At 36.7% G+C, this 57,671-nt stretch carries 52 protein-coding genes, 3 pseudogenes, 1 riboswitch and 2 other annotated features (1 of these 58 running past the window's edge); of the genes and pseudogenes, 23 read left to right on the top strand and 32 right to left on the bottom strand.

The genetic code is table 11. The features are described 5' to 3' along the window. On the bottom strand, positions 1 to 1,499 hold the 5' portion of the coding sequence (locus JUJ52_RS07725; RefSeq protein ID WP_051388376.1) for an ATP-binding protein. 136 nt of this gene lie to the left of the window's left edge; 1,499 of the gene's 1,635 nt are visible here — the first part of the coding sequence; the start codon lies at positions 1,497 to 1,499; its stop codon lies beyond the left edge, outside the window. A 449-nt stretch (positions 1,500 to 1,948) separates the two neighbouring features. On the opposite strand from JUJ52_RS07725, the gene JUJ52_RS07720 reads away from it, so the two are divergent. The 5 genes from JUJ52_RS07720 to JUJ52_RS07700 all read left to right on the top strand — a co-directional run bounded on the left by JUJ52_RS07720 (position 1,949) and on the right by JUJ52_RS07700 (position 7,064). After that, on the top strand, positions 1,949 to 3,013 hold the full coding sequence (locus tag JUJ52_RS07720; RefSeq protein ID WP_026682142.1) for a DctP family TRAP transporter solute-binding subunit: 1,065 nt from the start codon (positions 1,949 to 1,951) through the stop codon (positions 3,011 to 3,013). Positions 3,014 to 3,237: 224 nt separating this feature from the next. After that, positions 3,238 to 3,340: riboswitch (TPP riboswitch) on the top strand. A gap of 116 nt (positions 3,341 to 3,456) precedes the next feature. After that, a complete protein-coding gene (locus JUJ52_RS07715; protein ID WP_026682141.1) occupies positions 3,457 to 4,065 on the top strand; it encodes a YkoF family thiamine/hydroxymethylpyrimidine-binding protein in 609 nt (202 codons plus the stop codon). After that, entirely contained in the window at positions 4,062 to 4,643 is a 582-nt protein-coding gene (locus JUJ52_RS07710) for an ECF transporter S component (protein WP_026682140.1), read from the top strand. Before JUJ52_RS07715 ends, JUJ52_RS07710 begins: the two co-directional genes overlap by 4 nt. Further along, positions 4,640 to 6,304: an ABC transporter ATP-binding protein gene (locus JUJ52_RS07705; RefSeq protein WP_205389452.1), complete on the top strand. Its 1,665-nt coding sequence runs from the start codon at positions 4,640 to 4,642 to the stop codon at positions 6,302 to 6,304. The genes JUJ52_RS07710 and JUJ52_RS07705 overlap by 4 nt, the downstream gene beginning before the upstream one ends. Further along, complete coding sequence (locus JUJ52_RS07700) at positions 6,279 to 7,064, top strand: energy-coupling factor transporter transmembrane component T family protein (RefSeq protein ID WP_026682138.1); 786 nt, start codon at positions 6,279 to 6,281, stop codon at positions 7,062 to 7,064. Before JUJ52_RS07705 ends, JUJ52_RS07700 begins: the two co-directional genes overlap by 26 nt. Positions 7,065 to 7,364: 300 nt before the next feature. On the opposite strand, the gene JUJ52_RS07695 is transcribed toward JUJ52_RS07700, so the two are convergent. From JUJ52_RS07695 to JUJ52_RS07685, 3 genes are read right to left on the bottom strand one after another with little or no spacing between them, the layout of a single operon-like run. After that, on the bottom strand, positions 7,365 to 7,676 hold the full coding sequence (locus JUJ52_RS07695) for a CHY zinc finger protein (RefSeq protein ID WP_026682137.1): 312 nt from the start codon (positions 7,674 to 7,676) through the stop codon (positions 7,365 to 7,367). A 26-nt stretch (positions 7,677 to 7,702) separates the two neighbouring features. Continuing rightward, positions 7,703 to 8,344 (bottom strand): pentapeptide repeat-containing protein, encoded by a 642-nt coding sequence (locus JUJ52_RS07690; RefSeq protein WP_162986342.1) that lies wholly within the window; start codon positions 8,342 to 8,344, stop codon positions 7,703 to 7,705. 25 nt (positions 8,345 to 8,369) lie between these two features. Beyond that, positions 8,370 to 8,783 carry a VOC family protein gene (locus JUJ52_RS07685; protein WP_121604366.1) on the bottom strand — a complete coding sequence of 138 codons (414 nt, stop codon included), beginning with the start codon at positions 8,781 to 8,783 and terminating at the stop codon, positions 8,370 to 8,372. A gap of 449 nt (positions 8,784 to 9,232) precedes the next feature. Between JUJ52_RS07685 and JUJ52_RS07680 the strand changes: the two genes are divergently transcribed. The 7 genes from JUJ52_RS07680 to JUJ52_RS07650 all read left to right on the top strand — a co-directional run bounded on the left by JUJ52_RS07680 (position 9,233) and on the right by JUJ52_RS07650 (position 14,967). Beyond that, a complete protein-coding gene (locus tag JUJ52_RS07680) occupies positions 9,233 to 9,580 on the top strand; it encodes a hypothetical protein (protein WP_205389451.1) in 348 nt (115 codons plus the stop codon). Between the two features lie 67 nt (positions 9,581 to 9,647). Further along, complete coding sequence (locus JUJ52_RS07675) at positions 9,648 to 9,821, top strand: hypothetical protein (RefSeq protein WP_205389450.1); 174 nt, start codon at positions 9,648 to 9,650, stop codon at positions 9,819 to 9,821. 488 nt (positions 9,822 to 10,309) lie between these two features. Further along, complete coding sequence (locus tag JUJ52_RS07670; RefSeq protein WP_205389449.1) at positions 10,310 to 10,819, top strand: DUF4178 domain-containing protein; 510 nt, start codon at positions 10,310 to 10,312, stop codon at positions 10,817 to 10,819. A gap of 28 nt (positions 10,820 to 10,847) precedes the next feature. Continuing rightward, entirely contained in the window at positions 10,848 to 11,516 is a 669-nt protein-coding gene (locus tag JUJ52_RS07665; protein ID WP_026682132.1) for a PspA/IM30 family protein, read from the top strand. 103 nt (positions 11,517 to 11,619) lie between these two features. Next, positions 11,620 to 12,225 (top strand): DUF4247 domain-containing protein, encoded by a 606-nt coding sequence (locus JUJ52_RS07660; protein ID WP_205389448.1) that lies wholly within the window; start codon positions 11,620 to 11,622, stop codon positions 12,223 to 12,225. A 50-nt stretch (positions 12,226 to 12,275) separates the two neighbouring features. After that, positions 12,276 to 12,671 carry a DUF350 domain-containing protein gene (locus JUJ52_RS07655; RefSeq protein ID WP_026682130.1) on the top strand — a complete coding sequence of 132 codons (396 nt, stop codon included), beginning with the start codon at positions 12,276 to 12,278 and terminating at the stop codon, positions 12,669 to 12,671. Positions 12,672 to 13,359: 688 nt separating this feature from the next. Further along, positions 13,360 to 14,967: a polyamine aminopropyltransferase gene (locus JUJ52_RS07650; RefSeq protein WP_051388371.1), complete on the top strand. Its 1,608-nt coding sequence runs from the start codon at positions 13,360 to 13,362 to the stop codon at positions 14,965 to 14,967. 169 nt (positions 14,968 to 15,136) lie between these two features. Here JUJ52_RS07650 and JUJ52_RS07645 read toward each other — a convergent pair whose 3' ends face one another. The 3 genes from JUJ52_RS07645 to thrS form a co-directional block, all read right to left on the bottom strand. Beyond that, positions 15,137 to 16,150, bottom strand: a complete 1,014-nt coding sequence (locus JUJ52_RS07645) for a serine hydrolase domain-containing protein (protein WP_026682127.1) — start codon at positions 16,148 to 16,150, stop codon at positions 15,137 to 15,139. Positions 16,151 to 16,410: 260 nt separating this feature from the next. Further along, positions 16,411 to 17,742 carry an NAD(P)/FAD-dependent oxidoreductase gene (locus JUJ52_RS07640; protein ID WP_121604364.1) on the bottom strand — a complete coding sequence of 444 codons (1,332 nt, stop codon included), beginning with the start codon at positions 17,740 to 17,742 and terminating at the stop codon, positions 16,411 to 16,413. Positions 17,743 to 17,996: 254 nt separating this feature from the next. Then, positions 17,997 to 19,913: a threonine--tRNA ligase gene (gene thrS, locus JUJ52_RS07635; RefSeq protein ID WP_228088849.1), complete on the bottom strand. Its 1,917-nt coding sequence runs from the start codon at positions 19,911 to 19,913 to the stop codon at positions 17,997 to 17,999. A gap of 68 nt (positions 19,914 to 19,981) precedes the next feature. Further along, positions 19,982 to 20,205 (bottom strand) — a binding site (T-box leader). Between the two features lie 240 nt (positions 20,206 to 20,445). Then, positions 20,446 to 20,669: a binding site (T-box leader), on the bottom strand. A 744-nt stretch (positions 20,670 to 21,413) separates the two neighbouring features. On the opposite strand from thrS, the gene JUJ52_RS07630 reads away from it, so the two are divergent. Beyond that, positions 21,414 to 22,226, top strand: a complete 813-nt coding sequence (locus JUJ52_RS07630) for a C40 family peptidase (protein ID WP_205389446.1) — start codon at positions 21,414 to 21,416, stop codon at positions 22,224 to 22,226. A 131-nt stretch (positions 22,227 to 22,357) separates the two neighbouring features. Here the strand turns inward: JUJ52_RS07630 and JUJ52_RS07625 are convergent, their stop codons facing one another. The 5 genes from JUJ52_RS07625 to JUJ52_RS07605 all read right to left on the bottom strand — a co-directional run bounded on the left by JUJ52_RS07625 (position 22,358) and on the right by JUJ52_RS07605 (position 25,257). Then, on the bottom strand, positions 22,358 to 23,212 hold the full coding sequence (locus JUJ52_RS07625) for a DUF72 domain-containing protein (RefSeq protein ID WP_026682123.1): 855 nt from the start codon (positions 23,210 to 23,212) through the stop codon (positions 22,358 to 22,360). A 123-nt stretch (positions 23,213 to 23,335) separates the two neighbouring features. After that, complete coding sequence (locus tag JUJ52_RS07620; protein WP_026682122.1) at positions 23,336 to 23,590, bottom strand: spore coat protein; 255 nt, start codon at positions 23,588 to 23,590, stop codon at positions 23,336 to 23,338. 10 nt (positions 23,591 to 23,600) lie between these two features. Beyond that, positions 23,601 to 23,786: a hypothetical protein gene (locus tag JUJ52_RS07615; RefSeq protein ID WP_026682121.1), complete on the bottom strand. Its 186-nt coding sequence runs from the start codon at positions 23,784 to 23,786 to the stop codon at positions 23,601 to 23,603. A gap of 227 nt (positions 23,787 to 24,013) precedes the next feature. Continuing rightward, positions 24,014 to 24,346, bottom strand: a complete 333-nt coding sequence (locus tag JUJ52_RS07610) for a hypothetical protein (RefSeq protein ID WP_026682120.1) — start codon at positions 24,344 to 24,346, stop codon at positions 24,014 to 24,016. 14 nt (positions 24,347 to 24,360) lie between these two features. Continuing rightward, positions 24,361 to 25,257, bottom strand: a complete 897-nt coding sequence (locus JUJ52_RS07605; RefSeq protein WP_205389445.1) for a LysR family transcriptional regulator — start codon at positions 25,255 to 25,257, stop codon at positions 24,361 to 24,363. A 296-nt stretch (positions 25,258 to 25,553) separates the two neighbouring features. Here JUJ52_RS07605 and JUJ52_RS07600 point away from each other — a divergent pair, with 296 nt between their 5' ends. From JUJ52_RS07600 to JUJ52_RS07590, 3 genes are read left to right on the top strand one after another with little or no spacing between them, the layout of a single operon-like run. Beyond that, positions 25,554 to 26,150, top strand: a complete 597-nt coding sequence (locus JUJ52_RS07600) for an ankyrin repeat domain-containing protein (RefSeq protein ID WP_121605834.1) — start codon at positions 25,554 to 25,556, stop codon at positions 26,148 to 26,150. A gap of 24 nt (positions 26,151 to 26,174) precedes the next feature. Beyond that, on the top strand, positions 26,175 to 27,395 hold the full coding sequence (locus JUJ52_RS07595; protein ID WP_205389444.1) for an amidohydrolase family protein: 1,221 nt from the start codon (positions 26,175 to 26,177) through the stop codon (positions 27,393 to 27,395). A gap of 27 nt (positions 27,396 to 27,422) precedes the next feature. Further along, positions 27,423 to 28,643, top strand: coding sequence for an amidohydrolase (locus tag JUJ52_RS07590; RefSeq protein ID WP_205389443.1), 1,221 nt, complete (start codon positions 27,423 to 27,425; stop codon positions 28,641 to 28,643). A 38-nt stretch (positions 28,644 to 28,681) separates the two neighbouring features. Here JUJ52_RS07590 and JUJ52_RS07585 read toward each other — a convergent pair whose 3' ends face one another. Further along, complete coding sequence (locus JUJ52_RS07585; protein WP_026682115.1) at positions 28,682 to 29,620, bottom strand: helix-turn-helix transcriptional regulator; 939 nt, start codon at positions 29,618 to 29,620, stop codon at positions 28,682 to 28,684. 80 nt (positions 29,621 to 29,700) lie between these two features. Between JUJ52_RS07585 and JUJ52_RS07580 the strand changes: the two genes are divergently transcribed. Next, positions 29,701 to 30,144 (top strand): VOC family protein, encoded by a 444-nt coding sequence (locus JUJ52_RS07580; RefSeq protein WP_166529859.1) that lies wholly within the window; start codon positions 29,701 to 29,703, stop codon positions 30,142 to 30,144. Between the two features lie 187 nt (positions 30,145 to 30,331). On the opposite strand, the pseudogene JUJ52_RS07575 reads toward JUJ52_RS07580, so the two are convergent. From JUJ52_RS07575 to JUJ52_RS07565, 4 genes and pseudogenes are all read right to left on the bottom strand, one after another. Next, positions 30,332 to 30,730 (bottom strand): annotated as a pseudogene (locus JUJ52_RS07575) (zinc ribbon domain-containing protein); the annotation flags it as partial. A 50-nt stretch (positions 30,731 to 30,780) separates the two neighbouring features. Next, on the bottom strand, positions 30,781 to 31,164 hold the full coding sequence (locus JUJ52_RS07570; RefSeq protein ID WP_026682113.1) for a VOC family protein: 384 nt from the start codon (positions 31,162 to 31,164) through the stop codon (positions 30,781 to 30,783). Beyond that, positions 31,161 to 31,295, bottom strand: a complete 135-nt coding sequence (locus tag JUJ52_RS23330; RefSeq protein WP_255637590.1) for a hypothetical protein — start codon at positions 31,293 to 31,295, stop codon at positions 31,161 to 31,163. The genes JUJ52_RS07570 and JUJ52_RS23330 overlap by 4 nt, the downstream gene beginning before the upstream one ends. Positions 31,296 to 31,310: 15 nt before the next feature. After that, the gene (locus JUJ52_RS07565; protein ID WP_026682112.1) at positions 31,311 to 31,745 is read right to left on the bottom strand and encodes a MarR family winged helix-turn-helix transcriptional regulator; all 435 of its coding nucleotides are present in this window, start codon (positions 31,743 to 31,745) and stop codon (positions 31,311 to 31,313) included. 144 nt (positions 31,746 to 31,889) lie between these two features. Here JUJ52_RS07565 and JUJ52_RS07560 point away from each other — a divergent pair, with 144 nt between their 5' ends. Next, complete coding sequence (locus tag JUJ52_RS07560; RefSeq protein ID WP_026682111.1) at positions 31,890 to 32,366, top strand: GNAT family N-acetyltransferase; 477 nt, start codon at positions 31,890 to 31,892, stop codon at positions 32,364 to 32,366. Between the two features lie 481 nt (positions 32,367 to 32,847). Here the strand turns inward: JUJ52_RS07560 and JUJ52_RS07555 are convergent, their stop codons facing one another. The 6 genes from JUJ52_RS07555 to JUJ52_RS07530 all read right to left on the bottom strand — a co-directional run bounded on the left by JUJ52_RS07555 (position 32,848) and on the right by JUJ52_RS07530 (position 42,422). Beyond that, positions 32,848 to 33,036: a hypothetical protein gene (locus JUJ52_RS07555; RefSeq protein WP_026682110.1), complete on the bottom strand. Its 189-nt coding sequence runs from the start codon at positions 33,034 to 33,036 to the stop codon at positions 32,848 to 32,850. Between the two features lie 392 nt (positions 33,037 to 33,428). Next, positions 33,429 to 34,682, bottom strand: a complete 1,254-nt coding sequence (locus tag JUJ52_RS07550; RefSeq protein ID WP_121604358.1) for an MFS transporter — start codon at positions 34,680 to 34,682, stop codon at positions 33,429 to 33,431. A 20-nt stretch (positions 34,683 to 34,702) separates the two neighbouring features. Further along, complete coding sequence (locus JUJ52_RS07545) at positions 34,703 to 35,626, bottom strand: bifunctional helix-turn-helix transcriptional regulator/GNAT family N-acetyltransferase (protein WP_166529862.1); 924 nt, start codon at positions 35,624 to 35,626, stop codon at positions 34,703 to 34,705. Between the two features lie 83 nt (positions 35,627 to 35,709). Next, positions 35,710 to 36,270: a GNAT family N-acetyltransferase gene (locus JUJ52_RS07540; RefSeq protein WP_166529863.1), complete on the bottom strand. Its 561-nt coding sequence runs from the start codon at positions 36,268 to 36,270 to the stop codon at positions 35,710 to 35,712. A gap of 368 nt (positions 36,271 to 36,638) precedes the next feature. Continuing rightward, complete coding sequence (locus tag JUJ52_RS07535) at positions 36,639 to 40,838, bottom strand: endo-alpha-N-acetylgalactosaminidase family protein (RefSeq protein WP_205389442.1); 4,200 nt, start codon at positions 40,836 to 40,838, stop codon at positions 36,639 to 36,641. 405 nt (positions 40,839 to 41,243) lie between these two features. Beyond that, entirely contained in the window at positions 41,244 to 42,422 is a 1,179-nt protein-coding gene (locus JUJ52_RS07530; RefSeq protein WP_026682106.1) for a multidrug effflux MFS transporter, read from the bottom strand. 443 nt (positions 42,423 to 42,865) lie between these two features. Between JUJ52_RS07530 and JUJ52_RS07525 the strand changes: the two genes are divergently transcribed. Next, positions 42,866 to 43,609: a ZinT family metal-binding protein gene (locus JUJ52_RS07525; RefSeq protein WP_205389441.1), complete on the top strand. Its 744-nt coding sequence runs from the start codon at positions 42,866 to 42,868 to the stop codon at positions 43,607 to 43,609. 149 nt (positions 43,610 to 43,758) lie between these two features. Here JUJ52_RS07525 and JUJ52_RS07520 read toward each other — a convergent pair whose 3' ends face one another. After that, the gene (locus JUJ52_RS07520) at positions 43,759 to 44,940 is read right to left on the bottom strand and encodes an MFS transporter (protein WP_026682104.1); all 1,182 of its coding nucleotides are present in this window, start codon (positions 44,938 to 44,940) and stop codon (positions 43,759 to 43,761) included. A 101-nt stretch (positions 44,941 to 45,041) separates the two neighbouring features. Between JUJ52_RS07520 and JUJ52_RS07515 the strand changes: the two genes are divergently transcribed. Continuing rightward, positions 45,042 to 45,920 carry a LysR family transcriptional regulator gene (locus JUJ52_RS07515; RefSeq protein WP_205389440.1) on the top strand — a complete coding sequence of 293 codons (879 nt, stop codon included), beginning with the start codon at positions 45,042 to 45,044 and terminating at the stop codon, positions 45,918 to 45,920. 422 nt (positions 45,921 to 46,342) lie between these two features. Here JUJ52_RS07515 and bla read toward each other — a convergent pair whose 3' ends face one another. From bla to JUJ52_RS23325, 3 genes and pseudogenes are all read right to left on the bottom strand, one after another. Further along, on the bottom strand, positions 46,343 to 47,272 hold the full coding sequence (gene bla / locus JUJ52_RS07510; protein WP_026682102.1) for a class A beta-lactamase: 930 nt from the start codon (positions 47,270 to 47,272) through the stop codon (positions 46,343 to 46,345). Between the two features lie 201 nt (positions 47,273 to 47,473). Next, positions 47,474 to 49,377 (bottom strand): annotated as a pseudogene (locus tag JUJ52_RS07505) (peptidoglycan D,D-transpeptidase FtsI family protein). Between the two features lie 227 nt (positions 49,378 to 49,604). After that, positions 49,605 to 49,736 carry a hypothetical protein gene (locus tag JUJ52_RS23325; protein ID WP_255637589.1) on the bottom strand — a complete coding sequence of 44 codons (132 nt, stop codon included), beginning with the start codon at positions 49,734 to 49,736 and terminating at the stop codon, positions 49,605 to 49,607. Between the two features lie 77 nt (positions 49,737 to 49,813). Between JUJ52_RS23325 and JUJ52_RS07500 the strand changes: the two are divergent. The 3 genes and pseudogenes from JUJ52_RS07500 to blaI all read left to right on the top strand — a co-directional run. Beyond that, positions 49,814 to 49,963 (top strand): annotated as a pseudogene (locus tag JUJ52_RS07500) (IS110 family transposase); the annotation flags it as partial. A 336-nt stretch (positions 49,964 to 50,299) separates the two neighbouring features. Continuing rightward, positions 50,300 to 52,069, top strand: coding sequence for a BlaR1 family beta-lactam sensor/signal transducer (locus JUJ52_RS07495; protein WP_026682099.1), 1,770 nt, complete (start codon positions 50,300 to 50,302; stop codon positions 52,067 to 52,069). 95 nt (positions 52,070 to 52,164) lie between these two features. After that, positions 52,165 to 52,557 (top strand): penicillinase repressor BlaI, encoded by a 393-nt coding sequence (gene blaI, locus JUJ52_RS07490; protein ID WP_026682098.1) that lies wholly within the window; start codon positions 52,165 to 52,167, stop codon positions 52,555 to 52,557. A 364-nt stretch (positions 52,558 to 52,921) separates the two neighbouring features. Here blaI and JUJ52_RS07485 read toward each other — a convergent pair whose 3' ends face one another. The 5 genes from JUJ52_RS07485 to JUJ52_RS07465 all read right to left on the bottom strand — a co-directional run bounded on the left by JUJ52_RS07485 (position 52,922) and on the right by JUJ52_RS07465 (position 57,350). Next, a complete protein-coding gene (locus JUJ52_RS07485; protein WP_200862564.1) occupies positions 52,922 to 54,403 on the bottom strand; it encodes an MFS transporter in 1,482 nt (493 codons plus the stop codon). 146 nt (positions 54,404 to 54,549) lie between these two features. Further along, complete coding sequence (locus JUJ52_RS07480; protein ID WP_205389439.1) at positions 54,550 to 55,137, bottom strand: TetR/AcrR family transcriptional regulator; 588 nt, start codon at positions 55,135 to 55,137, stop codon at positions 54,550 to 54,552. Between the two features lie 356 nt (positions 55,138 to 55,493). Next, entirely contained in the window at positions 55,494 to 56,111 is a 618-nt protein-coding gene (locus JUJ52_RS07475) for an ABC-2 transporter permease (RefSeq protein WP_166529867.1), read from the bottom strand. Continuing rightward, complete coding sequence (locus tag JUJ52_RS07470) at positions 56,092 to 56,973, bottom strand: ABC transporter ATP-binding protein (protein ID WP_205389438.1); 882 nt, start codon at positions 56,971 to 56,973, stop codon at positions 56,092 to 56,094. Before JUJ52_RS07470 ends, JUJ52_RS07475 begins: the two co-directional genes overlap by 20 nt. Then, complete coding sequence (locus tag JUJ52_RS07465) at positions 56,973 to 57,350, bottom strand: GntR family transcriptional regulator (RefSeq protein WP_166529869.1); 378 nt, start codon at positions 57,348 to 57,350, stop codon at positions 56,973 to 56,975. Before JUJ52_RS07465 ends, JUJ52_RS07470 begins: the two co-directional genes overlap by 1 nt. Between the last annotated feature and the right edge of the window lie 321 nt (positions 57,351 to 57,671).

The raw sequence follows: 57,671 nt of genomic DNA, 5'->3' as shown, positions 1-57,671 counted from the left end.
ATCATTTGCTGTATTAAATATAGGCCAATTCCTGATCCGGATTTCCCTTTGGTCGTATAGCCCTTTTCAAAAATTCGATCCGTATCAACGATACCAATTCCATTATCAATGATTTTTATCATACAATCCGTTTCATTTTGATAAATTGTGATATTAATCCTTTTTTGCTTTATCTCTGATATAGCACATGCGTCAATTGCGTTTTCAATTAAATTCCCTAGTATGAGCACCATATCATGATTGTTAAACACAGTTGGAAATGCTTTTATTGACGTTTGACCATCCACTCTAACATCAATTCCTAGCTCTTCACCTCTACGTATCTTGCTAATAAGCAAACCTGCAATACTATAACTTTTAATTCGTTGCATCATGAACCTTGTTAAGGACGCCTGCTTCTGTGTCGTTTGGAAAACATATTCCAACGCTCGCTCATTTTCTTCTAACTGAATTAATCCTGCAATTGTATGAAGCTTATTCATATGTTCATGATTTTGAACACGTAATGCATCGACAAAAGCTTTTACACCTGTTAACTCCTCTGCCATCTTTGTAACTTCTGTCCGATCTTGAAAAACCACCACACAGCCTATCCGTTCGTTTTCTATTTCTATTGGAATCCGATTTAACATAATTAGCTTCTCATGAACTCTCAATGTTTCATTATAAGCTGCCGTCTGCCCTCTTAATTGCTGTACCATTACTTTGTCTTTCAAGACCGTACTCATGAGAGCATCATTAACATCCATTTCAATATGTAAAATCTCTTTTGCCTTTTCATTAAAAACAACTAACCGCTCATCACGATCTACAGCAATAACGCCTTCATGCATTGCTTGAAAAACTGTTGTTCTCTCTTTTAGCACCCTCGCTATCTCATATGGCTCCATCCAAAACGTCTGTTCTTTAACATGTCTTGCCAATAAATAAGAACCAATGATTCCAAAGGCTATTGTCAGTAAAGCAATGATCATTATTTCTACTCGTATAGATAAAAGTATGTTCCAAAATGATGGGAGCATATTTCCGACAAGCACTACTCCTATTTGTTCAAAGCTATCATTAACAATTGGAACAAAAGAACGGATAGCAGTTCCTTGTTCCCCCTTCGCTTTTGAAACATAACTATGCTCAGCAAAAGCAGCCCCTTCATCCTTCCCTGACGATACCGTTCCGAGCTGTTTTTCGATTGGATGGGAGAATCTGATACGGTTCATATTTAAAACAACAATGTAATCAACTTGATTAATCGTACGTATTCGCTCAACAATTGGATTGATTGTTTTCCAGCCTCGTGCTTTTACAATTGAATCCTTTATTTCTGGTAAGTTCGCCACGATCCTCCCTGTCATAAGTCCACGCTCACCAAGCCCTTCTTCTTTTCCTTGAAAAAGATTGCCGATAAGCATAATGCCACCAATTAAGAGCGTAAATAGAACAATCCCAAAAGATAGAATCATAATCTTTAGTCTAATTGGCATTTTACGAAGACTTACCATTCCCCACTTCTCCTTAAGTTTAATGATTGATAGAATATTATGATAAAATAAAGTGAAACTTCCATCCGTGGGGGGGTTTTGTTTATCCCCACGGATGGTTAGGTGAACCAATCGGACATTTACTGGCAGTTGTTCCACACTTCCCATTTTGGTTTCTCTTTATTGCTTGAAGTGGGTATCTTACTGCCAGTTATATGCGGGATAAAGTAAAACTTCCGTCCGTTTTTACTAAAACAAATACGTACAAAGGCTTCATTCGCCACTTCCTGTGGCAACGCCTTTGTGACCTACTTCCATGGAGGCCCGAACCAATCGGACATTTACCGGCAGTCGATCCATCGCCCATATTGGTTTCTCTTTATTACTTGAAGCGGGAGCTTACTGCGGTTATATGCGGGATGAATGACCACACACTGAACTTTCTCTATTTAGTTCATGGAGGTAATTATTTGCGAAACTTTTTTATAATTCTAACATTTATTATAACAGGACTTGTTTCCGCTGTCGTAATTGGAATTGACTTCGAGACAATTCGTGGAACAGATGATTATGATGATGAACAAGAGGGATTACGTGAACAAATCATCATTCGGTTTAGTCATGTTGTTGCGACTGACACACCAAAGGGACAAACAGCCCGGAAGTTTGCTCAACTTGTAGAAGCAAAAACAAATGGAAGAATCAAAGTCCACATTTATGCAAATGGGTCTCTATATAATGACACCAATGAGTGGGAAGCCATCCAAAATGGGAATGTTGAAATGATTGCCCCGGCAACAGCTAAGGTAAGTGAGCTATTTCCCAAATGGGGTATCCTTGATCTCCCCTATGCATTCCCTACACACGAGGCAGTAACGGAAGCATATGAGGGTAAAATAGGGAAAACATTGCTTGCAAACCTTCATAATACAAACGTGAAGGGCTTGACTTTTTGGTATAACGGTTATAAACAGCTTACGAATCAAGTACACGTTATCAAACTACCAGATGATGTAAACCGACTCCATTTCCGTATTATGCCTAGTCCTGTTATTAAGGAACAATTTAATCAAGTACATGCTAGCACAAGTAGCTTACCATTTAATAAAACTTATCAAAACTTGGAAGTACATTTTATTGATGGACAGGAAAATACGATTTCTAATATTTACTCTAAAAAATTCTATGAGCATCAACCGTTTGTAACTATGAGCAATCACGGTTATCTCGGATACGGTGTTTTTATTAATAAGCCTTTTTGGGAATCATTATCTGAATATAATCAATCAGCCATTCAAGCTGCCTTAAGTGAAGCAACGGATTGGGGGAAACGTCACGCGATTGAGATGAATGATCATTATACACGTGAATTAAGAAAAAAAGATGTTGTTACTATTCACTTTCTTACAACAAGAGAAAGAGAGCAATGGAAGAATGCATGGAAAGCTGTATACGATCAGATGACTACGATTATTGGCAACGAGTTAATGGACGAGGTACATCGGATACAGAATAAGTATAATTCTAGAGAATGATAACTGCTCACTATTCTCTTATACACCCAACATTTTAGCTTATTACTCTTTTGATTACATTGCTCATGTACTTCATTGCAATGTGAGGTATCAAGTCAAAAAGTCTAGCAGTTCTATAAGTTGCTTTATTTCACAGTATATCACTTATCGTATTTACAAAAAGCACTAATTGAACTATTCTATTAGTAGTATATATAAATACATAAAAACTGCATATCTATTTTAAATTGCACTAGGGGAGCTATGTACATGGCTGAGAAGAGACTACTCTGACCCTTATAACCCGATCTAGATAATACTAGCGTGGGGAAGTGCAGTCGTTCATATATCGTTTTATAGGCATAGCCTACATATATTTTTGAAGACTGCATTCCCAAAGAATGCAGTCTTTTTTATTTATGTATAACTTCACTGACATGACTATTTATTAGGAGGAAAATGATATGAACGAACAAGCATTGAACTGTATTAATAGTCGGATTGCTGGTTGCTCTTTTGCCATCTATCCAATGACAGATCAATTTGTAGATGTAATTACAACTTCACTGAAAAACGTAGATACATCTAAGGTTTGGATTAAAACAACAGATGTAGAAACCTGTGTACGTGGCAAGATCACACATGTTTTTGATGTAACCAAGGCACTTTTTTTGCATGCGGCTAGCACAGGACACCATGTCGTGTTTAGTGCCACCTACTCCATCGGCTGTCCGGGAGACTCCGATGGGGATGTATATCTATCAACGGACGACCATCGATTAAATTTAAATACAAATAACCTTCAGCAAGAAGTTGCCGGCAAATTTTCCCTTTATCCGTTGGGTGGAGGAAATTATATGAACATCATTTATAACCAAATTGAGGAAATGAAGCTCCATGGGGTTAAGGTTAGCTCTATCCACTATGCTACAAGGCTAGACGGGGATGGAAAACTTATATTCGATGGACTTGAACGTGTTTTTACAAATTTAGAAAGTAGTTATTCATCACATCTAGTTATGACAACCACCATATCTGCAAATAGCCCATCTAAAAAGGGGGAGATACTTTGAATAATTGGAAGCTAAAGGAAATAATTGTTATGTCTGTTCTTTCCGTAGTCTTCGGTATCGTTTATTTAGCATTTTTACCTATTGGAAAAATTCTCGTGTCGTTCATGGGACCCATAGGATATGACTTTATATTTGGTATTTGGTTTATTGTATCCATTATTGCGGCTTATATCATTCGTAAACCCGGAGCTGCATTTTTGTCAGAAACAATTGCTGCAACGGTAGAAATGCTCCTCGGTAATGCTATGGGACCAATCATTATTATTACGGGTATTATACAGGGTCTTGGCGCAGAAGCTGCCTTTGCGCTAACAAAATGGAAACGCTATTCACTTTGGGTGCTAATGTTAGCCGGTGTTGGAGCAGCTATATTTAGTTTTGTTTGGGGATATTTTAGATCAGGCTATGCTGCCTTAAGTACTCCATACATATTAGGTATGTTATGTATAAGAATGATTAGTGGGGCAATCATTTCAGGTTTGCTTGGAAAAGCAATTAGTGATTCACTCGCGAAAACAGGCGTACTATCTAGTTTTGCGCTTGGTAAACAAATCAGAAAGGAACGTTCCGCATCATGATCAACGTATCTAATCTTTCACTCTGGTTTCATGAAGATAATGATAAACCAATCATCTCTAATCTGAGCTTTCAGTTAGACAGAGGGGAAACCATGCTACTACTTGGACCAAGTGGTAGCGGAAAAAGTACGTTAACACACTGTTTAAATGGTATATACCCGCGCGAATTAGACGGTAAAATGACAGGTGATGTTACCATATTCGGTCAATCTATACACGATGCACATCCCGGTACAATTAGCAAACAAGTTGGCGTCGTATTCCAAGATCCAGAAAGCCAATTTTGTATGTTAACGGTAGAAGATGAAATTGCCTTTGGCCTAGAGAATATTTGTACACCGCCGCTTGAAATATCTAGAAAAATAGACGAAGTATTACAAATGGTTGACTTAATAGATGACAAGCACTCTGTCATTTCATCCCTTTCTGGAGGACAAAAACAAAAATTAGCATTAGCCTGTGTGCTAGCACTAGAACCAGAGATACTTATCTTGGATGAACCGACCGCCAATTTAGATCCACAAGCGACTCAAGAATTTATCAAGACTATTCAAACCATTAAACAGAAAAAATCAATGGGAATAATCGTTATCGAACATCAATTGGAAGGCTGGGTATCTTTTATCGACCGTTCTTTCATATTATCTAAGGACGGAAAATGTATGTATGATGGCCCACTAGCACGGATCATTTCGGATAATAAAGAAAGCGTGCTAGAAGAGGGGATTTGCCTGCCAAAAATAACAAAACTTGTACTTACAGCAGCCGAACAAAACAAAGCTGCTTATATCAGTCCACCGTTAACAATCAAGGATACCCCATCATTAGTTACATATATGGACAATAGCTTTTTAGAAAAGACAATACCAGCAGCTCACCAAGCAGACATTATACTATCTGCTTCGCGTGTTACTCAAAATAAAAAACAAAAAAGGGTACTTCATCAAATTGATTTCGATCTGTATGAGAGCTCATTTGTAGCAATCATTGGAGCTAATGGAAGCGGCAAAACATCGTTAACAAAAGTACTTAGTGGTATTGAAGCTCCTACACACGGAGACATTCTCCTACGTCAGCATCCTATCCGTAATTGGAAGGAAAAATTATTGCGAAAAGAGATTGGATACGTGTTTCAAAATCCGGAGCACCAATTTATTACAGACACTGTATTTGATGAAATTGCCTACAGCTTACGTCTGCATCCATATTCAGAATCATATATAGAAGAGAAAGTACATTACACCCTAGTCAATTGCCAATTACAAGGATTCGAGCATCGCCATCCTTATTCGCTAAGTCAGGGACAAAAAAGGAGACTCAGTGTAGCCACAATGATTGTCGATGAACAAAAAATACTCTTTCTAGATGAGCCTACCTTCGGGCAGGATGCCGCTTCTACCTTAAAGCTTATGCAAATGTTAAAAGAACGGCATGCCAAAGGCACATCCATTATCATGGTTACACATGACATGGATATCGTCGACAAATATGCGGACCGTGTCCTTGTTTTAGAAAACGGAGAAATTATAAGAGATCAATCACCAGACCAATTATGGAAGGATTCGGACTTACGAAGATGGCACTTAGACTACCCAACCCGAATTCAACTGCAACAACATTTGGAGGTGAATCAGCATGACTTCGCTATTAAATCAACTTAATCCAAGCATTAAAGCTTTTACCGTTATTCTATTAGTGTGTCTATTGACCTTTGTGTTTGATCCATTTACACCACTAGTTTATTGCTTATTCACCATCCTCCTTACTTTCGTATGTGGAAAAATTGCTTGGAAACGATACATGCTTTATTTCTTAATTATCATCCTATTATCCGTTGGTATGCTTTGGACAACGCTTGCCTTTGCTGATGAACCAAATCGACCACATGATACCATGGAGATTCTATTTTGGGATATACCAAAGGAAGATGTTACGGTAGCGTTAGCATTAACATTGCGGATGCTTGCCTTCGCATCCTTATCATTTATGTTTATCTTCACGACAAATATGGTGCATTTCATTCTAAGTCTCATGCAGCAATGCAAGCTATCTCCAAAATTAGCTTATGGGGTATTAGCTGGGTATCGCTTTTTACCTTTAATGAAAGATGAGCTTAACCAAATCCGTGCCGCACATCAAATAAGAGGGGTACGAAGAGCTAACGGAATAAAAGAATCCATACAACAATATAAACGCTATGCAATCCCTTTACTTGCCGGAGCAATTCGCAAAGCAGAACGAACAGCAGTAGCTATGGAGTCTAAAGGATTCAGCGGCGAGAGGCAACGCACCTTTTATAGAACATTTACGGTTAAATGGCAGGATTGGACTTTTTTGGTGGGTATGCTTCTCCTTTTTTTCATTATTATTATGATTTCTATTAAGTTGGGGTATTTTAGCTGGTATAAAGGACAATTTTAGACGAGGAGTCCCTTAACTAGAGAGAAATCAGATATTTTTCAGTAGTTATTTTTATAGCATTTTTACTTTTCATAGCACGTTATAGCTTTACAGCGGGGTGTTTTTCTAAAAAAGAACACAAATACTACATCCCAAAACTTAGCTCTCTTTTCACACAACTGGAATATCCGCGCAATAGTTTAACCTCCTCGTGAGTAGAGATATAATGACGAGGTCATCACAACCGTTACGATTACCACAGAAGTTTCGCATATTCCAGTTGCTTCATCTAACATTTTTAGGAGACATTTCTCTTTATCTTTAATCAAAGTACAAATGATGATGTAGCCTACATCCCTCGTTAAACACAGATCCACAGTGCATACATTTACTCATTTGCAAATACTGATTAATCGTTAATTCCGTTTTGCACACTCCACAAAGGATGGCTTTATTAGAAAATTCCTCTTCCTTCCATCTAGTAAACGTATGCTTTTCTGCTTCCTCGTGACAGTAATAACATGGATAATACGTTTGACACATTTTACATTTAATGGCGATAACATCTCTTTCGGAATGATAGTGGATACATCGTGTTTCAGAATCAACGACCTTACCGAATACCTGTATCATCTTTACCTTCTCCTTCATGCAGTACCCTAATCTTTTACCTTCACACCAAACAATTCGATAAAAGAAACGGCTTGCTCAGCTGAAATGATTGCTCCCTTTATTTCTTCGGCATTCGTATGAATCGTTGTAAATTGACAATCGCTTAAATCAACATTCTTTAAGGACGTACCTGTAAATTGGACATCATCAATCGTTGAATGTCCGAATTGAACATAGTCCCATTTCGAATCTAAAAAATTCGCACCCTTTAATAAACAATTCGTAAAACAAACATCACGCATATCCGTTTGATTAAATAAGGCATATGGAGCTTGACACTCTTGCCAATAAACATCACGAAGTTCCGTCTGATCAAAATCCGTTCCAGCTAATTTACAGTTTTTGAATAATACGCGATGAAAACGGGTCCTGCTAAAATCCACATGTGACAGATCGCAATCTTCAAGGATACTGTTGGACCAAGAAGAAAATGGCAGCTTTGACCCCGTTAGATTTACATTTCTAAAATGAACTTCCTCAAACCGCACATGCTCTGCTTCTATCGGACCATCAACATATGTAACCTTTCCGATTTCCACTAGTGTTTCATTGGAAATATCCGATAAAGATATCTGACTTAAACCTTCTGGTAATAGCGGCTGTTGAATCGTTCTTACTTTTCGCTTCATTAGCTTACCCTCCCATATCTTACGCTCAAGCATCGTTTTGAATTTTTTTCGTATAATTTAACTCCCATGAAATGCCGTTTCTATCGGTAACCATTGCATGCTTTGCACCCCAAAAGGTATCTTGTAACTTCATTTTCACCTCACCATCTTTAGCTAACGCTTCATAAATGTTGGTGATTTCCTCTTCACTTTCTAGATCTGGACCTAATAGGACATCACTACCTTGAATAATCTCCTCATCAAATACATCTGCCATATATAAAATACAGTCTTCATTTATATGCAATTCTGCATGAATATACTTACCTTCATGGCCCTGAAACATCTCAATACCATCTGACATCTGTGTATTTCTGATCTCGCCACCGAATACTTTTTGATAAAATGCTATTTCATCCTTGCAATTCTTAATTCGTAAATGGGGTACAATTTTTTTCATTTGTACTCCTCCTATTCATTATTTTCTTACATCATACCAATAGCACATTTTAAATGGAATATTTCATTTAAAATTTAAAAAAACAAGGATCAATTCCTCATACTACCAAAAACACGATTCATATATAGGTTGTTCTCGCGTTCCAACAGACTATTTAAATGTTAAAATATGTGGAATATTTTAACATTTAAATATCTCTAAATTTTCATTTTTATATTATAATATTTTATGTGCAAAAAGATAAATATGGAAATTAGGGGGATGGTTATGAAATTAGGGAAGTTTTTTGTAATCTTACTAATAGCTTTTATTTAACTTTTGTTTCTTTTAGTGATTCATTTAGTCACGAAGTAGAAGCAGCAAAAAAACCTAAAAGAGGTTATGTTGCTGCAACAACTACTTATCAGGCAGGAGGTCATAAATCTACCAGTAAAGGTATAGATATGTTTATGACTAAAGCTGATGCAAATGCATATGCTGCTAAGTTGAATATTAGTTATAAATCTACAATTGCATGGGCTGGAGCCTCTTTTATCCCTGGAATAGGTCCTTATATTTCAGTAGTGGGAGTTGCTTCTACTTTAGAGTCTCAAAAAAGAGCAAAGCAAATTTTAAAATTAACTAAAAAAGGAAAAAAAGTTCATGTTGCGATTCAAAGTGGTATGATATCTGTTAAAGAGTGGAATGGAAAGGCGTCATCTATAAAAACATCTATGCCCAAAAGTTCAACTAAAAAACGCGGTGGAATTACGACTAAAATAACCACTAAAGTTAATAAAAAACAAGTGAAATATTAATATTAAAATTCTCCCTCCTTCAGTTAAACTGAAATAAGGGAAATATTTACTTATAAGGAGATTCTATATGGATAAACGAAAGTATTTTATACTGTTGGTACCAGCAATTATTATATTTGTAGCTCTATTGTTTTTATTACCAGAAGAAAATAAAATTTATTCACTATTTGTTCCAATTGTATTTTGGATAGTATATTACGGTTTGAAAGGGAAAACTAAACTTGATCAAAAAAATAGATAAAAGAAATCTTGTAAACATGGCGAGACCTAACTGAATGAGAGACAGAAAAAAGTACCCTAAGTCATATTTTAAATAAAACTAATATGCTCCCCGATAGATAGACAGATGAAAAAATAAATCTGTTTGCCTACTGGGGAGATTTTTTATGAGAAAATATAGCGTTTGGAAAGAAATATAAATGGAGATTTTAAATTTTTATAACAATAGCCAAATTACGCTTAATGATGTGGCCGAATATATAAAGTTGATTCTAAACCGATCAAAGATTGGCAAAGTAATTGTCGATTTTTTGGAGAAGAAGATTTAAAGGCTCACAAATCACAAAATATTAGAAGGGCCAGCTAAGCCAAAATTAGTTCTGTCGTATCCACTTAACGAAATGCTGTCCCATACAAAAGTCCTCAACATTTTGATAAAATCTGAAACTTATACATTTGTCATTCGTACTAGTATAATGAAAGTATGCTAAGATAAGTTGAGGTGAATAGATGAGTATATTGGGACGTTTATTTGGCAAAAAGAATGATACCAATAAGCCAATACAAGAGAGAAATATGTTTAATCTTGAGATGAATGACATTGTAACCTTTGACCTAGAAGACTATAAAGTAGTCGGAAAAATCAGTTACGATGATCACGGTTTTAAATGGCATGCATATCAGCTCGAGGGTACACATAAAACTATATGGTTGAGTGTTGAAATGGATGATGAGCTCAACCTCGGAATGTATGAAAAGATAAAATTACCGCTTCAAGATCCGATCCCCAAACAATTAGAATATGATGGTACAACGTACTACTTAGATGAATCAGGGACCGCTAGAGTAATAGGGGTTGGCCGTAGTCAAAATCTATCAGGGATGACTTGTCACTATTTTGATTACTACGACGATGATGAAGAGAAATTCTTATCCATCGAAAAATGGGGCAATGAAATTGAAGTTAGCACAGGCTACGAAATTGAAGAGTTTGAGTTGAAAATTATAGCTAGCAAGTAACATAAAATACTATTTTGGAGGAATGAACATGTTTAAATTTTTTAAGCGAATGAAAACCGTTGTTGAGTCCGAATTAAATTCTGTTTTAGATAAGGCAGAAGATCCAGTGAAAATGCTTGATCAATTCATGCGTGACATGGAAGAGGATATTCGTGAAGCAGAATCTGCTGTTGCCAAACAAATCGCCAATGAAAAAATGATGCAGAAGAAATACGAAGATGCTCAAAAAATGGTAACAAAACGAGACGAACAGGCGATTAAGGCAATCGAAGCAGGTAACGACGATCTAGCTAAACGCGCACTAGAAGACAAAAAGATGCATCAACAAACTGCTGAGTCATTAAAAGAATCGTATGAACGCGCTAAACAAGACTCCGCTTCATTACGCAATAAGCTTGATGAAATGAAAGCAGAGTACCAAGAAATGAAGCTCAAAAAAGATTCATTAAAAGCAAGAGCTGAATCGGCAAAAACTAGAACTAAAATGAATCGTACCTTATCTGGGATTGGTAGCGATGAATCAAAACAAGGCTTCGAGCGTATGGAAGAGAAAGTATTAAAATTTGAAGCAGAGGCTGAAACCAGTGAAGATTTACGCAGTTCAAACCGTAGCTTAGATGATGAATTTGAAGCGTTAGAGAAAAGCGATGTCGATGATGAGCTTGCTGCTCTCAAAAAAAAATTAGGTAAAGAATAATACAAACACGTACAGCGTTTAACAAGTATATTCTAGACACTCAGAAGGAATATCCTCCTGAGTGTCTCTAATAGATAGATTTCCAAAAAAGAAGGTGAAACTTATGAAACGATCACTTTTCTTTATCTTGGTATCTGTTATGCTCCTGCTATCTGCATGTGGTAATAGTCAAGCTGGAACAACGACCGGATCATTTTTTAAAGATGGGATTGCTGAATTTATCGATACAAATTATACATTTCAGGATGTTGTTACTAGTCAAGAAAGTTCCTCTGATGTTTCTGAGATTTACATAGCAGAGAATAAAAGCATTGATGAGGTAGTTACTGAGTTACAGGAGTATCAAGAGCCCAACAAGGTAAGTGAGAAGACCGATCAAAAGCAAGCACTCGTCTATGATGATTTATTTATTATTATTACAGAGGATGAGAATGATCCAGATAACTCTACCGTTGAAATAGCCTCTCAACAATTCGTACGTGATAATTATAATCCAAACTTTTTTAACGGGTTATTTGCACTTTGGGTGTTGGACGAAGTACTAGATGTTGACGATTGGGCTAAGAAAAGGAAAAATAAATGTAAGAATACAAATGACTGTTACGGAGGCTACATTTCCTCAGGAGGTTTCTACAAGAATTCAGGTAACTCCTCTAAATCGGTTAGATCATCTTCTGTTCGCGGAGGCGGTCCAGGGGCTGGAAAGTAGTTTGAAAAACGTAAGAAAGTTGATTAGTAACAAGAGAAAGGATGAATAACATGGAGCCATTTATTTTAACAGTTGTATACTTCCTCATTGCTATCGCGATTGTTTTAATCGGATTAGCTATTTTTGAAGCAATGACAAGGAAATATAAGGATTGGGATGAAGTACTTAAAGGTAATCATGCAGTCTCATTATCTATCGGAGGAAAAATTGTTGGTATTTGTATTATTTTAGCATTCTCCATTTATCATAGTGCTAGTATCGTAGATACGATTATCTGGGGTGCGGTTGGGATTGTACTGCAGATGCTTGCATACTTATTATTTGAATTATTCACACGTAAATTCTCTGTGGAAGAGCAGCTATTAAAAGGAAACATTTCTGTTGGCATCATTAGCATGTGTGTCTCTATCGGACTAGGATTCGTGATCGGTGCTTCCATAACATAACGTTTTATACATGAATAATCATGTGTGAAAATAAAGGAAACCGAAGCTATAATCCGAGTATACGACGTTATATCCAGATAGTAGTTCAGCGTTTTATCGTTCAAATGGTGATGATCGCTACCAAAAGAATGGAAACAATAGTCCGTTCATTATGCAGGTAAAATATGGGTGACTCCTTGAAAATAGAAGAACGCTTTATCTGCGTGCGATGTATCGCTGCTGGAGCCTTCCATATCCTGCGGTAACAGCATGAGTTTAAAGCTCCACTCGGCTAAGCGAATTTTGCTTAGCCGAGTTTGCTTAGGCCGTACCCGTGGAAATCATCCCATTATTAAGATATACGCTCGGTTTAGTTATCTCTCATCTCCATTTATAAACATGAATATGTGCTATTCACGTTCTAAACAGAACCGAGTTTGGGAGAATAAAAGGAACACGTAAATACGCATGATAGCATAATAGACTTGTGGGTCTATTGTTTGGACTTTGTCTCATATTTGAAGTTAAACTAGCAAGATAGTGAAGCCTCATTCCTTGGGGGTTTTGTTTAACCCCCAAGGATGGCTAGTACCACAAGGGTATGACCTAAAGGCCCTTGAACCAATCGGACATTTACTGGCAGTTGTTACCCCCTCTTTCCTATAATAGTTTCACTGTTGCGTGAAGTCGGGGTATTACTGCCAGTTGTATGCAGGGTAAACTTTACACAACAACAAAAAGATCTTTTATACAAGGGGACCTACTTGTGACTGATTTAAATATGAAAAAAAGCAAGGCCATCTACTGGGCTTCTGGTATTGTATCCATTTGCGGGATTATCTTTGAAGTATTATTTGGTGCAGCTGGATCTTATCTGCTAGGGGATGGCGTGAAACAATATACGCTTACGATCTCCCTTTTCCTAACCGGTATGGGAATTGGTGCTTCCGTAAGTGAAAAAGTAACAAAAAATTTAATCCTATCCTTTGTTTGGATTGAATATTCCATTGGAATGCTTGCAGGGTTCTCCACCTTTGTATTATTCGGTGTTACTGCATTTTTAAGCTCTGGAATGGATGCATTTTTCCTTTATTTCATTACCTTAGTAGTTGGGGGGTTAACTGGTGTCGAGCTGCCTATTTTAATTCGCAAGGCAAACGAAATTGGTGTAACTGTACAAAAGAGTACAGCAAGAGTACTTTTCTCCGATTATGCTGGTGGTTTAATTGGTGGATTATTATTTGTCTATCTGTTTCGCCCACAATTCGGATTAGTTAAAACCGCATTTATTGTAGCAATTATAAATGTTGTAATAGCACTTTGGATATTAATCTATTTTAAAAAAGAAATAATTACCTTTAAGCGTCATTTGATAGCTGGAATAATAATTTTATTTGTTCTGGTGCTAGGAGTTTTATTTGGTGAAAAAACTGCATTTATGTTTGAACAAAAACTATACAAAGATCCAATCATATACAATGAACAAACTGACTATCAGCAAGTCATTTTAACAAAAGAACAAGGGGATTTACGATTATTTCTTGATGGACAGCTACAATTCAGTTCCGAAGATGAATATCGCTACCACGAAGTATTAGTACACACGCCTATGGCTACATCATCATCCAAGAACAAGGTACTCGTTCTTGGCGGTGGAGATGGACTGGCACTGCGGGAATTACAAAAATACGATGAAGTAAAATCGATGACATTGGTTGATCTAGACCCAAGAGTAACAGAAATAGGGAAAACAAATCATGAATTGACTAGCTTGAATAAAGATGCTTTTCAAGATGAGCGGGTTGAAATTATCAATACGGATGCCTTTCAGTTTTTAAAAAAGGACCAAACCTTATATGATGTCATTCTTGTAGATTTGCCAGATCCTAATAATGAGTCTTTAAACAAGCTATATACGCTTGAGTTTTATCAGCTGCTCAGGAATCATCTAAGGTCTGGTGGATCCATTATGATTCAAGCAACAAGTCCGACCTTTGCAACAGAGGTATATTGGTCAATAGATAAGACTGTTCAGGCTGCTAATCTGTATACAGATAACCTCCATGTCGATATCCCAAGCTTTGGAGATTGGGGGTTTGTGTTGGCAAAACGGGAAGAGGTCCAGCTAGATAATGCTGACATCTCTGTAGATACCAAATTCCTTACGAATGAGGTGTTACAAGGTCTTACAACATTCGGGAAGGATATAGATCAGGAAATAACGGACGATAAAGGGAATGAAGTAGCACTTGACATAAACACACTTATTCGCCCTAGTCTCATTGAAAAATATGAGAAAGCGTGGAGAAGTTACTAAGTGTATATGACTAAATACAGCTATGTCAGAAACCACGTCATTATGCATTTCTAAAGACACCCTTATACCCTCACTACAAGGGGCAGTTATGTTATCGCTGCTTAACAAGTGGGAAGTAAAATAAGTATACTATAAAAAATTGGCAGCCCTAGACGGAACTGCCAATTTTTTATAAATTATTTTCTAATTCCTTCATCACATGAAATGATCCTGTCGAAGTATTAGAGCATGCAACAAATATAATATCATTTTTCGGATAGTAACAAGCGTTAAAATTAACTCCTGGATCATAGCCCATTACATGGTACTTGAAGATAGAGTCATCCTGTTTGTCAAGCCAGACCCCGTACCCATAATACGTATTTCCTTCCTCATGTACATGAGGAGTAAATAACAGCTTCGTAAGATCTCGATTCAATAATTGATGGTTGAGCAGGGAACTCCAAAGCTTTGCCATATCCTCTACGGTTACAAAAGCTCCTCCATCTGCCCCGCCACGAACAGGTAAAGAATAGTGATTCGTTCGCCAGCTTCCATTTGCTTCATCTATATACCCTAAAGCTGTCTGTCCAGGCAACTGGTCGAATGAAAAATATCCCGAATCATGCATGTTCGCTCTTTGAAAAATATGGTCGTTTATATAGGCAGTAAACTCCTGTCCACTTATATGTTCAATTACCAAACCAAGCAATATATAGCCCGTGTTATTATAGTGGAACCGCTCCCCCGGCTTCAATTTCATCGGTTGATTATGAAAAAGAGGAAGAAAATCACGTAATTGTCTTAGATGATACATGGGCTGCTCTTTCCATAATTCTTCAAAATCATCCATCACTTCTTCATCAAAATAGTCTGGTACCCCAGCAGTATGTGTAAGTAACTGATGTATCGTAATGGTATCGTCCCAAAGTGGTAGCTCCATCCCGATGCAATCCTTTAGATGATCATGAAAAGATAGCTTTCCAGCTTGCACTAACTGACAAATAGCAATCGCTGTAAACAATTTACACCCAGAAGCAATACCAAATTTAGTATCCATTTCATTTGGCAGTTGCTCTGCCCGATTTCTGTAGCCTGCTTGTATTTTTGCTAAGACTTGCCTTTCGTTTTTCACAAGCACTGTCCCTGAATAATTAATCTTCTCTTGCACTTCCGTCAGTTTATTGGTTATTAATTGTTTCATAGTCTACGCCTCCATAGTTGCTTTTTTTCTTGAGATAACTGATATTTTCGGAAATAATTATGTACCTCCGAAAAAAAGCAAATGGATTATAGCGTTCTCATGATCATATATCTCATAACGATCTCCTCCTTTGAAAAGGATATCATCGATTTATATCAACCGCAATAAAATTATTGGAAAAAATCGAAAATAAATTGAAGGCTTACTGCCAGTTAAATGCGGGATAAACTTTTTAGGGTTGCATAGCATTGCTAGTTTTTTTATTTATTCTTATGCGCTATCTTGTTTTTCAAAATGGCATTTCCTACTGTTGGATGAAAAAGATGCATTGGAGGCTGTAGCAAATTCATGACCTTTACTAATCGAAGATAAATATCAGGATCTATAGCGGATAACTCATAAATCTTTCTCGTGTACCACTGCTTAAATGGTAAAATAATAGACCTCTCCCCCTTAATATCAGGATGTCTCAACACTTCCGTGGTTGCCATATCCCACGGAGTAGATATGAGCTTAGCTATTCGTCTATGAAATGCCTTATTAAATTTATGATCCATATTTTCCTGATCAGCTAAACATGATTGGAGTGCTAATGCCTCCATGGCAGCAACGGATATTCCTTGTCCAAAAACTGGGTCAAAACGACAATGGGCATCACCTACAACCAAGAGACCAGCTGGTACATTGGCTAAATCAAATCTTCGCCATACTTGATAGGGTATCTTATGTATGTTGATCTCGGAAATCGGCTGCGTTTTTTCGAGAAATTGCGCAACATCAGGTACTGGTATTTTTTTGGCATACGCATGAAATGCTTTTTCCGTTTTTGGAGGCTGTTCATTAGCATAACCACTAAAGGTTATAGAAAATCGTCCACCTTCTACAGATTGAATAAAAGCTCCATAGGGATTTTCAGGAAAGCTAGGTGAGATCAATAGATTACACCAATCCATTTCTTCCTCCTGCTGCAAACGAAAATATTGGGTAGCATAAAAAAGCTTAATCGCGATCTTCTCCTCTTTCACATGTATACGAAACGGCTTTAGCCACTCCATATTCCTAGAGCCAAACCCACTAGCATCAACTACTAAGTCAGCAGTAATGGATTCTTCCTCTTGTGTTTGCAGATACTTTACTTTAACCCCTGTAACTTTGCTATAGCGTTCATTGGCCAATAGTTGTTCAACACGTGTTTCATATTTGACCTCTATATTTTCCACCTGATTAATCCGCTGCAATAAATGCCATTCCAACAATGGTCTACTCTGTTGTACCATCACTAGTTCCCCAGTAAATCGCTGTTTCCAAAAACCAAAATGATGCCATTTTAAATCTCGAGTAAAGTTATTGATAATTCCCCCATCCGCAATTAAGTTATCAAGAAAACACGGGAACAATTCTTCGATGGCCTCTTCTCCACCTTTTAGTAAAACATGCGGATGATAGGTTTGCGGTACTCGCTTTCTTGGTGTTTTTTCCTCCCAATTTGGCCCTGCCTCTAAGATGATTACTTTCTGACAATATCTTGATAAGGCCTTTGCAGCTAGTTTTCCAGCAACACTTCCACCTATAACAATTGCGCTTTTTAACATGTATCATTCCCCATTCCGTTACCATTCTTCTGATTATCTTCAGTATAAGGTAACCCTCTTCTTTTTAAAATAATCAATAAGCTTTATTTTCTAACTATTTATGTAACGAATTACATATATATAAGAGGAGTGATAACATGAATTTTCCACTAACGAAGTAGTAGAAATTTTAGAGCATTCCCCGAGAAATCTAGAAATGACCCCAAAACAGATTGAGGTCATTCTTTTTATTACGTCAAATTTTATCCTATCTACTATAGCGCTCTTTGTTTTATTTGATGAATCATTTTTTCGATAAATTTATCTACATCCATACTTTCGGATTGCTGCTTACCATAAGCACGAACATTTACTGTTTTATTTTCTATTTCCTTATCTCCAAGAACTAGCATATAAGGAATCTTCTTCATCTGCGCCTCTCTAATTTTATATCCCAGCTTCTCATTTCGATCATCTATTTTTACTCTTATCCCTAGCTCCTTAAGTTTCGCTTGAACATGAAAGCAATATTCAGCATGGACCTTTGATACAGGAATGATTTGTGTCTGTATTGGTGCTAGCCAAATTGGAAATGCACCAGCAAAGTGTTCAATAAGAATACCAAAGAATCGGTCAAGAGAACCGAAGATTGCTCGGTGAATGACTACAGGTCGAACCTTTTCATTGTTTTCACTTATATAAGATAGATCAAATTTATCTGGCATTTGAAAGTCGAGCTGAATTGTTGCGCACTGATGACTTCGATTTAAGGCATCTTTAATATGAAAATCGATTTTCGGACCATAGAAAGCCCCATCTCCAGCATTGAGCTGATAATCAATATTTAGATCATGAAGCACATTTGATAATGCCCCTTCTGAAACTGCCCATAGCTGGTCATCCCCTAAAGAATTGGCTGGACGTGTGGAGAGTTCCACCGAATAAGAAAAACCAAATGTACGATAAACATGATCAATCAGATGAAACACTTGCTTAATCTCTTCTTCTATTTGATCTTCCCTTACAAAGATATGGGCATCATCCTGACAAAATGTACGTACACGTAGCATTCCATTTAAAGCACCACTAAATTCATGGCGATGAACCTGACCAAACTCCGCCATTCGAACTGGTAAGTCTCGGTACGAGTAAAGATTATTTTTAAACATCAACATATGTCCAGGGCAGTTCATTGGCTTCAGTGCAAAATCCGTATCATCAACTTCTGTAAAATACATATTCTCATGGTAATGATCCCAATGTCCTGATTGTTCCCACAGACGTTGATTCATCATTAATGGTGTACGTACTTCTAGATAGTTTGCTTTATTTTGTACTTCTCGAGAAAAATTCTCTAATTCGTTACGAATAATTTGACCATTTGGTAAGTAAAACGGCATTCCTGGTGCTTCTTCGGAAAACATAAAAAGCTCTAATTGCTTTCCTAATTTCCGATGATCTCGCTTTTTGGCTTCTGCTAAGAAATGAAGATGATTGGCTAAATCTGCCTGCTTCTTAAAGGCAAAGCCATAGATACGTTGTAAAACCTCGTTTTCACTATCACCTCGCCAATAGGCTCCTGAGATATGCGATAGCTTAAATGCTCTAATAAAGCCAGTATGCGGCACATGGGGACCACGGCATAAATCAATAAATTCTCCCTGCTGATACAGTGCTATTTCTTCATCCTTCGGTAGATTGTTTAGTAAATCTAGTTTAAATGGCTCTTTTTTCTCCTTAAATACCTGGACAGCCTCTTCATAGGATACTACCTTTCGATTCACTTCTAGCTTTTCCTGAATAATGTTCTTCATTTCTTTTTCGATAAGCTGAAAATCATCCAAGCTCAAGCTATGGTCAAGTTGAAAATCATAATAAAAGCCATTGTCAATGACTGGACCAATTCCTAGCTTCACGCCTCCGAACAACCTTTTTACCGCTTGGGCTAATACATGGGCAGTCGAATGTCGCATAACTTTAATACCCTCAGCTGAATCCATTGTTAATATAGCAACAGATGCATCCGCTTCTAATCGGTAGCTTAAATCGACTAATCTACCATCAACCTTTCCTATAATTGCATGTTTGGATAAGCTTTGACTAATGGATGATGCTACATCTGTAAGTCTAATCCCCTTCGGATATTTTTTTGCTTTTCCATCCGGAAATTGAATATGAATTGAATTTTTCATTTTAGATCCTCCTTAATAATATTCATTATCTTTTCATGTTGGCTACAATAAAAAACACCCATCCCTAGTACAGGGACGAGTGTCTTACCCGTGGTTCCACCCATTTTCCCAATGAACCATTTACGTTCATTGGCTTATGGTGCTGTAACGTAGCTTTACGGTACTGGATACTTTATTTCCCCAATACGGCTTCCAAGGTGGTAAATCATTTTCCTTCGTTAGGAAGATCGCAGCTTTCCTTCCCTCTCTGGTAACGGCAAAAAATAATTCATGTCCTCTTCATCGCCATTCGATCGCATACAATTAACTTGCTTAGAGCGAAAGCGCAAGCGCCCGATTAGAAACGTAGGGACTGGAGCGAGTCAACGGAGATAAAGGAATCACGGTGAGCTTGCGAACCGATGATAACTTATCGTAAAGCGATTCGTGAAGTCCAATCGTTTCTGGGCGCTTCCCAACACGCCCCTATTTATCCACATGGGCCAATTTTTTATATTTTCCTAGAGACTACAAAAAACACATCCATCCCTAACATAGGGACGAATGTGTTAATTCGTGGTTCCACCCAACTTCCCAATAAACAATAGGCGTTCATTGGCTTATGGCGCTGTAACGTAGCTTCACGGTACTGGATACTTTATTTCCCCAATACAGCCTCAGAGGTGGTAACTTACATTATAGGTTAGGAAGTTTTCAGCATTTCTTCCTTCTCTGGAAACCGTCTAAAGTAACTCATGTCCTCTTCATTGCCTTTTCATAACGTTTAATTTTTATATATGCTACACCAAATCCAAGGAAAAAACAAGTGGTAATCACATAGTTTTTTAATCCCTTTTTCATAAACTTTATTCTAAATGGGGCTTGGATTTTAGCATTTACTCAGGAAAAAATTTTACTCTAAACTGTTATCATTTTCCTATTACTTTTATCTATTATTTCGATTTATTATCGTGTTAATTCTAATTCTGCCAGCAGTCTCTTTGATCGCACTCCCTTTTCTATCTATTCGGGATGGATTTCTTTAGCTAGTATAAGTTAATGTATTTACTTACCTCACCAGAAATGATTTCACTTCCTTTTTTAGTTTAGGAGAATTGGGATGAACAGAAATTACGTTAATTGCAGTCAGCATCGTAGCCATTACCATTTTCATCGGGAAGGAAGATATCATATATCCATTTGTATTTCTTTGGACTGTTATTGCTATTTTTGTACAAGGACAACAGAGCCGTTTTTCAATGGACACTCGCGGCTTGTAGTATCTCTATTACTCTATTTATTATCGGTGTAGCATTGACTAAATGGAGGAGAATTAGCGTAATGTTACTGACATAAATGTAATTTATTATCATAATTTGTTATTTCCCCTTAAATTCTATGTTAACTCACTGATATTTTCGTTTGTTACATTTAGGATAGTTAAATTGTCGAAATATATCAGACCCTGTTTCGCCAGTTTTACTATTGAACGAGATAAACCTATATAGAGGAGGAAAAACAGTGGCACAGTCCAATCATACAACAAGAAAATATGCAATTTCTGCAGCATTAGTAACTTCCTTAGCTTTCACTCCTATTTTTAGTGGAAGTGTATTTGCCAATGCAGGTGTAGGCTCTTCAGAAGGGGATATTACCATTAATGAGAGCAATATTCCTAATGTCCGGAAAACCACCGTAGATGAATTCTCACTTATTCAGCTTGGAGATACAGGCCAAGTAGTAGAGGATTTACAAGCAACGCTTCATGACAAGGGCTACTATACATATACAGTTGACGGTATATTTGGTCCTATTACTGAAAAAGCAGTAAGAGATTTTCAAGCAGACAAAAAACTACAAGTTGACGGACTAGTAGGGCCGAATACATCTGAAGCTTTAGCATTACCTGCAAGCAATCCATCTGGTGATTTAACTATTACAGAAGCTGGAAATTCTAATTCAACAAACATTCAATCTGATATTGTTGCTACTGCAGAAAGTGTCATAGGCACGCCTTATGTGTGGGGTGGAACTACTACGAAAGGCATGGACAGCAGTGGTTTTATTAATTATGTATTTAAGCAAGTCGGTATCGATGTTTCTCGAACCCATAGTGAGATGTGGGAGAATGACGGTGTCCATGTAGGCGCTCCTAACGTTGGAGATGTAGTATTCTTTGAGGGAACTTATGATACTGAAGGAGCATCGCACAGTGGGGTTTACATTGGTAACAATCAAATGATTCACGCAGGAAATGACGGTGTGCGTGTAGCAGATATTAGCATCGACTACTGGCAAAATCATTATATTGGTGCCAAATCTTTTATTAACTAGTGTAGACTAGTCCAACACAATCTTTTTATATGAATATGAACAGTAAAGGACATAGCCTGTTTGTTTAGATTAATAGGCTATGTCCTTTCGTTTACGCAATCTTTTCAGAATACATCGTATCACACTGACCATTAAAATAGACCTAATTGCTTTGGTGAGAGTCCGTCATAGCGTATTCCCAGCATTTCTTGAAGCTCCTTTGCATTACCGGCTGCATCGCCACCCGAATTATTATTAAATAGAACCATGATGTCCTTACTATGCCTGTGTAGTTCAGAAATTCTGTTTTTCCATTCTGAAAGTTCTGCTTTATTGTATTTATAAAGATAACGAACATCCCGCCAATTCGTTTCCGCACTGCTTGGTTTATTCCAGCCGTGAACGTTCCTACCATGCATTCGTATGAGTGTCAGGTCTTCATGCGTTACTTCAGGGACGGTTGGTATTGAGCTATCACCTGCTTGCGGCTCATCCACTATAGAATGAATCCATCCTTCCTCTTTCATAAAGGATAAGGTACTGTTACGATACTGGTCACTAAACCATGATTGGTTTCTAAATTCAAGTGCGACTGGAATCTCTCCCAGCATTTTCTTACAAAAACGTAAATAATTCACATTGTCCTTATTACACTCAAACCATGGCGGGAACTGAAATAGAACCATTGCTAATTTATTGGCATCCTGATACGGCTTTAAGGAATCTATAAATGCTTGAAACATTTCTGTTTTCGATTCAAAGGGATTTTCTTCACCGCGCTGATGCCCGGTCATACCTTGATAAGCTTTTACAACAAAACGAAAATTATCTGGTGTTTCCCTCACCCATTTTTGAGCATTACGAACAGGCTGTACTGCATAAAAAGAGGCATCAACCTCTACTACTAAAAAATGGCTACTATATTCAGGTAATTTATCTTTCGGCTTTATCTGTGGCGGATACAAAGAATAGTGGTCCCCCCACCCTGTTAATCCTATGTAAATCATCCATTTACCCTCCTGCTTCCATCATAGCACAGGATGGTTTTTAAGTTGAATCTATATAACTTTACATCTATGTATACGAAAGAGTACCGGGATAGTCGATGGACTATTGGTACTCTTTCGTGCTTATTGTCCAGCACTCAATTCCGATTGTACCTGTTGAATTTCTTGTTGGGATGCTGCTTGTGCTGGTTTATAGAAACCATTTTGTATCGAGTAACTATATACTTTTCGTTGGCGAGATTCATCCCCGTTTCTTAAATTTATTAGCGTTTGTCTAAGCTGTGCATTATTAGCCTCACTAATGTAGCCTGCATAGCTTTTCAGGCTCGCATTTAATCCGTTTAAGTAGTCATTCACAATATCCTTATCCTGTAACATCTTTTTCCTCCTATTGTAAAAATGGTAAAAGTTGTTGCTGTGCTTGTCTAGCTGCTTGAGCATCTTGAAGTAACATGGACTTTAATTCTTGATCGGTCGCTGATTGAGCGTAGGTCTCTAACTTATTGGCTATCATTCCATGCTCGCCGATCATTTTTCGAAGGTTCTCTAATTCCGTCTGCGTTAATTGATTCATGGCATAAACTCCTTTCAGCAATATTCGTGGTTAGTATCTCCAATTCTTGTGAAGATATTCCTCAAGAAACACAGATAATACTCGGATATCAAAAAGAAAAAGCATCCCTAATTCGGAATGCAACTGAATCGTTAAGGAAAGTATTTATATATTTATATTTATCGCAAACTAACTAAACAAAGAATGGATAACGCGTTGAATCTCTTCTTCCCCTCTGCTTAAAACGTCTATGAATACATCACTACGGTTGTTGATGGAATAAATTCGATGGTATAAGAGCTTCCAAGCTCCTTCTTTACACATTCCATTAATCTTACACCTGTTTGATTAAATCTTTTCTCAAGTTCAATTGCGTCTATTCGCAACTTATCGTTTTCCCAATCTATCCAATTCCCATATGCTGCTATCCAAAGCGTTAATTCTTTCGTTAATTCTCCTGATATGGGTATATCCTCTATATCAAGATTGCAGCCGCATTTTTTGCACCAGAACGGATCTGCACCCTCATCACCTTCCATTTTCAAATGATCTATTTTCCCATTTTCACAACAGCATCTCATATATATAAACCTCCTTATTCCTTTGCACGATTCGTGTTTTGTTGTTCTATCATTTGGACAAAATTTTGCGCAGTCTTCGACAATTCATGATTCTTTAACCATATTAAACCTACCGATCCAGATAAACCAACTGCATCAGAGATTTTATAAGCATGTATCGGGTATCCGCTATGCTGTTTAAGTAAGGTCTCTGGTACAATAGATGTAGCAAAATCAGATGAAATTAAATCCATTAACAAGGTAATATCCGAGCATTCACCAACCATATTTGGCTGTAGTTGACATCGAGAAAAAGCCTCTATAATTAAATAATGCACACCTAACCCTTCTGTACTTGGTAGTAGTAAAGGATAATGTTCAAGTTCATCAAACGATACTTCATGTGTGAATACATTGTGCTTATTCGATGTGATAAAATAAAACGGTTCTGCATGAAGATGAACAACAGAGAAATCATCCATATCAAGCGGTAAACGAATAATCGCTAGTTCGACCTTACGATCCCTAACTAATTTACAAAGATGCAACGATTCATTTTGTTGAATTTTATAAGTAACATTCGGATATTGTCTTTTAAATTGACGAAGAATGTCCGCGAGACCGGCAAAAGAAAAGGTATTGATACCGATCGTCAACGTTCCATATAATCCACGTCCTACATCCTTCACTTCCATTTTTGCCTCTTCCATTAATTGGTTCATTCGTAAGGCATATTTATAGAGTGCTTTTCCTGCCTCGGTTACCTCAAAAAACTTGCCACTTCTTTCTACTAATTTTGAACCCAACTCCTCTTCCATCGCTTTTAAATGCTGGCTTAATGGTGGCTGGGAAATATGAAGTCTTTCAGCAGCGGCAGAGATCTTTTTTTCCTCTACAATCGCTATAAAATATCGCAACTGTCTAATATCCATTTTAACACCTCCACTTTTATTATATGAAAAAGTTAAGTAAAATTAATTTTTTAAATATTTTTCATATAACTAACACCATGGTAGCATAAAAAGTATAAAGTGAAACTTACTTCAGTGGGGGTTTTGTTTATCCCCCAAGTGAGGAGCTTACTACCAGTTATATGTCGGGATAAAAGGAAAAAGGAGTTATATTCATGTATCGATTTATCCTAATATTATGTTTCTTTCTGCTAATTGGATGCCATGAATTTCCAAGTTCCTCCAACCATCACTCCACAGAAAAGAAGGTGAACACATTGAATCGACAATTATTTGATGCAGCTGAGAAAGGAAATACGAACGAGGTTCTAAAACTGCTTAAAGCTGGCGCTAACATCGATGCAACAAACAGAAGCGGAACTACACCTGTGCTTGCAGCAACCTATCATAATAGAGTAGCAACAGTAAAGCTCCTAATTAATCAAGGTGCTGATATTGATATTCGTGATGATAGCCTAAATAATGTGCTTCTATATGCTGGAGCAGAAGGATTATTGGAAATTGTAAAACTCTCCATCGAAGCAGGAGCAGATACCAATCTCACAAACCGATTTGGTGGAACAGCACTGATCCCAGCAGCAGAACGCGGCCATGTCAATATCGTTAAAGAACTGCTGACTCATTCGGATACCGATGTTAACCATATTAATAATCTACATTGGACAGCCTTGTTAGAGGCGGTAATACTAGGTGACGGTGGAGAGGAGCATCAAGAAATTGTAAAACTATTAGTTGATCATGGTGCCGACATTGATATGGGGGATAGAGAGGGAATTACCGCTCTACAACATGCACAGAATAACGGATATCAAGATATAGTAGCTATTCTAAGCAATGCAAAGTCAGCTAATTAATATCATGAGAGGAGGAGTTAAGAAGTGAAAAATGATTATTGGTTAACAAATGTCCGATTAGAAACGGGCTACCGTTATGGAAATAGCATGATTATCGGTACGGAGACAGAACATTTTCATATCCGTATTGTAGATGGAAAGGTTAATCAAATAATCCCAGCAAATATTCCTTTGGATACGAACGTCCCAAGGCACGATGCAAAGCATTATTTAATGCTACCAGCATTCAGAGATATGCATATTCATATCGACAAAACTTACTATGGGGGTAATTGGAGAGCACCAACACTGGCAACCAAAGGGATATGGACAAGACTTGAAGAAGAGGAAACATTACTTCGCCAATTACTACCTGTGGTCGAAGAAAGAGCAGGAATATTAATCAACCTCTTACTGCAGTCAGGATCCACTCATATTCGTACACATTGTAATGTCGATCCAATTATTGGTCTGAATAATTTAGAAACGACGCTAAGAGCACTAGAAACGTTCAAAGATAAAGCTTCTGTGGAGATCGTTGCTTTCCCACAGCACGGGCTATTACGTAGCGATGCCGTATCTCTCATGAGAGAAGCGTTAAAAACTGGAGCTTCACTCGTAGGTGGTATCGATCCTGCCTCGATTGATAATCATATTGAGAAATCGTTACAAACTGTGTTCGACCTTGCAATTGAGGCTAATGCAGATATAGACATACATTTGCATGATCCTGGTCACCTTGGTATTTTTACATGTAGGCGATTGGCAGCATTAACGGAGGAAGCTGGTTGGCAGGGAAGAGTCACTATTAGCCATGCCTTAGCTCTTGCAGACATAGCAACTGAAGAGGTAAGTGAGGTCGCAGCTTTATTAGCACACCATGGTATTTCAATCACATCTTCTGTACCCCTTGGAAGAACCATCCCAATCCCGCTTTTACAAGAAAAAGGAGTAGCGGTATCACTTGGTGACGATAGTATCATCGATCACTGGTCTCCCTTTGGAAAAGGAGACAGCCTAGAAAAGGTAGGAACACTTGCCGAACGCTTTCATCTCAAAGACGAGCAATCACTTGGGCAGGCACTAGGCTTTATTACTGGAGGAATCACGCCATTAAATCAAAATGGAGAGATGATTTGGCCAAAAGCTGGGGACGATGCTAACTTTGTCTTTGTAGATGCAAGCTGTTCTGCCGAAGCCGTTGCTAGGAGAGCGCAACGAATGGCAGTTTTATATAAAGGTAAGATTGTTGCAGGAGCAATGTAATCGTTAAAGAGAAAGGATAGAAAAAATATGAGTTCTACTTTTTGGCTAACCAATGCTAGATTGGAAACTGGCTATCAGGTTACTAATAATTCAATTACAGGTACCAAAACGGAAGCATTTCACCTCAAGATTTGTGACGGAAGAATCGCTAAAATTATATCTGCTAATGAATCACTGCCTGAGCATCTTCCCAAAAAAGATGTAAATCACTTGTTAATGCTACCATCTTTTGTTGAACAACATTGTCATTTAGATAAGACCTTACTAGGTGACCAATGGCATTCAGCAACCCCCGCGCCTACTATTTTTGATCGACTTAAACTAGAAAAAGAAACACGACAAACTTTAGATACGACCATTCAAGAAAGAGCAGAAAAATTATTGAACCTCTATTTAATGTATGGTGTTACACATGTACGTACCCATGTAGATATTTATCCAGAAATTGGCCTAAAGCACTTTGAAGAAGTTCAGAAGATATTACAAGCTTTTGCAGGAAAATTAACGTCTGAGATTGTTGCATTTCCACAACATGGATTATTACGTTCAGGTGCACAACATTTAGTTAGAGAAGCTTTAAAGCAAGGTGCTCAGTTTGTAGGAGGAGTTGATCCTGCGACAGTGGATGGTGATATTGAAGCATCTTTACAAGCCATGGTCGAGCTTGCTGTCGAAGGTAACGCAGGTATCGATTTACATTTACATGATCCAGACCATTTAGGTATCTTCACTATGAAAAGATTAGCAGAGCTAACCAAGGAGGCCGGTTTACAAGGTAAGGTTGCTATTAGCCATGCATTTGGTCTCGGTGAAATCTCTCCTTCGGAGGCAATGGAAGTAGCAGAGCAATTGGCTGAAGCAGGAATAACCATTATTACAAGTGTTCCCATTAATCGAAGAGTTCCCCCTGTTGACTTATTACACAGTAAAGATGTGCCGGTTGCAGTTGGCTGTGATAATATTTTTGATGTTTGGTCACCATTTGGAAATGGCGATATATTAGAACGAGCGGGACGATTAGCAGAAATCTTTACGTGGATAGATGAACCCGCACTCGCACAAACACTTTCCTATATTACGGATGGCAAAACACCGTTAAATCTTGAAGGTAAGCAAATATGGCCTTGCCTTGGAGATGATGCGAATATGGTTTTTGTGGACGCAAGCTGTTCTGCTGAAGCAGTAGCTAGAAGATCACAGCGAGCAGCAACGATGTTTAAAGGAGAAATTGTATCAGGTACTTTTTAAGCAGGAACACCCTTGTTACATCCAAAAAATCTCCCACTTTATATATAATTAATTAAATCTAAATAATACGCCTTTAGTTGCTCTTTTAACGAAACAGGCTCAACAATTCGTATGGTTTTTCCAAAGCTAGCTAGGTAACGAATGATAAAGTCTACTTCAGTAGGCTCATAAGTTCCGACCAAATAATAATCATTATGTTCTTCTTTTATTTTCATAGAGGGGAACTGGCTCTGTATGAATTGCTCGATGCCTGTTTTTGTTATCTCACATTTAAACGGAATAGCTTGATCTGTAGGCTTCCAGAAAACATGTGCATTTTCTATAGTGATACCTTCTACGTCTATCATATCCACATCCTCCACTACCTCTATTGACTTTATCCGATCACAGCGAAAGACACGATACGCTTTTTTATTCAAATCAAGAGATTGGCAATACCAATAGCCCTTCATAGCATAGATAGAAATAGGTTGAATACGGCGAATTGTCGTCTGCTTTTCTGTGGTATAGACTATCGACAAAATTTGATTATTAGTCGAAGCTAATAGAAGCTCTTCTAAATAAGCACATTCATGTAGCTGCTCTGCATGAAAGAATGCGACTCGTTTTTGCAAGCTATCTATTTGCTTTCGCTGTTTTGTCGTGAGTCCTTCTAAAAACTTTTCATGAACGGAACGATAGGATATTTCAAATGGCGTACTCGTAAAGCTCTGTAGTGCCTGCATGGCAAAATAAAGCGCGAACACTTCTTGACTTGAAAATGAAATCGGCGGCAAAGTAATTGGTTTTACTAAACGGTATCCGCCGTATCTCCCATATTCGGCGTATAAAGGTACGCCCATCTCCTCAAGTGAAGCTATATCTCGAAGTGCAGTCCGTTTCGAAATTTGAAATTCATTGATGACATCTTTTAGTGTAAAACGTTGCCGTTGATTAACGAAACGAAGCATTTGATTTAAGCGCTCACTTTTTTTCATAAAATCCCCCTTAATAGTGCCAATAGTTGTCACCTTTATTCTATATACTCATCAGTATAACAAACGAAGGAGGCATTACAATGAATGTTGAGGTTATTCCTTTCCTATCTTTAAACGGACAAGGAGCAAGAGCAATTGCATTTTATGAGCAATATTTAGAGGCTACGGTTCTATTCAAAAAAACTTATAAAGAAATGAAGGACATGGACCCAAAGTTTACGTACGCAAAAGGGCAAGAGGACTATATTACACATTCTGTCTTACAAATTGGATCGAACAAGCTGATGATTGCCGAGGAAGCAATGGATCAAACCCGCTCCTGGCAGTTAAATAACAGCTCGTCTTTATGTGTTCAAGCAAAGGACTATAACGCGATTTATACTATCTATGCAAATCTTCTAAAGCATGAAGACGTCCACATTTTAATACCCTTTGAAAAAAATGCATTTAGTTCTGGATATGGTATTGTAAGAGATCCCTTTGGAGTGATTATTCAATTAGCCGTAACGAAACATGAATTTTAGACTTCTAAAGCCTACGCGACTAAACCTAATGAGGATGGAACATAACGAAATCAGTATAGTGAACTACTCCCACCACTTACCACCCTTACGGGTTGCTTGAAGTGGGGGCTTCTTGGGTAATCGCCACTTTTGGTAGCTGACGAAATGGACCAAGCTAACCCTCTTGTTACAAGAGTTTATATTTTCATTAGGCACTTGCTAATAAGCGAATGCCTTCTTTTTTGATATGGAGAGCTGAATTAATCTCTTTCGGGATTTAGCCCACACGAACAAGCGTAAGTTCTAATTTCTATAGGCATTGGTTGGGTATTTCCGCAACTCGAACAAGTTTGGTAGATGGGAACCATTTATCAAACTTGTTCGAGTTGTTTCCCTTGTTCTTTTAGTTTGTACTGTAAGAAAGAAGTGAACATTCCCCATCCATTGAAAAATCTAAGCCAACAACTTTTTCAATTTCCTTCCTTTTTATCTCCTTCTCGTACTCTGTAAGAATAGAAATATAGTATTTTCCTGATGAAGTCATAGACAAGGTACAAGATTTGATGTTGTACTCCGAAGGAATTGCTCGCATCTTGAACAGCTGTACTTACTCATGGATCAAATTGTCCTGTTCAATGCCTAATTTCATAGCAACAGTTATTCGTTTTTTTCCATTACTGCAAAATAATTTTCTTCACTATCTGCAAAGTTAAAGACTTTTCCCGAAGGCATATTTACCATTTCACCAACTGTGACGCCTTTGCTAGATAAATCCTTATATAGCTTTTCTAGATTGTCAGTAAAAAACATCAAGGAAGGTGTATCGAGATTTAATTCAGGCTCCATTTTTGCAATAACGCTTTTATCATGAAGTACTATCCTTGTTTCGGCTTCCATTGTTGGAGCAATCTCAATCCATCTCATTCCCTGACCATTATTTTCATCAGTAATGACCTGAAAACCTACCTTTTCTCTCCAAAAACGCACTGCTTCATCTTGATTATTTACATACAGCATGAGCTGCCCTACGTTATTAATCATTCTATTACCTCCGTATCTGTTATCATCTCCTTATTTATTTCTACATTCATCGCAAATATTCTTTTCATTTCATCTAGAACTGCATGAATAAATGGAGGACTAATAAATATACACTCCTTATCCACTTCCATTCAGTTTCCATAGCCTCAAAAATTATATTTATTTAATTTTTCTTTTATAACCATCATCGAAGTATGAATTTCATGTATCTCACTTTCAGATAGTCCGCTAAACAATTGATTTATTTGTTGATCTGACTGAATATTAATTTTAGCTAGCTGTTCCTCTCCTTTTTTTGTTAAAAAGAGAAAGTTTTTTCTATTGTCTCTTGCTGAGCTTTTTTTCTCTATTAATGCTTCCTTCTCTAATTTACGCAAAATCCTGCTCATATAGCTTTTATCCATATTAAGTTTTTGAACGAGATTATTCGCAATACATTCAGTTTCTTCGCTAATTTCGAATAATATGCGTGCCTCGGTTAATGAATAATCTGTATCTAGAATGTGGTTATTAAATAAACCAAGTACCTTTGTATAAAATCGATTGAATTGCCTGATATCATAAATAATTTCTTTATCCATACGTTCTCCTTTAGTTGACTTTGTCCACTTTTAATAATACTATAACTATACCCTTGAAATGTTGACTTAGTCAACTTTTTAAGGGGAGAACAGTTTAACAATCTTTCGTAATCTTTAATGAGAACTATTTGGAGGGGGTATTATATGATTATTCGAGAAATTAAACAAGAAGACAATGCACAAATAAAAAAGATCATACAGGATTCACTAAAATCACTTGGTTTAGCGATTCCTGGTACAGCATATTTTGACCCTCAACTTAACGATCTTCACCAATATTATACGGAGTTAAAACATGCGAACTATTGGGTGGTAGAAATGGAAGGAGAAGTTGTTGGCGGAATTGGTATAGCACCGTTTAACGAACATGACCATGTTTGCGAATTGCAAAAGCTCTACGTAAGTCCAAAAACGCAAGGTTTAGGATTTGCAAGGAACCTGATGGAAACAGCTCTGTCATTTGCATCTAAACATTATTCAAAGTGCTACTTAGAAACACAACATGAATTAACAGCTGCATGTATATTATATAAAAAATTTGGATTCTCTCTTTTGGATGAACCACTGTCTGGTTCTGACCATTCCGCCATGAATGCGTGGTATATAAGAGATTTGAATTAGTAATTAATAAACTTCTTTTTAATGCTATATACATCCATAAATTTCAATCATTACCAAAGAAGTGTTCTTTCATAAAGTGAAACTTCAATTAACGGGGGGCTTACTGCTAGTTATATGCGGGATAAACAAAAGCGCAAGTGCCCGATTAGAAACGTAGCGACTGGAGCGAGTCAACGGAGATAATTAATCACGGTGTGCTTGCGAGCCGATGATGATTTAGATTAGGACGATTCGTGAAGTCCTCTAGTTTCTGGGTGCTGTGCTGGACGCCGCCCAACACGCCCATATCCACATGGGCACTTTTATAATTTCCTAGACTAGAATAAAAGATGGGATGAATATATAGTTTTCACACCATCTTTTTAAACTACTCTACAAATAATACTGGCTTTTGTTTTGATTAAAGCTTAACAGCTATTCCTGCCGTTTCTTTAAAGAAATTTTTATATAGTAGTATATCCAAATCTGTACTTCTTTTTCTTCAGTCACCGTTATTTTTTATGTCATGGTCATTTACAGGCATTTTCGTACCAGTAAAGGGATTTAACTCATATGTCATATCTCGATTGTAATCCTTTTCTGTTTTCCGAACATTTTTTCCTAAAGCAACAAAATACATTATAAAAGGCACAAAAGCAATGAGTATAACAATTCTTATTATCCAATCCATTGAATATACCTCCCTTTATTTTGTATTACGTCCTTTAATTAATTAAGTTTCACCTTTTCCCAAAACGCTACTATTATACGAAACATGGGGTCATTGTGAAAAAAACACGAACTAGAATGAATAAAAACACTCAAAATTGAAAGAGGTGGCCCACTATCAACAAAAAAGCGAAATCAAGTACTGACAACAGTAAACTTATTTATTTCATTTAACTATATTTAATCGTTTTATAAAAAGGCTGAATTATTTTTTGGTTACGTAGCTATTCTTGAATGAACTAAGAAAAATTCTTGAAGCTATACTTGGGAATATAACAAAGATGACTAGACATCGTCAGTTAACCAAAAATACAACACCTATTTAATTTCAACTTATTGACCTACACTAAGGTTTTAGTTTTGTAGTTTTCCCTTTTTAGCATACTTCATAGGTTCAGGTAATAAAAGGTTTAATATAGCTGCTCCTACTAAAATAACAATTGATAAGTAAAAGGAAATGTTATAACTACCTGTCTCACTATAAAACAGCCCTGGTAAATAAGCACCTAATGCTGATCCTATTTGATGACTTAGAAATAACCATCCTAAGATAAATCCAATGGAATATTCTTTAAAATATTGAGTAGCCAATAATTGAGTAGGAGCTACAGTTGCAAAATCAACTAATCCAAATAGCACTGCAAAAACAAGTAGTAAACCAGAATTATGACTATATAATAGAATACAAATTGATATTGCTCTAACTACATATAGAAAGAATAACATTTTCCGACTGCTCCAACGATCAGCTACTACACCAGATATTAAGATTCCTAAAATATTAAATCCAGCAAGTATACTTATAGCTGCACTAGTGACACTTGTTGAAAAACCATGATCATGTGAAAATGGAATTAGGTGTGTATCCATTAATCCTGTGGTAGTAAAACCACAAATAGCAAAAGGTAAAATTAAGAACCAAAATTCTCTTTTTAGAAATACTTGCCATATCGAAAGGTTTGTATTTAAAGCTTTCTTTGCGTCTATGTCTTCTTCAATAACTTCCCCGCCAATAGGGGATAACCCCTTTTCTTTAGGATGATTTCGTAAAATTAAAAGGACAATTGGAAAGACAACGAAAATTAAAAAAGCACCTAAAATAATAACAGTCATTTTCCAATTAAACCAATGGATTAACATGAGAGAACCTGGAACAAGAAACATTTGACCAGCACCAAAACCTGCTTCCATAATCCCAAATGCAAGGCCACGCTTTTCATTAAACCAATTAGTTACAACCACTGTTGCAGCTACATTAGAGGCTCCTCCTACACCAAGAGAAACCATAATTCCATAAAGGAAAAATAACTGCCAAGGGTGATGTACAAAAGAAGTAAGTAAAATACTTATTCCTACTAGAAAAGTGCTGAAGGATAAAATAATACGAGCACCTAATTTATCAACTAGCCTGCCAATGATTGGTTGGGAAAGTCCATAAACAATAAAGCTTAAAGTTGAAATAAGGGAAATTGTTCCTCTATCCATTGAAAATTCAGATTCCCATGGTTCTACAAAAGCACCAAATGAAAGGCGTACACCTTGAACAGCTAAAAAAGTTAAAAATGTCACAAAAACGATAATCCAACCATAATGAAATTTTATCTTCATATCTTCTCCTAAAAAAATAATTATTTGGTCCTTAGATCTAAATCCCAACGTTCTTCTATTAAAGTAGATCCCCACAATGATTTTTCTTCTTTTTCTGCTGTTATTTCAAATCCAAATTTTTTATATAATGGTCTGGCAGTTACCATATCACTAACCGTCCAAAGAAAAATTCGTTCAAAATTATGTTCTTTGCAATATTGAACTAAAGATTTAATAAGTTGAGTGCCCACTCCCTTTTTTTGAAATGCTGGATTTACTAGGAACCACCTTAACTGTCCGGTCTCGCTTCCATCATTTACTAAACCAATACAGCCTGCAAACTGTCCACAACTTTCCGCTATCCAGATCCTTTCTATTTCAGAGTCAAAGGTCTCATGAAGATATGCTAAAAAACTTTTATCCCATTTGTATACTTGGCTATAAAATAACCATTGCTGTTCAATCATGTTTTTTATATCTTCCGAAGTATAATAGCTCCGGATAGTAACGGCTTCTTCTTTATCTTGAAATGAATGAGAAAGAATTTCTTGTATCGTATTCATTGAAGAAATCAGCTTTCGTTTTTGACCATCTTCCAAACCTTCAAGAATATATCCCACTTGCTGATTAGCCTTCTTCTCCAGCTCTTTGTATATTAATTCTCCATGATTCGTGACATATAGATGATAATTACGACCATCATCTTTACATTTTTGCTTATAAATCATTTTTTCCATTTCGAATTTTTTAATAATTCTACTTACATAACCACCATCTAAATCTAATTTTTCTTGAATATGTTTAGCTGTACAATTTCTAGTGTTATAAATCTCAAATAAAATACGAGTTTCCGTTAAAGAAAAAGGACTATCGTAGATATGTTCATTTAAAAAGCCTAGAATTTCTGTGTAAAACCGGTTGAATTTCCGTAACTCAAAACCACATTCATTTTGTTCATTATTCATATTGCACACCTCTTCCAAAGTCTAATAATTTATTAAATACATAATTATTTCATAATTTTAAACAAAATACTTGCTTTAGTCAATTATTTATTTTTTTCTCCCTCTTCGTAGAACCTCAAGTTAGCTACATAATCTTCGTAAAGCATGCTCATAATAATTTCATCCGAATATGTATTCTTCAAATATAAGGATTGTCTTAAAATGCCTTCTTTTTGAAAGCCAGCTTTTTCATAAGACTTTATGCCACGAATATTATGTGAGAAGACTTGCAGCTCTAAGCGATTTAAGTTTAATTCCTCAAATGTAAATTTTTGTGCAAGCCGTGTAGCTTCTGTCCCATACCCTTTTCCATAGTTGTCCTTACTATGAAGCGCTATTCTAAACATTGCCTTTTTATTATGTTCATCAATTTCTTGAATCGATAAATCACCTATAATTTGGCCATTTTCTAATAAACAAATAGCTAAATCATGACGCGTCTCATCTTGGCTAAAGCTTTTATAAGCATTAACCACCTCCTCCATTGTAAATACGTTACGTGTGCCAGTCATGTATAACCCTTCATCCTCTTGGCATCCCTTAAATATACTTTCCATATCACTATCACAGATAGGTCTTATGTATACATAACTTCCTTTGATCATGTTTATAACCCCTTCTTTGATAATTTTTACTTAACCATATCAACTTATCTTCTATTTAAATAGATCGTTTTATAAATAGCTATGCCTAAAACAATGATGAAACGTTTTTGACATCATGAAAGGCACTAACAAGTGATTTGTCAGTGCCTTTCATTCATCTAGAATAGACTATTTTTTTAACCGTTTCTGTAGATAAATAATATTGTATTGCCAAAGCTTCAATTGGTGTTCCACAAGTAAAAGCTTTCCTTATAAGCCATTTATGCCAGCCCCTTAATTAATATAAATAAAAATAAGCATGCAAAGCCAATTTATAAGAAATGAATCCTAAGCAAATTATACAAATTGCTCATGTAAAAATCCGTCTTCTATTGCCATTTTCCAATTAAACTGTTGGTACCAGAAATAAGGCCACCATAAGCTTCATTTGTGATATAACCTCTGTCTTTTTGTCGATCAAGTAACCGCTTAAACCCTTTCAAGTGTTTCACAATCTTTTCTTCTTCTTTTTTCTGTTCAAATCGTTCCACCACGGTCAGATGTATGTTCAAAGCATGCACAGTGCTTTTCTTTTTAAAAGCACCAATTTCATCATAATAGTCAACTAATGCACGTAAATCGGCTATTGTTGATACTGGTACTGCCTGCTCGATGCGAAGATTATCCAATATAAATGTACCTTCCCCAGTGTCCATATTTACGGATGTGCCATCATTAAAGAGACCGATATAGGTTTGACCATTTTCTGAGCCAGTAATGGTAAACTCTGCTGTGTTTGTTTTTATAGATGCTGGGAGTAATTCATTCGTTGTTAATCCATTTGCCTTGTCGATATTTCGAACATCAATCGCTTGGTCACCAACGATGAAGCGATACGAATCAGCAGTTGTTTGATAGTCAAAGCTCACTTTATACGTTACACCTGGTTTAAAATGAAAGTGTTGTGGAATAGTTCGGTATACTAATCCACTGTTTCCGGTATTCACCTTCAGAGACCAATTCCCCTCAAGTACATCATCAACTATTTTTTTGCCTGCCCAACCTTTTTGTGTATATGGTGTATGAAGCTCTGCCAAGTGAATGCGGTTATCTTCTACACCCTCTGTATTACCTACAACAAAAGGATAAATTCCCTGGACAACTGTTTCAAAATCCTGTTCAAATACACCTGGTGAGCTGTAATTATTCAATGAACTTTGCACAATTCGGATGTCATCAAATCTTGTATTCCCTTCCCCGGCTTCACGGCCAAGCGATAATATAGCTGTATCACTTTCAGCGATAAAACTTACTTGCATCCGCTGCATATTACTGTTGTATCCATCATTTGTGGCATGTGAATCAGCTTTTACGTAGTTCTTTTGTAAGCTACGCAATGTATAATTGCTAACCTCCTCTACGCCACCCATAACAGAAATTGAAGCCTGCCCATCACTATTGTTCTCCACATATACTTCTGCTACATATTCCGCTCCAGGTTCTAAATCGGTTATCGTTCGAGTTACAATTGTCTCTTTTTTCGGACTGTCCATATTCAAATAATAGTCGCCACTGCTTAAATTTCGAGCATCCTCTGCTTGGTCTGTTCTATTTACACTGACAGCTTTCTTATCACCTTTAACCTTTGTAAACTTATCTTTAATTGTCCCTGTATTAAACCCAGAATCATGAATATGGTTACCAGTACTCCATTCCTCAACCTTTATTTGTTGATCGTCGCCAGCAACAATAATATAAGGAGTTGCTGCTTCCGCGTTCAGTGTAATTTGATTATCAACTACCTCTACCTCATGCATATCCGTTCTACCTTGATCTGTTAGCTTATAAACTTTTAGACTCGCAGCATCCTCGTATTCATTCGGAAGTGTCCATGTAGTCTCTCCACCTTCCAAATTCCAGTGATATAGTTTATTAGAATCAGGTGTTGGTTTCTCGAAATCCTGCTCGATCCATGGCAGCAAATACGTATGACCGTCAAGTATGACATTGTCATTAAGACGAATGATTCGTTCTCTCGAATCATTTTTTCGTCTCACTTCAACTTGATCTCCATTGCTTGGATCCTTTAACTTGATTGCTTTTTCTAAATTGGTTTTCGTTGGGTCACCTTCTGTTGTTTCCCAATTCATTACATAATATTTTTGTAAAAACTTCGTCGGTAAATTCGTATCAAATGTCATGCGAATGAAGTGATCGAAGTTCTTATCCGATTGCCATCCTTCAAAACCAGCTAACTCAAATCCACCAAGTAATGGATGATCCGCTGTACCTCCCACTTCTGGCCAATTTAGTACCCAGGAATCTTTTTGATGATTACTAATAAAACGAAGCACTTCAGAGTTAATACCCTTGCTTGCTGAGCCACCATAATTTTTGTCCGTTGCCCAATGCTGCCATGTGGAATAATTTGGAACAGCTGTACCAAATTCTGTTGTCATCCTCCACCCTCTGTCCACAATTTGCTCAGCAATCCGATCGGACTCCCATTGATCCTGATACCAAACATCTAGGTATATAAAATCAAGTTCAGGTGCGGCTGCTTTTAATTCATCCAATCTTTGAGCACGTGCACCCGAGTACAAATCTTTCAATTTATCAATAGTGTATGACTGGTCTAACCACCCCCACCCTTTGGCATTAGGACCGTTAATCAAATCGTCACTAAAAGCATCTGCTTCTGGATACGTTTCTTGGGCATTAATGTGAACACCAAATTCCGCATTGTACTGATGACCCTCTTCAATAAGTTTGTTTAAATCTATTGAACCACCCATACGCTCGCCAATATCACCGTAATCTGGGTGAGCACTGTCATGTCCTTCATTTCCATAACCTTTAAGCAGAACAGCCTGTCCTAATCCATCTGTTGCAAGTGCTACCTTTTTAACATTGTCTAGCGTTTTCAGAAATGGCTGCTGGGTCTGTGAGCCAAAATTCATGGCAATGCGCATGCCTACATTATTGTTTACGTTTTCCGATCCCTTAATCGTCTGCATAATATCACGGTATGCAATTGCTCCGTCCTGCCAATCTACGTTGTTATCTGCGTTTAAATCCTCTGCAATGGCAATTTTTATGGTCGGCTTATTAGAGGATGGTTCTGACATAAACTCCCTATGGTAATAAAGAGCGTTGGATGCAATACCTAGCGCTTTATTACCATTACCATTTACGTACCGGTTGGCAATCAAGTTATGGTAGCCATCTACTTCTGAACTGGACCATACCCCTGCACTTAGTTCGTTTGTTGACAGGAAGGCAGCATAGTACCCCTTTGAACTTCCTATTTCCTCCATTGATGAGTCTACATTCACAGTCGTATCACCGGGCTTGGTAACATCACTACTGAGATTGGTTAATTTAGCATTTGCATCAGCTTGCGAAGCATTTACTGAGATATAATTCATATCTGCAAATTCGATTGTTTCAATGGTGGTATTCCCGTTATTATTTATTTCCTCAAAGCTATAAACAACCTTATTGCCATTCACTTTTAGTGAAAGGGTAAACGTAGCATCAAGGTCCTCAAACTCATCCTGAACAGCTAGCGTATAAATCACTTCCTGATCACTAACCTTTTCAAAGCTTACTTCAGGATAGTAAAGCATATTATTTATTTTTAATCCATAAACTGGTGATAGCTGCCCATTCATTACACTGTTACCAACAGAGTATTTGATTACTCTAGGAAACACTTCATCAATTGTTACATTCATATAATCTGAGCTTATTGTCTGCTCTATTGGCTCTAGATCTGGTGGATCTGGAGGCATGTACTCCTTCATATGCACATTCGAAATCGTAATATTAGCAGCTCCGCGGCTCTTCTCTAAGCCAATTAATCCCGCTTTATCTACACCACCAGACTGCGTCCATGATCCTATTTTTTCATCATTAATGAAGAGCGTTGCTGAATCATTAATAAATCGTACACGCAAATGGTATGTTTGGTCTGCCTCTATCGCCATCCCTTTCGTTAGCGAAGTCCATTTGTTCACTGGACCGAAGAGCTCATGGAAGTACTGATTGTTCTGATCCTCCGTTCCCACATACGTATACGCAGAGGGATCTTGTACTCGAAAAATAACTCCGAAACGATTCAAATCTGTATCTGATGTAATGTCTGCTTCAAAAATACCATTTTTCATTTCTTCCATATTTTTATAGACTATTTTATTTTTTCCGCTCGATGTAATTCCAAATGTTGCAGACCCATCATCGTGATAGGTTATCGTACCGTCACCTTGAATAATTTCTAAGTCCCCTTCTTCCAAGTTCTCATCATTAATTTCTGTCTGATTACTAGTAGAATCAATAGTTTGTAATCCCTCCCCGCTTGGTGATTCTTTTGAATTTTCATCCTTTTTTCCAATTTTCTCCTCCACTGCAGATCTCATGTTGCTGTTCCCCTTTTGCTGTGTGATTTCAGTTGTTTCATCTCCAGCAGAAGTATCTTGATTCCAACCTTCTGCATAAGCTGATGAGCGATTAATTATACTTAGATAAGAAACAGTTAACATAAATGCTAGTAACACTGTACATACTTTCTGTGCACATTTTTTTATCATTGATCCATTTACCTCCTTTATTTTAATAACTTAAATTAGATTGGGAGGACAAGTAGGTTTATTTCCATAAAGTGAAACTTCAATCAGTTGGGGTTTTGTTTAACCTCACTACTGCCAATTATGTGCGGGATAAAACAGGAACCTCCCTACAATTGCACGGTTACAAATTAAGGTTAACGTTGTTGAAACGCTTTCACAACAAAGATGTTGTTCTATTTTTTATGAATATTGCTTATTATTAGATTTATTAGTTCATTAAAGAGATAGTGCGAAGTAGTTCTATGAATCTTTTATTTGAAAAGCAGCCAATTACCTAATCCCGTTTAATTACTTGTTACTAAAACAGAAAAAGAGAGAAACACCTTGGGAACAAGGCGCTTCTCTTCAATTCAATTCAATTCTTTATTATCTCAAAATATACTTTTTACCAAGTGCCCACATAACAACACTTATACTCAAAAAATATAATGGCATCGTAATCAATGAACCATTATGAAGAAAACTCATTCCCGTCGTTACTAAACTAACTAACATGTAATAGCCTAAACTGAAAACTGCCCCGGCTGTTCCTATAACATCTTGAAAATCCACAAGCGCAAGGCTCAAACAGTTTGGTAAAGCAATACCTGCTCCTATTAACATGATAAAAACTGCAACTAAAATACCTAGCAGTAATGCTAGATTAAATGAAGCTGTGAAAATAACGGCCAATGTTAATAACAAAGAGCCTACAATCATTACGAAGCATCCAAGGTGAATAATTCTCTCTGGCTGATATATGGTTAATAATTTTCTTGAGATTATAGCTCCAATAATAGATGCCAACGCCACAATTATACCTAGGAAACCAAACATACCTGGAGACATATGAAAGTGTTCCATAAAGATAAAGGGGGCTTCCGCATAATAGCTGAACAAAATTCCGTTTATACCACCAATTAGCAATCCAAAGACAAAGACACGTGGAGAAAAAACAATTCGTTTAGCAACAGGCAAAATGGCGACTCGTTTTCTTGTTAAACCATTCGTTGTCTCCGGTAGCCTGAAAAAAGCATAGATAAACAACAAAATACTCATTATAACAAGCACTAAAAAGACAGCCTTAAACCCAAGTTCCTGATCCACCCAACCACCGATAAGTGGACCTACTGCAGGTGTGAAAGCGATAACTGCAGATATTTGTGCAAACATAACATGTCTTGTACTTCCAGACATACTTTCTCGTAAAATGGTTTGCGTAATAACTGACCCAGTAGCTGCCCCAAAAGCCTGAATGAAGCGGCTAACAAGAAGGAAAGTAACGGTTTCAGAATAAAAACACATCACACTTCCTATTCCATAGAAAACTAAACCACTTAGCATTGCTGGTCTCCGGCCGATTAAATCAGAGACCCATCCCCAACAGAAAACCCCGAAGGCGAAACCAATAAAGTAAATACTTAAGGTTAACTGCACCGAATTATTTGTAGCACCAATCGCATTAGCAATATCCGGCAAAGCTGGCGTATAGATTGTTTCGCTAATTTGTGGAAAAGCCACCAGAACAATCATTAAAAGTAAAGATGGTGCTGTATATTTTTTCATTTTTTGCCCTCCTACAAGCATGGTCTATGTTAAAAACAAAGAGACCAGCTAGGGGAAGGGCGGTATCATTATTAATATACGATTATAAAATAGCATTATTAAATCACCTTCGTATGCAATAAAAGTAGGAGAGCATAGTCTGATAATATTATAGGAGTTTTTATCCTTTTTTGAAAGAGCTATTTTATCCTCTTTAGTTTTGTCACAGCCCAAATTAAAAGGTATTCATTTAACTCTCCCCTTTTTATATTTGGATTGTTATCTATTAACCTCTCATATCCAAAAACCCTTTCTAAAAGAAAGACTATGAAGATGACATGGCACCTATCCTATGCAAAGTAGATTTTCATTCAGTAAGGATGGATACATTTTGTCTTGACGTTCGCACTCCATATATGTATAATCTAGATCGTAATCATTACGATTTATGAGGAGGAGTATTTATGCGTATTTCATTTATAAAATGGTTTAGCATAGTAACCATTAGTTCGTTACTAGTATTAGCAGGGTGTCAAAATTCAGGCTCATCTAAGGAAGATAATGAAAAATCATCATCCGGCAACACTTCTAAACAGCAAGAGCAAACAACTGATAATACAAATGAGCATGATCATAATCACGACCACAGTCATGCACTTGATGAAGAAACAAAACAAATTTACGAAGGGTATTTTGAAGACAGTCAAGTGAAAGATCGTTCACTCTCAGATTGGGAAGGTGACTGGCAATCTGTATATCCATATTTACAAGATGGGACGCTTGATGAGGTATTCGTTTATAAGGCTGAAAATGAAGGTGATAAGACAGCTGAAGCGTATAAGAAATATTATAATAAAGGCTATCAAACGGATGTTGATCGTATCCTAATTCAAGGGGATATGGTAACGTTCTTCAAAAATGGCGATAAATATACAGGTGAATATACCTATGATGGGTACGAAATCCTAACATATGACGCGGGAAATAGGGGAGTAAGATACATATTTAAACTAGTTGAAGAAACTGAAGAGCTTCCTCAGTATATTCAATTCAGTGATCATAGTATCTATCCAAACGAAGCTGGGCATTACCACCTATATTGGGGTGACAGCCGTGAAGATTTACTGGAAGAAGTCAACAACTGGCCAACCTACTATCCATCAGAAATGGATGGTCACGATATTGCCCATGAAATGATGGCACATTAACCAATCATGGTTAGACATATGTAAATTATGTATTAGAATATGATAGTCGTAGCAGTTGATAACTAGGGTATTCGGAAAATTGCGAGGATAGAGCCAGCTCTTAACCTCTTTCCATCCAATAATCCGATTACCCCTTTTTCATTACTGTGCTAGTTGTCTATGTGTACATTCGTTGATTTTATTTTATTTAAGTGAAACGAACATGTAATGAAAATTAAAGCTAGAACTACAAATAAACCACTAATCCAACTTAAATATAAAATGGAAATATACTGTATGATTATACCTCCGAAAGCAGCCCCAAGAGTCATCCCAACATTCATCAATGCTGTATTAAAGCTTAGTATCGTTTCAGACGAATCCGGCTTCAATGTAATAAGGTAAAATTGCTTCGCAGGTGTTGTTGTCCAAGTAGCTGCTCCCCAAACCATTACGGTAATAAAAACGCCTATTGTTGACTGCGTTGTAAACGTTAAAGAAAATAAAGCCATTGCGTGAATGAATAAACTAATTGATATCGTTCGATTTGGACCCCATTTATCTACTGCATACCCCCCAAATCGAGAGCCAATAAAAGCAAACGTACCTAAAACGAATAATACGACACTAATCATCTCTATAGATAATCCAGCAGTTGTACCTAATAACGGCGAAATATATGCAAACACCATTGTATATCCGAGAATCCAAAATACGGTAGTTAGTAACCCTGTAAATAGTCGCTTATCCTTGATTATCTGTATTTGTTGCTTAAAAGGGAGTGGCGTATTCCCTTTAATCCAAGGTAATCTTTTGTAAAGGAAATATAAAATAAGGACCGTGATGAAGGCAATAATTAGAAAGATATACCGCCAATCTACATAAGCTGCTAAATATGTTCCTATTGGAACTCCAAGTACTAACGAAACGGTAAAGCCCGTGATAACAGTTGCTATGGCACCACCTCTTTTTTCAGGCGTAGAAATTTGAGCAGCATAATTCGTTGCAACTACAATATACAATCCACCACTCATAGCCATAATAACTCGTGATATCATAAGTAAAGCGTAGTCATAACTAAAACATGCAATTATATTTCCTAAGATAAATGTAAAGATGGAATATAATAATACTTTTTTTCGTTCAAATGTTGCAGTTAACATAACCAAGACGAGTGCTCCTATAGCATAAGACAAAGAATATACGGTTATCAATTGACCTGCTAATGCAATGGTTATATCTAAATCAACAGAAATAATTTCTAAAATTCCAGAAACAACAAACTCTGCAGTACCTGTAACAAATGCTCCTAAAGCAAGTAAAAATATATTTAAATTTAGTTTTTTATTCAATTTCTACAGCTCCTTATCACTTCAAGACTTGTTCTCATTTTATGCCCTGTGATAACATAAGTAAAATTGATATTTTTAATGAAGGAGATGAGTAATAACTCATGAGTCTTATTCGCTTTGAAATTATAACGAAAGTGATGGAGGTGGGGAGTTTTACCAAAGCCGCGGAAAGGTTAAATATGACCCAATCAGCTGTAAGTCATGCTATTGCCAGTCTGGAATCAGAATGGGGTGTGACCTTATTAATTCGTGATCGCCGAAAAGGGATAGTACTTACAGAAGTGGGGCAAAAAATCCTTCCTCATATGAGAGAAGTGCTAAATAATATGGAAAAAATAAACCAGGAAGTAGCTCTAGCAACTAATCTAGAAATAGGCACGATTCATATTGGTACTTTTTCGAGCGCCTCTTCTTGTTTATTACCAAAAATACTTGCAAAATTTCAAAAAAAGCATCCTAAAATAGAATTTAGATTTTATGAGGGGACATACGAAGAAATTACCGAATGGCTGAATTCAGGAATTATAGACATAGGGTTTGTTGTGGAGGATAGATCGACCTCAGACTTTGATCTTGTACCTCTAATAAAAGATGAAATGGTTATCGCTTTTCATCCAGAACATAAGTTTTTTAACAAACAAACGGTAAATATGCAAGATTTACAAGATGAACCTTTTATCATGCCAACAGGTATGTACCAAGCACATGTAGAAGCGTTGTTTAAGCAAGCAAATGTTAAACCTGTTATCCGCTTCGAAGTACATGACTGTAATACAATAGCCAATATGGTACAGGAAGGGCTCGGAGTTACAATCGGTCCAGCGCTATTTCTAAAAACACAGCAAACTATTAAAATAGGTAAATTAAATATTATTAATTGGCGTGAAGTTGCACTAGCTTGCAGTTCAATTTCAAATGCATCTCCCGCTGTAAAAGAGTTTCTTAAGGTTGCTAAACATACTTTCGATCAACCTAAATAATAAAGTGAAACTTCCATCCGTGGAGGATTGTTTATCCCCATTGATTGGTAGTAATGACCTAAAGACCATTGAATCAATCGGACATTTGCTAGCAGTCGAACCCCCTCTTACCAATATTGGGTTCACTTTTTTGTTTGAAGTCAGGGGCTTACTGCTAGTTATATGTGGGGTAAATGGGATACCTATCATAAGTAGTTCGTGATCAAAGATTTAGCGTTTCCCTTGTTCATAGGCACAAGGCGATATAACCAAGTATTAGATCTTTCACTACCTTTATATGCAACGCTTAAATCTCTAATACGTAAATAAAGAAATATAAAACTATAACATACCTAACAAAAAAAGAATCGAGAAGACATACGAATAGTACGTCCCGATTCTAGTCTAAAAGAAATTTACTGTTATATTTAGATTGCTCCAACCTACTCTTTATCTAAATAGAGAAGTTCTATTACTTTCTTTGTTGCCTGTGCAATAAGCTTATCATTATAATCAGCATCCTCTTTATCCCGATCAGAAAGTATGGCAAGAACAATCGGATCACCTTTTGTTGGCCAAATGATAGCAATATCGTTTCGCGTACCATATGAAGCGGCTCCCGTTTTATCTGCAACCTCCCAATTACTTGGAACACCTGCACGAATCAAATTATCTCCCGTCGTATTTCGCTTAAGCCAATCTACTAATATCGTTCGTTTTTCCTCTGGAAGTACATCTCCAAGTGTGAAAGCTTGGAGGCTAGTAACAAGTGCCTTTGGTGTGCTAGTATCAGCTGTTTCTCCTGGTGTAAATTCATTTAATGCTGGTTCCTTTCGCTGGGGATTAGTAACCTCATCCCCTAAACCCCTCAGTGTATCTTTCAATCCACTAGGGCCACCTATTTGATTGAATATAAGATTAGCTGCTGTATTATCACTAAAACGAATAGAAGCATCGGATAGCTCCTTTAGCGTCATCCCTGTATCCACATGCTTTTCTGTGATTGGGTTATAATTTACAAGGTCATCTTTAGTATAGGTAATTCTTTGTTCTAAATCTTCCATTGATTTTTGTTGTAACAGCGCTCCCACCGCTAAGGCTTTATGCGTTGAAGCATATGCAAAACGTTCTTCTGAGCGATAAGCTATCGTTTTATTTGTTCCAGTATCTAGAGCAAACACACCAAGTCTGGCATCAAATTCTTTCTCAAGTTTGCTAAAAGTGGCCTTGATGTCAGTTTCTTGCTTCTTTTGGTTACTATGATTACTTACCTCATTTTTCGAGCAACCTACTAAAGCAATAAATGCTAACAGTAATAAAATTCCTGTCCACTTATATTTATTTGATCGGCAAAGCTGCGTACATACTTTCATGAAAAATCTTCCTTCTTTCTATATGTTTTTTATTCCTAATAACTCCTTCTCGTCGATTACTCCTACATCGTTCACAGCGTGACATGAAGGTGATTGGCAAGATTATTAGATGCAACATATGGGTCTTAGTATTGCCTATCGTAGCAAAAGCGTGTATATATAATTGGGTAACTATTAGCTAATGCAAAAGCATATCGACATTTATTCGGTTTGTTCTTTATCTTTTGGTTCACGACATTCTTCTTTCAATTCAAAATAAGCATCCATTATTCGTTCGCCTATTTTATTGTTTACATGTTCGCCTTTACCAGTGTGTGGTACGACAATTGCAAAAGCTACCTCTGGATGATCAAATGGTGCATATCCGATGAGAGTGAGATTCTCCGTATAATTGCCATTAATCTCATTTTCTGCTGTTCCTGTTTTTCCTGCAGGATTATACGATTTATCACCAAATTCGCGATATGCGGTTCCACCGGGCTCCTGATATACACGTCGAAAGCCCTCTTGGACACGTTTAATCTGACTTTGACTCATTTCAACCCGATTCAGTACATCTGTATTTACGCTCTTAAACAAAGAACCGAGCTGTTTTTCAGAAGGATTAGGGAGCCGAATTTCTTTCAAAAAATGAGGCCGAACACGTAATCCATCATTTGCAATCGTAGAAACATATTGAGCTAATTGCATAGTGGTGTATGTATCATACTGTCCAATAGCAAAGTCCAGGAGATTACCTGCTACGGGATTAGGACCTTTATATCCTGTACCCTCATAAGGATAGTCAACTCCAGTCTGTACACCAAGTCCAAATTGAGAAAAATAATTCCGCATTTCTTGAAACGCCTCTTTTTGAAATGTAACAGGTGATTATACTGATAATGATATTCTCCACCCATACGTAAGGCGATGTAAAACATATACACGTTAGATGATCTTTTTAAAGCATCCTGATCATTAAGCAAGCCAAGGCTTGAATCAGTATACGAACTTTTTTCTGGTGTTCCTTTAATTTTTAATGGTTTATCATAAAACGTATCTCCCGGAGCTATTACAGCCGATTGATAACCGGCTAATACTGTTGCCCCTTTCACAGCAGAACCTGGTATATGTTGATCATACAATGCTTTGTACGCAGTATTACGAAATGCATTTTGCTTGCGATCATAATGCTGTCCAGAAACGGCAAGCAACTCACCGGTTTTTGGATTTAAAACAACGGCTAGCGCGTCTTCCATATGACGATTTTCATATGGATATTTTTTAATAATTGCTTTCAATTCATCACGTACAATCTGATCAACTTTTTCCTGGAGTGCTATGTCGATCGTTAAAACTAAATCCTTCCCTTGCTGACCTTCAACCACAATATTGGAATCAACTATTTCCCCCCTTTTATTGATCGTATACTTCATCTGCTCCTTTCTTCCTCTTAGAACAGCCTCATACTGCTCTTCTAATCCGCTTTTTCCAACTCTGTCATTCGGACTATAGCCACGTGTCAAATAAAAGTCTTTTTTATCCTTTAAAATCCCTTCTTTATGAGATGTAATGGACCCTAACAATTTTTTAATCGTATCACCATAAGGATATGCTCGTTTCCAATCTGTCGTTGCATTAATTCCAGGTAACTCATGTAAATGTTCCGAAACCTTGGCAAATTCACTTGGTGTTACCCCCTCATTCTTTACAATGTGTGGTGTTAAGGTCATCGCCTTATCTAATTCTTTTTTTATAAGGATAATGTTTAACTGTTCTTCTGTTATGTCGTTAACTTCCTCTTTATTTATTCTCTTCAAAATCGTACTATATTGTTCTGATGGGTCCATGCTAGCTACTTCTTTTTCCATTAATCGTTTTTTTGCTTCATCTATATGCTTTAAATACCAGTATTCTTTTTTATCTCGTAAGGTTAGCGTATCTAATTGAGCTTGCTTATTTTTGCCATGATACATCGAAATAAAGGTTGATAATTTTTCCGCGACCTCTAATCTTTCTTGTGCTTGTACCCCTTTTGCCGGCATATAAGTGATCGCATATAGTGGTTGATTATCTACAATAACGCGATGGTAACGATCATATATTCTCCCACGTGGTACCGGCATTTTCGTCGTATCTTGAGTTGTTCGGTCTATTTCTGCTTGGAAGCTGTCTCCATTTAAAATTTGTACAACCCCAAGCCGAAAAATTAATATTGTAAATAAGAAGAATATAAGAAGAAATAAAATGCTAACTCGTAAGGTAAACGGTGTTTTCTTTTATCTCTTTTTTCCATTGTTTCAACAAACTCCCTTTAAAAATCACTCTATTAATAGGCACCTATTGAAGCGATTTAAGGATTTTCTCCATTTTGGGATAACATAGCCGTGCCTCCTCTCTGCTTGACATCTTTAATCATCATTACTAAAAGCAATTTAGGATTTTTTGTGTCCATTTTGCTGATATCCTTCCCAAACCATTTCATTGCTTTTCATTCCTGACGGACGCTTTCCGTGGGCATGGCTTGAGCCTTTTGCTCACAAAAAACGTTCGCTGTGGGGTCTCAAGACGAATGGAAATCAGTATCTCCGATATTATCTAGTTGAAGTCGCTAACTCGGTAAGAAGGCTGATTCCTGAGTATAGCGAATATTATGGGAAAAAGTATGAAGAAGTACCGAAGCATCAACACAAAAGAGCTCTTGTCTTTACTTAGCTTGCTTAGATTCTTCTTGTACAATCTCTCACCTAAGTAACTACATACAGATTACAACCGTAGTCTAATACTACAGTCGTAATCTATTTTTGTCAAATGGACAAAGATCATTAAACAAGATCCCTTGAAATATGGTTGTGACAATCATCTAGAAGGGGCGATCTACTATATAGGTTGTACGTTTACTTCTTGTAATTGCACTGTTTACATAAATTTGGTAGATTGCTTAACCAATCATGAAGTGCTACTATTTTTATATATTCATTATGTGATTCTATCTTTTAGTAATCATTGCTACGAAAGTTAAGATGGTCAAGAATTGGAGAGAATAGCATGGATTTTATCCACTTTATGATAAGTTTTATGGTGTCTTCTTTTACTGTTGTAGTTATTACGTTAATTAGAAAATTGTTTAAAAACCAACTCTCCGCCAAATGGAGATATCATTTATGGTTTTTATTGCTATTTGCGTTGACGCTTCCTTTCATACCAACTCATTACCTTCATGTTGGAAACTATTTGTCGATGGATGGTAAGCAAGCAAATCAAACACCATCATCTACAACTTTGGCTGAAGAACCTCAAGCGGAGGTAAACTGGATGCAGGACTTTTCAGTCTCTGTTAATCGAATGGATCTTACAGCCCTAAATGAAATACTAGTCGTAATTTGGATACTAGGCATGCTGCTTTTCACTGCGCTAACAATCCATTCGTGGTTAAAACTTAAAAAAATAAAGCGCGCTACGTATAGCATTGGGAATAATGAAATTCTAAGTTTGTTTGAACAATGTAAACAACGGTTAAATGTAACAAAACAAATAAATATAGGAATATCCCCGCTTGTCAAATCCCCTATGACATTTGGTCTATTTAAAACTTATATTGTATTGCCAAGTCATTTTGAAAAATGGCTATCGATGGAGGAAATTAAATACATTTTGCTACATGAACTGAATCATTATAAATATAAAGATATTGCAATAAATTACCTTGTTGTCATGTATCAAATTGTTTACTGGTTTAATCCATTCGTTTGGTTTGCTTTTAAAGAAATGAGATTAGATCGTGAAATTGCCTGCGATATTGCTGTATTGAAGTTATTAGATAAGCAGAAATATAGGGTCTATGGAAATACAATTATTAATTTTGTTGATAAAAACTCCCAGAGCAGAGAGCATTTTATTTTGACAAATCAGCTAAACGGGTCAAAAAGGCAGATTAAAAGGCGTATTGAAAGTATTGCATCGTATACAACCGAATCAAAGCTGTTGAAGCTGAAAAGTCTAGCTATCTTTATGCTTGTAGGGTTATTTGTAACGAGTCAAATTCCGATCATTTCTGCTACGACAGCTGAAGATAATCATCATAAATTTAAGCATGAACGAACAATCTACGAGGATTTAAGCAACTATTTTGTGGGTTATGAAGGAAGCTTTGTATTATATAGTATACAAGATGAGACATATCGTATTTATAATGAAGAGAAAAGCACATTAAGAGTTTCTCCTAATTCTACGTATAAGATTTATAGCGCATTATTTGGACTAGAATCAAATGTCATAACAAACGAAAATTCCACGTTAAAGTGGAATGGGATGCAATATCCATATGATTCTTGGAATCAGGATCAAAATTTAACTACAGCAATGAAAAATTCTGTTTCTTGGTATTTTCAAAGATTGGATCAGCATGTTTCTAAAGACAACATCCAAGCTTATCTAAAGACAATAAACTATGGTAATAAAGATATTTCTGCTGGATTATCCAACTATTGGCTGGAGTCTTCCTTGAAAGTATCTCCAATCGAACAAGTAAATGCACTGAAAGACTTTTATACAAACAAATATGGATTTAAAGATAAGAATATCCAAACGGTAAAAGATGCAATTAAATTAGAGGAAAAAGATGGTATGATACTCTCAGGAAAAACTGGCACAGGTAGTGTCAATGGCAAAAATATTAGTGGTTGGTTCATAGGATATGTCGAGACCGAAGCGGATACTTTCTTCTTTGCAACGAACATACAAAATGAAGCAAGCTCCTACGGAAGTAAGGCAGCTGAAATAACATTATCCATTTTAAGAGATAAGGATATATATTAGCTTTTAAGGTTAATGCTAATTGAAAAAGCCTAGTATACACATACTAAAAATTTTTGTACATTAAACGGGCGCATTTTAAGCAGGAGGAGATTAGTGTGACAAATAAAGTACCTAGTATATCGGAAGCAGAATGGGAAGTCATGAATGTGCTTTGGGAAAAGTCCCCACAGACAGCCAACGAAGTCATTTCATCCTTGCAGGAACAGAAGGACTGGAAGGCGAAAACAGTACGCACACTTTTGGATCGTCTTGCTCATAAAAAGGTTGTCGGAGTAAATAAAAACCAAAGAGTATACACCTTTTTTCCGCTTTACACCCAGGATGATTGTCAACATGCAGAGGCAAAGTCCTTTATTCAGCGAATTTATGGTGGAACATTAAAATCAATGCTAGTACAGTTTATCCAGGAAGATTCTTTATCAGAAGATGATATTAAGGAGTTAAGGTCCATTCTGGATGAAAAGCCTACAAAAAAGAAAAATGAATGACGTACATGAAAACTATTAAAAAATAGGTATAAGTCAAATCGTACATTTTTTAGAGTTTTTGTATAACCGTAGCTAATTTATTTATTCCACCGTTCTTAGTAAACCAAATATCATCACTGTAACATACAATGAAGTACATTAGTTTTGTAATGTTACTATAAATAGGAACCAAATACGCAGGAGAGCATGACTAGGTAAGAAGTGACAAGGAGGCTTTTAGGCAGTATGTGAAAAGCCTCCGCCTATAGTGGAAATTAAATAGTAACATTTATAGATCTTCGACATTTTATTGACTCGATAGTTAAATTCCTTTAGATTTATCATTTACAAGTTTGTATACTAAAATCTTGAATAACTACTATTCCTATGAATAGCGCTTAGGCACTACAAGCATTACATAAACGACAACTGCCATCGTAGCACAAATTGCAGCTACGCCCCATAGTGTAACTTGCCATGCTTCGGTGAACTGTTCAGAGAGAAATCCTGAGTCTGAACTAGTAATAACCCCTGCTGCTACTTGCTCTGCAAGCTCAGCTGATTTCACCCGTACCTGAAGCAATGTGACTAATACTGCACCAAACACAGCAATAACTAATGCTTCAGAACCACCTCGAATAGTATTAAGGAAACCTGCCGCCATTCCAACTTGCTCTTGGTCTACGAGGCTCATAGCCTGGCCATCGGTAATACCAAATGAAATTCCCATTCCGACTCCAATCATTAGCAAGGGACCAAATAAATCACTTGTACTTACACCTGGATGAATCACCGTTAACCAGGCATTACCAGCAGCTATTAACAAAAGGCTTAGCCCAATAAGAGCCGGAGTGGAAACGCCCCGATTTACTAACCAGCCACCAAGCTGGGGAATCACTAATACTGGTGCCGTTAGTATCAGCATAATAACACCAACCTCTTCAGCAGAGATCTGATTCACCCCTTGTAAGTAGACTGGAAGGAAGACCAGTACACCGAGAAAACCAACTGATGTTATAAGTGTACTAATACACCAAGCCATAAATCTTGTATTTTTAATCAGCTTTAAGTTAAGAACAGGATGTGTACTTCGTCGCTCAACGAAAACGAAAATTGAAAGTAATATTATTCCAACCACAAACACTGTAAGAATTACCGGGCTTCCCCACCCAATCTCTGGCCCTTGCATGATGCCAAACATTATTAGCGTGAACCCTACGATAAAAGTAAGCATCCCTGGCCAATCTACTTTGACGCTCTGAGCTCCTCGCGACTCAGATATGAACAAAGTACCAATCAGAATCAGTACGCCAATGGCTAAATAAATAAGAAAGATGGAACGCCACCCAAACTCGCCAACTAACCAACCAGACAAAAATGGACCAATGGCAATACCTACACCTGCCATCGTTCCTAACGCAGCGAATGCTCTCATACGAGCTGGACCATTGAATGTAGTGGCAAGGATTGCACCACCACTTGCCATCACTCCTGCACCACCGATGCCAGCTAGTGCACGAGCAGCGTCCATCAGAAAAATATTATTCGAGATTGCGCTAATAAGCGATCCAATGACAAAAAGAGCCGATCCAATGATAAATGTACGCCGACGGCCGAATAAATCCGCCAGCGATCCAAATACTAGCGTAAAAGCAGCAAATGTTAGATTGTAAGCTGCAACCACCCAGTGCAAAGGGGCACCGGATACGCTCAAATCAACACCTATTTGTGGAACTGCTACTGCTGTTCCAGCAATTGACATTGCTATGACAAGCACTCCAGCAAGAACAACGATGAGCGTGACAGTAGGATATGAACGGCGCTGCCCACTAATCTCCGAAATAACTTTATCTTCCATTCTTTTCATTCAACACACTCCTTATATATATTTAATTTATGTTAAACATTGTTAGTTAGTTATTAGCAACTAACATTAAGTTTAAGTAATGAGGGAGAGAAACGAAAACACTTCAATGTTAGATAGTGATAACTAACATTGAATCGTAAAAAAAATTAAGGCTTTAATCCCTTAGCAATTATAGTTATCGCCTCTCGAAGATAATCCTCCTGTGGTAATGTAGAGGACGAGCCCTCCAGTAGTGTTTCAGCAACAAACTTCCCATAGTTAAATTGCATTAATGTTAACGCTTGAATTTCTGGGTCTCCATCAACTACCTTGCCCTTTTCCTGCATCACTTTTAAGTAGTCGATAACTACTTTTAGAAATTTAGCTGCATTCTTGTGGACATTCACATGAATATCGGGCATTGTTTTACGTTCCATAATGGAAATTAAGAAAATTTGTCTATTTTTTGCCAATAGTTCATGATACAACATACTTATCATTAGTAGATCCTCTTCTAAATTAAATGTGATATTTTTTTGGATCTGTTGTTCTATAGGCCCTGTGTATAGGTAGTTATCGATTATGGCTTCTAATATTGCTTTTTTTGTTCCAAAGGTTCGAAAAACAGTCATTTCACTCATACCCGCATTTGCTGCAATTTCTTTAATCGTTACGGTTTTATACCCTTTTTCAGACATTAATTGGATTGTCGCTGATAGGATTCTATCTGCGGTACTTTTAGTTTTTTCATTCAACTAACAACTACTCCTCTCGTGATAGTTATTAACAACTAACATTATTTTTTTCTTATCCTAATGCATCATAAGCTATTTGTCAAGTTTTCATTATGAGTAAATAAAGTAAGCTTTCAATCAGTGAGGGTCTTACTGTCAGTTATATGCGGGATAAAACAGGGAAATGGAAATCTATTGATTAGAAAAAGGAGTGAGCCCAAATTGAATTCACTCCTTTTTTGCACTGTTCGTAGGGTATTAAAAACCTGAAATGACATACTACTCTTTTGTTACTCCATTATCACCGTTAACTGACTTACAGTATGGAAGATTAAAGTTCTGTTGAAAACAAGTTAAACACCCCTTTTTCAACACCATTAAAATACTTTTCTTCTATAAATACGAATAGAAAGTATCCATGAGATAACGTAAAGCAGAACGACTGATAAGGTCACGAATAAATACAGCTGCGTATTTTCTAATGACAAGATTGTATGCACGATATTTCTAATTCGATCATTCAAATCTACGATAAATGTATTAACGATAACAAGATAAAGACAAAACAAAACAATGGACGCATTCATTAAATAACGACTTTTAAAAAGATAACAGAAAGGAAAAGCAAATGAAATAAAGATGACGACAATACTTGTAATCAAAAGCAATTGCTTCCATTGCACCATTTCGCTATGCATAATCCAATTTCCAACAGAAATAGTTAGGAGAACGAAAGCCATCCATATAATGGCACCAATATATTTCGAACTAACTATTTCATTTCGTGTATACGGCAAAGCGTTCAACAGTAAATTTATTGACGATTTTTCGTCCTTTGAAAAAACAACCATAATAATTCCAATACAAAATACAATACTTATCCATGTAATAGAGGTAATAGAGGTACCAAAAAATAAATAGATAAATAAGGCAGGTAATAGAATTAAGAATTCATTTTTCTGTAATAAAATATCTTTACGAATAAGATTTAGCATAACGTTCTTTTCCCTTCTTTGTATATAGCATAATATCTTCAAGTGTCGGCTTTTCGATAACAACCGTATCGCCAAAAATATTTTCTGTACGTTGTCTATTCGACGTCAATGCCTCAAAGCCATAATTTGTCTTGCGAATCCCTAGAAATTCCTGTTCTGTATCCCGATCTAATAGGTTTGTCTCACCTTTCACAATTGCATAGTTTTCTTCGATTTTGTAATACGCTTTTGTAAATTGATGCTGTCCATTATGAATAAAGGTGATATAATCCGCTATCCGATCCAAATCTGTCGTAATATGTGTTGAAAAGAATATCGTCTTTTCACCATCCTGCATCAGATTATGAAGAATATCCAGCAGCTCTCGGCGAAAAATTGGATCTAAACCAGATGTTGGTTCATCCATAATAATTAGCTCAGCATGGTGTGATAATGCAAAGGTTAAAGAAGCCTTCATCATCATCCCTTTTGAAAATGTTTTTATTTTTTTCTTTAGTGGCAGCTCAAACATATCTACATACTGATCAAAAATGGAATCATCCCAATTATTATAAGCGGGGCTAATCATTTGCTTCATGTCGACCAATGTACTATTTTCATAAAAGATATTACCATCGAACACAAAGCCGATTCGTTGTTTTATTTCCTTTTCATGTGTTTTGTAATTCAAGCCGAAAAGGGAAACAGTTCCACTATCGGGTTGTAATAAATTCATAATCAACTTGATTGTCGTGGATTTACCAACCCCATTACCACCTATAAAACCAGTAATAAAGCCTTTCTTAACCGATATAGATAAGTCTTTTAGTTGAAATCCGTTAAACGACTTATTTACCTGATTTAGCTCAATTACACTTTCCATTACGCTTCCTCCTTAAAGAGCATTCTAAGCAGTTCTTCTAATTCTGTTAACTCTAGACCTATTTCTTTACTATTTTGAATGGCGTCCATTAATTGCTCTTCTATCACTTTCATTTTTCGTTCTCGAATCATCTCATTATTTTGCTCAGATACGAAGGAGCCTTTTCCAACTATCGAAAAGATAAAACCATTTTTTTCTAGTTCTTCGTATGCTCGTTTAGTTGTAATGACACTTATGTCTAATTCCTTAGCTAATTGACGCATGGAAGGTAAAGACTGCCCGGCTTGCAATTCATTGGTCAAAATATGCTTCTTTATTTGCGTATAAATCTGCTCATAAATAGGTCCTTTTACATTATTTGAAATTATAATTTGCATGCAAATACCTCTTTTTAGATATATTGTATATATACTTTATATACATAATACACAAAAGGTAATTGATTTACAATATTATTTAATGAGTAAATAGAAAATTTTATCTTACAGTTAACGGATGCAATTGATAGTAGAACCACAATGAATGGATAGATGGAACGTGAAAAATAACTGGAAGCATATCGTAGACAAACACGTCAAACGTAAAAAGCCAAATAATGAGGCTGAAAATCAAGCGAGAACGGATTAAAGGAAAATAAAAATAAAAATTAAAAGATTAAAAAAACGAAAACAGTTTTAATATAGACTAAGAAAAACCGG

Source organism: Virgibacillus sp. AGTR (genome assembly GCF_016919725.2).
In the GTDB taxonomy this organism is placed as follows: domain Bacteria; phylum Bacillota; class Bacilli; order Bacillales; family Amphibacillaceae; genus Virgibacillus; species Virgibacillus salarius.
This window is presented reverse-complemented; position numbering and strand designations above follow the sequence as displayed.

Bases quoted from the DNA above. Each gene is read 5' to 3' on its own strand.
- JUJ52_RS07715 (WP_026682141.1), top strand. From the start codon at position 3,457: ATGAACGAACAAGCATTGAACTGTATTAATAGTCGGATTGCTGGTTGC.
- JUJ52_RS07705 (WP_205389452.1), top strand. From the start codon at position 4,640: ATGATCAACGTATCTAATCTTTCACTCTGGTTTCATGAAGATAATGAT.
- JUJ52_RS07700 (WP_026682138.1), top strand. From the start codon at position 6,279: ATGACTTCGCTATTAAATCAACTTAATCCAAGCATTAAAGCTTTTACC.
- JUJ52_RS07695 (WP_026682137.1), bottom strand. From the start codon at position 7,676: ATGATACAGGTATTCGGTAAGGTCGTTGATTCTGAAACACGATGTATC.
- JUJ52_RS07690 (WP_162986342.1), bottom strand. From the start codon at position 8,344: ATGAAGCGAAAAGTAAGAACGATTCAACAGCCGCTATTACCAGAAGGT.
- JUJ52_RS07685 (WP_121604366.1), bottom strand. From the start codon at position 8,783: ATGAAAAAAATTGTACCCCATTTACGAATTAAGAATTGCAAGGATGAA.
- JUJ52_RS07680 (WP_205389451.1), top strand. From the start codon at position 9,233: ATGACTAAAGCTGATGCAAATGCATATGCTGCTAAGTTGAATATTAGT.
- JUJ52_RS07675 (WP_205389450.1), top strand. From the start codon at position 9,648: ATGGATAAACGAAAGTATTTTATACTGTTGGTACCAGCAATTATTATA.
- JUJ52_RS07670 (WP_205389449.1), top strand. From the start codon at position 10,310: ATGAGTATATTGGGACGTTTATTTGGCAAAAAGAATGATACCAATAAG.
- JUJ52_RS07665 (WP_026682132.1), top strand. From the start codon at position 10,848: ATGTTTAAATTTTTTAAGCGAATGAAAACCGTTGTTGAGTCCGAATTA.
- JUJ52_RS07660 (WP_205389448.1), top strand. From the start codon at position 11,620: ATGAAACGATCACTTTTCTTTATCTTGGTATCTGTTATGCTCCTGCTA.
- JUJ52_RS07655 (WP_026682130.1), top strand. From the start codon at position 12,276: ATGGAGCCATTTATTTTAACAGTTGTATACTTCCTCATTGCTATCGCG.
- JUJ52_RS07650 (WP_051388371.1), top strand. From the start codon at position 13,360: ATGCAGGGTAAACTTTACACAACAACAAAAAGATCTTTTATACAAGGG.
- JUJ52_RS07645 (WP_026682127.1), bottom strand. From the start codon at position 16,150: ATGAAACAATTAATAACCAATAAACTGACGGAAGTGCAAGAGAAGATT.
- JUJ52_RS07640 (WP_121604364.1), bottom strand. From the start codon at position 17,742: ATGTTAAAAAGCGCAATTGTTATAGGTGGAAGTGTTGCTGGAAAACTA.
- thrS (WP_228088849.1), bottom strand. From the start codon at position 19,913: ATGAAAAATTCAATTCATATTCAATTTCCGGATGGAAAAGCAAAAAAA.
- JUJ52_RS07625 (WP_026682123.1), bottom strand. From the start codon at position 23,212: ATGATTTACATAGGATTAACAGGGTGGGGGGACCACTATTCTTTGTAT.
- JUJ52_RS07620 (WP_026682122.1), bottom strand. From the start codon at position 23,590: ATGTTACAGGATAAGGATATTGTGAATGACTACTTAAACGGATTAAAT.
- JUJ52_RS07615 (WP_026682121.1), bottom strand. From the start codon at position 23,786: ATGAATCAATTAACGCAGACGGAATTAGAGAACCTTCGAAAAATGATC.
- JUJ52_RS07610 (WP_026682120.1), bottom strand. From the start codon at position 24,346: ATGAGATGCTGTTGTGAAAATGGGAAAATAGATCATTTGAAAATGGAA.
- JUJ52_RS07605 (WP_205389445.1), bottom strand. From the start codon at position 25,257: ATGGATATTAGACAGTTGCGATATTTTATAGCGATTGTAGAGGAAAAA.
- JUJ52_RS07590 (WP_205389443.1), top strand. From the start codon at position 27,423: ATGAGTTCTACTTTTTGGCTAACCAATGCTAGATTGGAAACTGGCTAT.
- JUJ52_RS07585 (WP_026682115.1), bottom strand. From the start codon at position 29,620: ATGAAAAAAAGTGAGCGCTTAAATCAAATGCTTCGTTTCGTTAATCAA.
- JUJ52_RS07580 (WP_166529859.1), top strand. From the start codon at position 29,701: ATGAATGTTGAGGTTATTCCTTTCCTATCTTTAAACGGACAAGGAGCA.
- JUJ52_RS07570 (WP_026682113.1), bottom strand. From the start codon at position 31,164: ATGATTAATAACGTAGGGCAGCTCATGCTGTATGTAAATAATCAAGAT.
- JUJ52_RS23330 (WP_255637590.1), bottom strand. From the start codon at position 31,295: ATGGAAGTGGATAAGGAGTGTATATTTATTAGTCCTCCATTTATTCAT.
- JUJ52_RS07565 (WP_026682112.1), bottom strand. From the start codon at position 31,745: ATGGATAAAGAAATTATTTATGATATCAGGCAATTCAATCGATTTTAT.
- JUJ52_RS07560 (WP_026682111.1), top strand. From the start codon at position 31,890: ATGATTATTCGAGAAATTAAACAAGAAGACAATGCACAAATAAAAAAG.
- JUJ52_RS07555 (WP_026682110.1), bottom strand. From the start codon at position 33,036: ATGGATTGGATAATAAGAATTGTTATACTCATTGCTTTTGTGCCTTTT.
- JUJ52_RS07550 (WP_121604358.1), bottom strand. From the start codon at position 34,682: ATGAAGATAAAATTTCATTATGGTTGGATTATCGTTTTTGTGACATTT.
- JUJ52_RS07545 (WP_166529862.1), bottom strand. From the start codon at position 35,626: ATGAATAATGAACAAAATGAATGTGGTTTTGAGTTACGGAAATTCAAC.
- JUJ52_RS07540 (WP_166529863.1), bottom strand. From the start codon at position 36,270: ATGATCAAAGGAAGTTATGTATACATAAGACCTATCTGTGATAGTGAT.
- JUJ52_RS07535 (WP_205389442.1), bottom strand. From the start codon at position 40,838: ATGATAAAAAAATGTGCACAGAAAGTATGTACAGTGTTACTAGCATTT.
- JUJ52_RS07530 (WP_026682106.1), bottom strand. From the start codon at position 42,422: ATGAAAAAATATACAGCACCATCTTTACTTTTAATGATTGTTCTGGTG.
- JUJ52_RS07525 (WP_205389441.1), top strand. From the start codon at position 42,866: ATGCGTATTTCATTTATAAAATGGTTTAGCATAGTAACCATTAGTTCG.
- JUJ52_RS07515 (WP_205389440.1), top strand. From the start codon at position 45,042: ATGAGTCTTATTCGCTTTGAAATTATAACGAAAGTGATGGAGGTGGGG.
- bla (WP_026682102.1), bottom strand. From the start codon at position 47,272: ATGAAAGTATGTACGCAGCTTTGCCGATCAAATAAATATAAGTGGACA.
- JUJ52_RS23325 (WP_255637589.1), bottom strand. From the start codon at position 49,736: ATGAAATGGTTTGGGAAGGATATCAGCAAAATGGACACAAAAAATCCT.
- JUJ52_RS07495 (WP_026682099.1), top strand. From the start codon at position 50,300: ATGGATTTTATCCACTTTATGATAAGTTTTATGGTGTCTTCTTTTACT.
- JUJ52_RS07485 (WP_200862564.1), bottom strand. From the start codon at position 54,403: ATGAAAAGAATGGAAGATAAAGTTATTTCGGAGATTAGTGGGCAGCGC.
- JUJ52_RS07475 (WP_166529867.1), bottom strand. From the start codon at position 56,111: ATGCTAAATCTTATTCGTAAAGATATTTTATTACAGAAAAATGAATTC.
- JUJ52_RS07470 (WP_205389438.1), bottom strand. From the start codon at position 56,973: ATGGAAAGTGTAATTGAGCTAAATCAGGTAAATAAGTCGTTTAACGGA.
- JUJ52_RS07465 (WP_166529869.1), bottom strand. From the start codon at position 57,350: ATGCAAATTATAATTTCAAATAATGTAAAAGGACCTATTTATGAGCAG.